The following is a 48233-nucleotide window of genomic DNA, read 5'->3' on the forward strand; positions in this document are numbered from 1 at the left end:
GCCGGGCCCCACCCACCCTCGCCCGGCCGCAGGTACCCCCGACGGCGGCCGGGCGAGGACCACCACTCACACCCAACCCTGGAGAGGTCATGTCCGACTCGCCCCCGTGGACCATCGGCGACAACCTGTGGCGCAAGGTCGCCGACGGCAACCACCACTACGGCACCGTCACCCGCGTGTGGCGGGCGACGGACGACCGGTGGATGGTCGAGTACGTGCGGGGCTGGAGCCGGGCGTCGCGGGAGACGCACATCGCGCCCGCCGACGAGATGTACGCCGGCAGCACGGCGCCCTCACGGCCGGTGTGACCTACCCGAGCCGGACCCGCCACCGGTCCGCCGGCAGCAGCAACTCGTCGACCACTGCGGGCCGTCCGTCCCGCGAGAACCTGACCACCGGCACGACTAGGAGCATCGCCCCGATGGCAACACCCAGCATGCCCGCCTCGCCGGCCACGGCCGCACGTCCGGACAGGTCGCCGACCGCGTGGGCGTCGGGCACGGGACGGAGGCGGCCGGTGTACCGGACGAGCAGGTGGCTGGTCCGGCCGTCGGGATCGAGCAACTCGACGCGCTCGCGCTGGAGTCGAGCGGTGTCGGTCAGGTCGAGTAACGTCCGGACGATGGCCGGTGGCACGACGCGGGAGAGCTGGCGTTCACCGATGCCGTGGGGCCACGGTGCCGCGGGATCGGTCAGTGTCCTCACGGCTGGAGGATGCGCCACGGTAAGCCGCCGGCGCTGGGATCCCTCGATGAGTCCATCCGCACGAAGGACCCGCATGGCGTCGCGAGCCGCGCCGTCCCCGATGCCGAACTGGGCACGCAGTTCGCTACGCGTAGGGACATGCTCTCCGGGCCGGAGGATGCCGCGTTCAATCAGGTTCCGCAGGTGAGCCGCGACGCGCTGGTAGTCGTCGTCTGCGGCGGGCACGTCGCGAATCCTTGCCGGGCAGTGGATTCTTGGACGTCCAAGGGGTACAAACCAAGTTGATCTTCCGTCTGGGCAGTTGCCCGGTCGGAGCGAGACAGCGCGGCCGGTGGTGTGTGCGGCCAGGACCGCACCGTGAGAACCACCGGCCGCGCTGGGACAGAAGAAACCGTTCACCCGATTAGATGATCTCTCGCCGAGACTCTGGCGAGTTGCGCCCAACATCAGTTGTATGGATGAACCGAGGCCGGGTTCGACACCCCCAAGTGGCGTCCCGGCCTCGGGCTGTTCGGGGAGACGAGTGGGAGACGACACCCGGGAGAGACCGTGAGATGTCGCGAGATTCTGCGAGAACTCGCGCGAACTTGCGAGAACCCACGAGGTGTTAGGCCAGGTCAGCCGTCTGACCTGGCCGTTTCCGTTGTGCCGCTGGGATCTACACGATCTTCGAGGGCACGAGCGAGATCCAGCGCCTGGTCATCGCGCGAACGTTGTCGGGCGTACCGATCCGCTGACGAACCAAAAGCCCAGGCTCTCCCCCACGGGAAAGCAGCAACACCCGGCCGCAACCGGCGGCCGGGAATCGCATTCGCGCTCTCTGCGGCCTGCTGCCGCAAGGTACGGCCCGGCGACGCTCCCGAACGGTGCTCCGGGAGGCGCAGCCGCCGGTGCCCGGCACCGCCACCGCGGTGCTCGCGTCGGTGAGGCTTCTCGCCGCCCGCCGCGTCCGGCGTCGAGAGCGACCACACCCGGCTCGGCCGGAGCCCCGGGAGCGCGGGGCCCGGATGGGCCCCTGGTGGGTGGCGGAGGGCGGTGGCGTGCGCCGGTGGGCGCTCCCGGCGTGTCTCGGCACGCGGAGCGCCCGGGGTCGGCGGCGTCGAACCGTGCGTCAGCGCATCGGCGCCGGCTCCGGTTCCGGGTCGGGTTCGTCCGGCACGGGTGGCACGGGTGGGCCGCCCGGGTCGGGCGGGAGCGGTTCGGGGCCGGGCTCCGGCAGCGGGCGCGGACCGGGCATCGGCGGAATCGGGGGCAGCGGATCCGGCCACGGATCGGTCACGGCAACCTCCTGGCGAGGGCTGGGTCCGGGCGGGCCCGGACACGTCGCGGCGGCGACGATGCCTCCCGGATACCCCGTCGGCGCCCACCCACCTCCGCCGGCCGGCCGATCCGGCGAAATCCACCCACGTCCCTGCGGGCAAACAGTGCAAACCCGGGCCAAGGCCGCATCGAAACCCAGGAAGAACACCGATCGACACCCTGTTGCACCTAACCTGAAGCCCCTTATGTTCGAACAGGAGAACCTCATGGGCGGCCAGGTCCCGATCAGCGAAACCCCCCTCCCGGGCATCGGTACGCAGTACACGCTCTCCACCGCCGCCGGTCGGGCCATCTCCGTGGTCGCCGGCCGTGACGGCGTGCGACGGATCGCGTTCTACAACGTGGACGACCCCGACGCCTGTGGCCCGGGCGTACGGCTGACCCGGGCCGAGGCCGTGGCGCTCGCGGAACTGCTCGCCGAGGACTGACCCACCCGACCGCGGACTCCCTCACCCGCGTTCGAGCCGCAGACCGCCCCTGCCCCTGCGAACGACGCGAGCACAGCCCCACATGCACCCGGCAACACTGCTCATCGAACTCGGCGCCATCATTCTGGGCCTGTCCATCCTCGGCCGGGTCGCGACCCGGATGGGGATGTCACCCATCCCCTTCTATCTCCTCGGCGGCCTCGCCTTCGGACACGGCGGCGTACTCGACCTCTCGCAGAGCGACGACTTCATCGAGATCGGCGCCGAGATCGGCGTGGTCCTGCTCCTGCTGTTGCTCGGCCTGGAGTACACGGCCGGCGAACTGGTCACCAACCTGCGCGCCGCCGCGCCCGCCGGCGCGATGGACGCGCTGCTCAACGCGGTCCCCGGCTTCCTGGCCGGGCTGCTGCTCGGCTGGGGGACCACCGCCGCGCTCGCACTGGCCGGCGTCACCTGGATCTCCTCGTCCGGGGTGATCGCGAAGGTACTCGGCGACCTGGGCCACCTGGGCAACCGGGAGACCCCGGTCGTCTTGTCCGTCCTGGTCATCGAAGACCTCGCGATGGCGCTCTACCTGCCCATCCTCACGGCGCTGCTGGCCGGCGTCGGGCTGCTCGGCGGCTCGCTCACCGTGGCCATCGCGCTGGGCACGATCAGCATCGTGCTCTTCCTCGCGCTCCGACACGGCGGCCGGATCTCCAAGGCGCTCTCCAGCGAGGAGCCGGAGTTCCTGCTGCTCGGCGTACTCGGCCTGACCCTGCTGGTCGCCGGCGTCGCGGACAAGCTCCAGGTCTCCGCGGCCGTCGGCGCCTTCCTGGTCGGCATCGCGATCTCGGGTGACGTGGCCGAACACGCACAGACCCTGCTGGCGCCGCTGCGCGACCTGTTCGCGGCGGTCTTCTTCGTCTTCTTCGGCCTGTCCACCGACCCGAGCGCGCTGCCCGGCGTGCTGTTGCCGGCGGCGGCGCTGGCCCTGGTCACCGCGCTGACCAAGATCGCCACCGGCTACTGGGCCGCCGCCCGCGCGGGCATCGCCAAACCCGGCCGCTACCGGGCGGGCGGCGCGCTCGTGGCGCGCGGCGAGTTCTCCATCGTGATCGCCGGCCTGGCCGCGACCTCGGGCGTCGAACCCCGGATGGGACCGTTCGCCGCCGCCTACGTCCTCATCCTGGTGGTCGCCGGCCCCTTCACCGCGCGCTACGCCGAACCCGTGTTGCGCCGCCTGTTCGGCCCCAAGGCGGTACCGGCGCCGATCGAGGAGGAGGACGACGACCTGAGGCCGCGGTAGCGGCGCACGGCCGGACCCCGCCTGGTCCCGGTGGCGGTCGGACCCCCGCGTCGGCGCATTCCCCCGGGATGCGCCGACTTCGCGTTTCGAGAAGAACCCCTTATCGCGGGCTTGTGGTTCGCACCCGGTTACCTCCGTATCGTCGTTGACGGTAACCCCAGGCATCGGTCCGACTCCGGCCCGCCGCGCCCCACCACCGTCCCCGCCCCCGGCCCGCGGCCTGTGTGCGTCGCGGTCGTCGACGCGCGGTCCCGACCGCTACGAGAGGACGCTCGCAGATGAGTCCCACCAGGTGGCTGCACTACTTCGAGACGCAGATCCCGCTCGCCGAGGAGCCGCTGCTCGTCGCGGCCCGACTGGCCGGCTCCGGGCTGCACGCGTCCTACGTGGTCTACGAGAACGACGGCATGTGGGCGTACGCGGGCGGGGTACGGGCCGAACTCACGCTGGACCGGCACGGTGCCAGGCTGAGCCGCGAGCACGAGCCGGACACCGTGCTGCCCTGGGACGACCGGCCGCTGGACCTGGTGTCCCGACTTCTGGACACCGTGGCGGTGCCCGAGTGGCGTGCGTACGGCTGGGCGGCGTTCGAACTCTCCTACGCCAAGGACGGCGACCTCACCCACGTCGGCGACGAGCGGCTGCTGCACCTGGTGGTGCCGCGCGCCGAGGTCCGACTGGAGGACGGCCACGCGCTGTTGCGCGCGGTCGACCAGGAGACGCTGAGCGCCCTGATGACCACGATCGGCACGCCGGTCGCGGGGTCCGCCGAGCCGGCCCGACCGCTGGACGTGCACGGCCGGGGCGAGTTCGAGTACCGCGAGGCGGTCAAGCTCGCGGTGAACGAGATCAACCACGGCGACCTGCACAAGGTGATCCTCTCCCGGGTGGTCGACGTGGACGAGGACATCGACCTGATCGCCACCTACGTGACCGGTCGGCGGAGCAACGACCCGGCCCGCTCGTTCCTGCTCGACCTCGGCGGCATCGAGGCGATCGGCTTCAGCCCGGAGATCGTGGTCAAGGTGTCCGCGGCGGGCACCGTGGTCAGCCAACCGCTGGCCGGCACCCGCGCGTTGACCCCCGATCTGCTCGTCAACGAGAACCTGCGCGCCGACCTGCTGGCCTCCGCGAAGGAGGTCTACGAGCACGCGATCTCGGTCAAGACCGGGACCGACGAACTCGAAGACGTGTGTGTGCGGGGCAGCGTGTCGGTGCCCGAGTTCATGACCGTACGCGAGCGCGGCAGCGTGCAGCACCTGGCGTCGCAGGTCTGCGGACAACTGGCGCCGGGCGCGGGCATCTGGGACGCCTTCGCAGCCGTCTTCCCGGCGGTGACCGCGTCCGGCGTGCCCAAGGACGCCGCGTACGCCTCGATCCGCCGACACGAGCCCGGCACGCGGGGCCTGTACAGCGGCGCGGTGCTCACGGTGGACCACATCGGCGAACTGGACGCGGCCCTGGTGCTGCGCAGCGCCTACCGCAAGGACGGGCACACCTGGCTGCGTGCGGGCGCCGGCATCGTCGGCCACTCGACGCCGGAACGGGAGTTCGAGGAGACCTGCGAGAAGTTGGAGAGCGTGGCGCGCTACCTGGTGCCCGCGCGGGAGGAGGACGCGTGATGAGGTTCCACGAGGACGTATTCGTCGCGGGTGTGGGCACGTATCGACCCGATGTGGTGAGCACCGCGTTCGCGGTCGGCGCGTCCTGGTACGACCCGGCGGACCGCGAGGCGTCCGGCATGGAGTCGGTGATGGTTGCCGGGGACCTGCCCGGGCCGGACATGGCGGTGCGGGCGGCCGAGGTCGCGGTGCGCCGGTCGGGCCACGACCGGGACGACTTCGGCGCGCTGCTGCACACCGCCACCCACCACCAGGGCCCGGACGGCTGGTCGGCGCCGCACTACGTGCTGCGCAACACGTTGGATCGGCCGATCACCGCGGTCCAGGTGGGGCCGGGTTGCCTCGGTTCGCTGGCCGCGTTGGAGAGCGCCGCGTACCGGCTGCTCGGCAACCCGGAGCACGACGCGGTGCTGCTGACCTGCGGAGACAACTTCGGTACCCCGCTGGTGGATCGCTGGCGGGCGTCGAAGTTGTTCCTGCTCGCGGACGGCGGCGCGGCGGCGGTGGTGTCCCGGCGGGCCGGCTTCGCCCGGGTGCTGGCCTTCGGGGCGGTGTCGAATCCGTCGATGGAGGAACTGCACCGAGGCGGCGAGAAGCGCTTCCCGCCCGGCATCACCATCGGCCGCTCACTCAACTTCGAGGAGCGCAGCGCCTATTGGCGCGAGCAGTGGGCCCAGGGCGTGGCCCCGCCGATGGGGCACTTCGGTGACGTGGTGGCCGAGACCGTCGAACATACGTTGGGCGAGGCCGGTCTCGCGTTGGACAAGGTGGCCCGGATCTGCCACTCCGGCTACACCCGAGGCGCGTTGGAGAGCATCTACCTCGACCCGCTGGGCATCGACGACACACGCGGCACCTGGGAACTCACCCGCACGCTCGGGCACGCCGGTGCGGCGGACCCGTTCATCGGCCTCGAACACGTGTGGACCCGCGGCGAGGTGGTCCCGGGCGATCACGTCCTGCTGTTGTGCGCCGGGCCGGGCATGGAGACGGACTGCGTGGTGCTGGAGATCGTCGCCCCGTACGAGCCCGCGAAGGAGGGCTGACCGATGCCGGACGGATGTGTGCCGTGGCCGGCGGAGGTCGCCGCGCGTTATCGACGCGAAGGGCTGTGGCCGGGCGTCGACCTCGGCGGCCTGCCCCGGGTCTGGGCCGACACGCACGGCGACCGCACCGCCCTGGTCAGCGGCGAACGCCGTTACTCCTACCGCGATTTGGCCGATCGCATCGACCGGACGGCGGCCGGCTTCCGCCGGCTGGGCCTGCGACCCGGCGAGCGGGTCGTGCTGCAGTTGCCCAACGTCGCCGAATTCGTGATCGTCGCGTTCGCGCTGTTCCGGGTCGGCGTCAAGCCGGTGTTCTCGCTCGCGTCGCACCGTGCCAACGAGATCCGGCACCTGTGCGCGTCGTCCGGGGCGTCGGGATACGTGGTGCCCGATCGTCATCGGGGCTTCGACCACGCCGGTCTCGCACTCCGCATGCTCGACGAGATCCCGACTCTGCGCACGGTGTTCGTGCACGGTGACCCGCCGGCCGCGGCCGGCGCAGCGGTGGTCCCACTGGCGAGCGTGGACGCGGATCCGCTCCCGCTGCCCGCGAACGACCCGGCGGACGTGGCGTTCTTCCTGCTCTCCGGCGGAACCACCGCGTTGCCCAAGCTGATTCCGCGCACACACGACGACTACGCGTATCAGATCCGGACCGCGGCCGAGGTATGCGAGGTCGGCCCAAACGACGTGTACCTGGCCGCGCTGCCGGTGGAGTTCAACTTCACCTGGGGCTGCCCCGGTGTGCTCGGCACGCTCGGGGCCGGCGGCACGGTCGTGTTGGCCGAGGACCCCTCCGCGGACGACTGTTTTCGTGCCGTCGAGGACGAGCGGGTCACCTTCACCTCGGTCGTGCCCACCGTGGCCCGACTGTGGCTGGAGGCGTTGGAGTGGGGAGCGGCGGACCTGTCGAGCCTGCGGCTGATCCAGATCGGCGGTGCCAAGCTGCCGGTCGAACTGGCCGCCCGGATCGAGCCGGGCTTCGGCTGCAGATTGCAGCAGGTGTTCGGGATGGCCGAGGGCCTGCTTGCGATGTCTCGCGCCGACGACTGCGCGGAGGCGGTCCTGACCACGCAGGGCCGCCCGATCTCGGCGGCCGACGAGGTGCGCGTGGTGGACGAGCAGGACGCCGACGTGCCGCTCGGCACGGTCGGCGAACTGCTCACCCGCGGCCCGTACACACTGCGTGGCTACTACCGCGCCGACGAGCACAACAGGCGTGTCTTCACCTCGGACGGCTTCTACCGCACCGGCGACCTGGCCCGACTGACCCCGGCCGGGCACCTGGTGATCGAAGGACGGCTCAAGGACGTGGTGATCCGCGGCGGCGACAAGATCGCCGCCGGCGAGGTGGAGGGCCACCTGCTGAGCTGCGCCTCGGTCGACGCCGCCGCGGTGGTCCCGGTCGCGGACGAGTTCCTCGGCGAGCGCATCCACGCGTTCGTGATCTGCCGCGGCGAACCACCCACCCTGGCCGACCTCAAACGGGCCCTGCACGAGCGCGGGTTGGCCGAGTACAAGCTGCCCGACCGGATGGAACACGTCGACGCCTTCCCGCTGACCGCGCTCGGCAAGGTGGACAAGAAGATCCTCACGGCCGCGGCGAACGACCCGACACTGAGCCGGAATTGGGGACCGGCCGCAAGCGTCTGCGAACACCGGGAAGGGTGAACCGCACATGGACGGCACCACCAGTACCGCCGGCAATGCCGGCACCGACCACAACGCCGGCGCCGGCGGGACGGCCGGGACCGCCGGGACCGCCGGACCCGCTCCCGCTCCCGCGCCGCCGACCTCGGCCGACCTGCGCGCGAGCGTCTCGGCAATGATCGGCACCCCGCCCGGTGAGATCGCCGGCGACGCCAACCTCGTGCTGCTCGGCCTGGGTTCGCTGGAGATGATGCGGCTGGTCAACCGGTGGCGACGGCAGGGCCTGGCGATCGAATTCCGCGATCTGGCCGCCGAACCGACCATCGACGCGTGGACCGAGCGGTTGGCCTCGGCCGGGGCGAAAGGGTCGCCGGGGGCGAAGCGATGAGCGCGCTGTTGGTTCGCGGCGGCTGCCTGTATCCGGGAGACACCGGCGCACGAGTGATCCCGGACGGCTCGGTCCTGGTCGAGGCCGGGCGGATCGCCGCGGTCGGAACCACCGCCGACGTCGAGGCCGCGTTGACACCGGCGCTGCGGGCGGGCCTGCGCACGATCGACGCACGCGGGAAGATGATCCTGCCCGGCTTCGTGAACGCGCACTGGCACGAGATGTTCGCGCTGCGCTTCCCGTTCAAGGGGGCCCTGCGTCCGCCCGCCGACCGGGACGACAAACCCGCGTTCATGGCCCTGGGCGGCGACGTCCGACAGATCTCGACCGCCTTCGACGTCTTCCATGATCAGCTCGAACTGCTCACCCCGGACGAGGCGTCGGCCATCGCGCGCTACTCGATGTGGACCCAGTTGCGGTCGGGTACGACCACCCTCGGCGACGTCGGCTCGTTCAACCGGCCCCAGGCGCTGATCCGGGCGGCGCGGGACCTGGGCATGCGCTGTGTGGTCAGCACGTGGGCGAGCGACGCGGTGTGCGCGGCGGGCGAGACACGCTTTCGTCGCACCCGGGACGCGGACGACGAACTGCGCCGGATCGAGGACGTGCTGCGCGAGGTCGCGGCCGCCCCCGACGACCTGGTCCGGGCCTGGCCGACCGCGGTCTACGGCACCAACATGAGCGACGAACTCGGCGCCGGACTGGCCGAGTTGGTGAATCGATACGACGTCCCGTTCGGCACGCACGTGGGTGCGCTGCGCAACGAGTCGGCGGTGATGCTGGCCTACCACGGCAACACCCCGGTCCGCCGTTTCGCCGAACTCGGGCTGCTGTCGGACCGGTTCATGGCGGTGCACTGCGCGTTCGCGGACGAGGACGAGAGCAAGCTGCTGATCGAGGCGAACGCGCACATCAGCCACTCGCCGGCGAAGTACGGTCCGGCCGGGGAGTCCGCACTGACCGAGACCCGGGCGATGCCCCGATTCCGGCGCGCCGGTCTGGACGTCTCGCTGTCCACGGACGGGGCCTCGCTGCCGATCGGCGGGATGGCCGAGGCCATGCGGGCCTGTTGGCAGATGTACAACGAGATGTACGCCGATCCCACCGAGGTGTTGCCCACCGACGCGCTGGCGATGGCCACCCGGCTGCCCGCCCGCGGCCTGGACTGGGCCGCGGAGATCGGCAGCCTCGAAGTGGGCAAGCAGGCGGACCTCCAACTGATCCCGACCGACGACTGGCGCTATCTGCTCAACCCGCGACCCCTGGAGGGCTTCCTCGCACTCGGTGGATCCACCGACGTGGACACCGTCGTGGTCGCGGGTCGGGTCCTGGTCGAGGGCGGTCGGGCCGGCGGCATCGACGAGGCCGACCTGGAAGCGGATTACCTGGCGGCGCTCGGCTCGTTCTCGGTGCGCTGCCTGGGCATCGACCCGGACGTGGTGGCCGCGCTCACCGGACGACCCCGCACATCTCGACGACAGCGGAAGTGAGGTGGGCCCGATGCGGGACACCACGGCCCTGGTCACCGGGGCGGCAGGCGGCATCGGCGGCGCGGTGACGCGCGCGCTGGCCGCCGAGGGGATCGCGGTCGCGGCCCTCGACGCGAACGCCGAGGCGCTCGGCCCGCCGGTCGAGGAACTGACCGAGGCCGGACACCGCGTGCGCGGATACGCCGCCGACGTGCGATCGAGCGCGGACGTGGACGCGGTGGTGGCCCGCGTCGAGGACGAACTCGGGCCGATCGACTACCTGGTCAACGCGGCGGGAGTGCTGCGCACCGGCGCCGCGGTCGAACTCTGCGATCGGGACTGGGAGCAGACCTTCGCGGTCAACACGACCGGCGTCTTTCACGTCTGCCGCGCGGTGGCCCGCCGGATGATCCCGCGCGCGAGCGGCGCGATCGTCACGGTGGCCTCCAACGCGGCGGGCACCCCGCGCTGGGACATGGCGGCGTACGCGGCGTCCAAGGCCGCGGCGACCGTCTACACCAAGTCGCTCGGCCTGGAACTGTCCGGGCACGGCATCCGGTGCAACGTGGTCGCCCCGGGCTCCACCGACACTCCGATGCTGACCTCGTTGTGGGCGGACGGCGACGCGCGCGCCGCCTCCATCGAGGGCACCGCGGCCACCTTCCGGGTCGGCATTCCGCTCGGCCGACTCGCCCGCCCGCAAGACGTCGCGGACGCGGTGCTGTTCCTGCTCTCCGACCGCGCCGCGCACATCACGCTCCACGAGCTCACGGTCGACGGCGGCGCCGCGCTGGGCAACTGAGCGCGCGCTTTGTCGAGCGTCCCCCACCGCACGAGAACGGAGGCGTCATGGCGATCCCGGCGATCGCGTCCTACCCCATGCCGACCGAGGACGAGCTGCCGCGCAACGTCGCGTCCTGGACGATCGATCCCGCGCGCGCGGTGTTGCTGATCCACGATCTACAGCACTACTTCCTGCGGCCCTTCGACGCGGACCGGGCGCCGATGGCCGACCTGATGGACAACGTCGCGGCGCTGCGGGCCCGGTTCGCCGAATGCGGAGCGCCGGTCGCGTACACCGCGCAACCCGGCGGAATGAGCGACGAACAGCGCGGCCTGCTCAAGGACTTCTGGGGCCCGGGGATGACCGCCGAGCCCGGGCAGCGGATGATCCCGGACCGGATCGCGCCGAACGCGGCGGACACCGTGTTCACCAAATGGCGGCCCAGCGCGTTCTTTCGCACCGGCCTGCTCGACCTGCTGCGCGCGCACGGCCGGGATCAGTTGGTGATCTGCGGCGTCTACGCGCACGTGGGCATCCTGATGACCGCGCACGAGGCCTTCTCGCACGACATCGAGACCTTCGTGGTGGCCGACGCGGTGGCCGACTTCTCGCCGCGGTACCACCGGATGGCGCTGGACTATGTGGCGTCCCGGTGCTCGGTGACGGTGTCCACCCGGGTCGCGTTGGCGATGTCGACGGCGATGTCGGGCGGAGCGCGGCGATGACCGGCCCGCTGCCCGAACCATCCGTCCTGGATCGCGTCCTGGCCCCGGACCCGCCGCCGTTCGCGTTGTTGCATCGGCCGGGCGCGGCCGGTCCCGAGCGGATCGACGTACTGATCGGGCGGATCACCGAGCCGGACCGGATCGCGGACATCCCGCTGCCGCCGGCCGGCGGTCGCGGCCGGCACGAGACGCTGGCCGTGCTGCCGTATCGGCAGATCGGTGAGCGGGGCTACGAATTTCCCGACGACGGCGCACCGCTGCTGGCGATGACCATCGTGGACCAGGACGCGGTGTCCGTCGCGGAGATCCTCGATCGGCTGCCGGACGGGCCGATCGAGCTGGGCCGCGGCGGCTTCGACGCCGACGACGAGCAGTACGCGAATACGGTGCGCACGGTGCTGGCGCAGGAGATCGGGCGCGGTACCGGCGCCAACTTCGTGATCAAGCGCTCGTTCCGGGTCGAGATCGGCAATTGGTCGCCGCATACCGCGTTGGCCTTCTTCCGTCGGTTGCTCGGACGCGATCCGGGTTCGTACTGGACGTTCGTGATCCACACGGCCGGCCGGACGTTCGTGGGCGCCTCGCCGGAGCGGCACATCAGCCTGGACGCGGGCACCGTGGTGATGAATCCGATCAGTGGCACGTATCGGTATCCGGACGGTGGACCGGACCTGGGCGAGGTGCTGGACTTCCTCGCCGACGAGAAGGAGGCCGGCGAGCTGTACATGGTGCTCGACGAGGAACTCAAGATGATGGGCCGGGTGTGCGACCTCGGTGGTCGTGTGGTGGGACCGCGGTGGAAACGCATGGCGCGGCTGGCCCACACCGAGTACCTGATCGAGGGCCGCAGTTCGCTGGACGTACGGGACATGTTGCGCGAGACGATGTTCGCGCCGACGGTCACCGGCGGCCCGTTGGAGAGCGCGTGCCGGGTGATCGCGCGGCACGAACCGGCCGGGCGCGGTTACTACGCGGGCGTGGTCGCCTTGATCGGGCGGGACGCGCACGGTGGTCGGGCGATGGACTCGGCGATCTTGATCCGGACGGCCGACGTCGATCCGGCGGGACACGTGCGGATCCCGGTGGGCGCGACGCTGGTGCGTGATTCGGACCCGGCCTCGGAGGCTGCGGAGACCTGGGCCAAGGCGGCGGGCCTGCTGGAGGTGTTGCGCGGCCCGGTGGGCGGTGCGGTCGGCCGGTCGGCCGGGACCGGCGCCGATCTCGGCGAGCATCCGGAGGTGCGACGGGCGTTGGCGGCGCGGAACCGGCCGTTGGCCGGCTTCTGGTTCGCCGGGCCGGGGGAACGCACCCGGGCCGAACCGAGGTTGGCGGGTCGTACCGTGCTGGTGATCGACGCCGAGGACACCTTCACCTCGATGGGTCGACACCTGTTGGCCGCGCAGGGGTTGGTGGTGACCGTGCGGCGGTTCGACGAGGACTATCGCCTGGACGAGCACGATCTGGTCATCGTGGGCCCCGGCCCCGGGGATCCGCGGGATCACGCGCATCCCAAGATCGCCCGGATCCGGGAGGTGACGCGCACGCTGCTGGCGGCAAGAACGCCGTTCCTGTCGGTATGTCTGGCCCATCAGGTGTTGTGCACGACGCTCGGCCTGGACATCGTGCGCAATCCGCTGCCGAATCAGGGCACCCAACGGACCGTCGACTGCTTCGGGCGGGCCGAACGCGTCGGGTTCTACAACACGTTCGCGGCATCGAGCCCTACCGATTCGATCCGGTGCGCGGTGCGGGACGGTGCGGTCGAGGTGTTCCGCGACGCGGGCAGTGGCGAGGTGCACGCGCTGCGCGGGCCCGGGTTCGCTTCGGTGCAGTTCCATCCGGCTTCGGTGTTGACCGATCACGGAGCCGAGATTCTGGGTGGGTTGTTGGGGGATCTGGCGGAGAAGAAGGTGCGCCCATGAGCGGCGACGAGGGTGAGGAGACCCTGTACTTCGCCTCGGCGGAGGCATTCGGGAGCTGGATGGAGGCGAACCACGCCGACTCGGACGGGGTGTGGGTGGCGTTGGCGAAGAAGGGCACGGCGGAGCCGTCGGTGACCCGAGGGCAGGCGTTGGACGTGGCGTTGTGTTACGGCTGGATCGACGGCAAGGCGTTCTCCGGTGGTACGCCGCCGGGGTGGTGGGCGCAGCGGTACACCCCGCGTCGGGCGCGCGGCAGGTGGTCGAGGATCAATTGCCGGCGGGCGCAGACGCTGATCGAGCGCGGGCGGATGCGGCCCTCGGGGTTGGCTCGGATCGAGGCCGCCAAGGCGGACGGGCGTTGGGACGCGGCGATGGAGCCGCCACGCAGTGCGGAGGTACCGGCGGACCTGCGGGTGGCGCTGGACGCGTGTCCGCCTGCGGCTGTGGCGTTCTCGGCGTTGAGCGCGAGTCGGCGGTATCAGGTGTTGCTTTCGGTGGCCGATGCCAAGCGGGCCCGGACGCGGGCTCGAAGGATCGCTCGGCACGTCGAGCGGTTGGCGCTCACCGAGCTTCGGTAGGCGGGATCGGTCTCCGGCCGCCCCGGCCCGTCGGTCCGGTTCGCAGGGTGAGAACGAACTCTTATCGCGGGTGCGTTGTTCCGGTTCTGTTACCTGCGTAGCGTTTTTGCCGGTAACCACATCCTTCGCTCGAAAGGGAGAACCGTGACCACCAGGGTGTATCCCGCCTACATCGGCGGCCGGGACATCGGCGGCGAAGGCGGGGAGTACGTGCACACCGTCACCGCGCGCGCCATCATCGAGGACACCTTTCCCAGTCTGCGGTTGAAGCGTGATCTCGACCTGGGCAGGGTCGACCGGGAGAGCGCCGGCGATCGGCTCGCGGGAGCGTGTGCGGTCGCCGACGAAGGCATGATCGCGGCGGCGCTCGAGGCGGCCGCCGGTGCCGCGCCCGAGTGGGCGCGCACGCCGCTCGCCACCCGGATGGAGATCGGGCGGGCGATCGCGCGGCGGCTGGGCGAACACCGGGATCCGCTGGTGGAGATCCTGGTCGCCGAGGGGCAGCCCCGTTCGGGAGCCGAGGCGATGATCGACGGGATCCCGCTCACCGGGTGGAGCCCCGAGACGCTCGAATGGTGCGCCGAACAACTGGAGTTCCGTCGTCACGACGGAGAGCGCGAGATGATCCTGCGACGCGTGGCCGACGGTGTGGTGTGTGTCAACCCGCCGCAGAACGCGGCGACGGTGAACGCGCTGTCCGCGATCACCGCACTGTTGGCGGGCAACACGGTCGTGGTCCGCGCACCGCGCGGTGTCGCGCTCAGTTGCATGTACGCCATGCGCGAGGTGGTGGCGCCGGTGCTGGAGGCCGCCGGAGCGCCCGCCGGCACGCTGAACGCCTACTGCGGACCGCCGGCCGTCGACACCTGGCTGGCCAGCGAACACGTGAACGACATCGTCTACTACGGCGGCAGCAAGCAGGGCCTGGCCTTCGAGCGGGACTGCATCGCCGCGGGCAAGAAGCCGATTCTCGAACTCGCGGGCAACGACTGCTGCGTGGTGTGGTCCGACGCCGATCTGGACGCCGCGGTGGAGACCGTGACCCAGTTCTTCCTGAACTCCGGTCAGATCTGCAACGTGCCCAACCAGGTGATCGCCCACCCCGCGATCGCGGACGAGCTGATCGAACGGCTGATCGTGGCGACCGGCAAGATCCACCCCGGCCATCCCGACGAGCCCGGCGTGGTGCTCACCCCCGTGCTCGGCGCCGACTGGTTCTTCGGTTGCCTGACCGAAGCCCTCATGGGCGGCGCGACCCTGGTGCACGGCGGCCGTCGCCTGGAGGTGGACGGCACCCCGTCGGACACCGGCTTCTTCATCGAACCGACGATCGTGCGGGTGTCCGGACTCGGCGACGCCCGCTCGTTGTCGGTGGTCCGGGACGAGACGTTCTTCCCGCTGCTGCCGATCATCGTGCCCGAGCCGGGCGACTCGGACGAGCGATTGTTCGACGAGATTCTGACCTTCGTCAACAGCAACGCCTACGGCCTGCGGAACTCGTTCTGGTCGACCGGCCCGGAGCACATCGAGCGGTTCCTGTCGGCGGTCGGCAACGGCGGCAACCTGAAGATCAACGACTCGCACGGCAACTTCCTCCCGTTCCTGCCCAACTCGGGCGGCACCGGCCTGACCGGCGGAGCCTTCGGCGAGGCGAGCCATCCCATGTTGCGCACCACGCATCTACAGGGCGTCAGCATCGTGCGCCCGACGCCCCGACTCGGAGGAGCCCGATGACTTCCCGCACCCTCAAGGCCGCACTGCCGTGCTCGGCGGCGAGCGCGATCGAACGACTGCGCGACGAGCGGGCGTTCCCCGACCGGGCCGCCGAGATCGTCTCGGTCCGGGACGTCGGCGACGACCTGCGCGAGTGGACGCTCGCCTTCCGCGGCGGCACCGCCCGGTGGACGCAACGCACCCGGGACGCGAGTGGTGGGCAGCAGCCGTACCGGATCGAGTTCGAACAGGTCGACGGCGACTTCCAACAGTTCGGCGGCGCGTGGACGTGCACCGACACCGACGACGGTTGCGAGGCCGTGTTCGAGGTCGGTTACCGCACCAGCGTGCCGCACCTCGCCGGCGCGATCGACTCGGCCGTGGGCCGGGTTCTGGTCCGCGTCGCGCACGAGATTCTGGTCGGCGTCGGCGGTGGCGCACGCATCACCTCCGGTGGGCACCACCTGCGCGACCTGCCGGTCGCCTCGACCCCGGAGGGGAGCCCGAGCCATGCGCTTCGATGACATCTGGCTCACCGGCACCGGCGGCACACTCGGCGAGCGCACTCCGGTCGCGGACGCGGTCGCGACCGGCCACTACGAGAGCGAGGCCGCCGAGAGCACCGGCATGGTCAGCGTCGCCCAGGCCCGGCTCGCGCCGCCGGAGATGGCCGTGATCGCGGGGCGCCAGGCGATCAAGGACGCCCAGGAGTACGGCACCGTGGTCGACCCGGGCAGCCTGTACCTGCACAGCCACGGGCACTTCCAGGGCATCGACATGTGGCCCGCGGCGTGCTGGATCGCCAAGGAACTGCTGGGTCCGCGCGTCGACGGGATACCCACGACCGTCTCCGCGTGGTCCAACGGCTCGCTGGCCAGCATCGACATCGCCGCGGCGATGCTCGCGTCGCGCCCCGCACTGCCGTCCGCGCTGATCACGCTGGGGGACCGGTTCGCGCCGCCGACCGATCGCTGGCACACCTCCCCGGGCATCGTGTTCGGCGACGGAGCCGCGGCGGCCGTGCTCGCCCGAGGCGGTGGTCGGCTGCGGCTGGTCTCGCTCGTCTCGGAGACCGACACGGTCCTGGAGGGGCTCTCGCGCGGCGACGAGCCGTTTCGCACCGCGCCTGCCGAACTCGGCGACATCCGGCACCGCACCCGGCAATTCCTGGCCCGGGGCGAGATTTCCATCCGGGACGTACAGACCCGTTCGGCGGATCGCACCCGCAGCGTGGTGGCCCGTGCCCTGGCCGACGCGGAACTGGAGCAGGAGCAGATCGACTGGTTCGTCACTCCGTTCGTCGGCAGCACGCTCTACCGGGAGAGCTTCGTACGGCCGCTCGGCATCACCCCCCGCCACGATCTGCACGAACTCGGCCTGACCATCGGTCATCTCGGTGCGGCCGACCAGATCTACGCGCTCGACCACCTGCTCAAGGCGGACCTGTTGGCGCCCGGGGCGCGGGTGCTCGTGATCGGCACCGGCATGGGCTTCACCTTCTCCGCCGCCGTGTTCGCGACGGATCGGTCCCGACCCCACGAGCGAAAGGAAGGAACTCCGTCATGAGCCTCGGCGGCAACCCCGACTCCCGCGTGACCGCGGTCGACAGACTGATGTCGCCGACCGCCCTGCGGAAGGAGATAGCGATCCCGCCCGAGACCCGCAAGGCCGTGCTGGCGGCGCGCCGGGACGTCAAGCGGATCCTGAACGGGAAGGACGATCGCCTGGTCCTGGTCACCGGTCCGTGCTCGATTCACGACACCGAGGCCGCGCTGGTCTACGCCGAGCGCCTGGCCGAGCTGTCCCGGCAGGTGGCCGACCGACTGTTGATCGTCATGCGTGTATACGTGGAGAAGCCGCGTACCCGGATGGGCTGGAAGGGACTGGTCAGCGATCCCGGCCTGGACGGGTCGTACGACCTGAACACCGGGCTGCGGATGGCGCGCGGACTGATGGTGCGGATCCTGGAGACCGGACTGCCGATCGGTTGCGAGTTCCTCGACCCGATGATCGCCCGGTACTTCGCCGACGCGGTCTCGTGGGCCTCGATCGGTGCGCGCACCGTGCAAAGTCAGGTGCACCGCCAACTCACCAGCGGCTTGGACATGCCGGTCGGGATCAAGAACACCACCGCCGGTCGTACGGACGACGCGATCGACGCGATCGTCACCGCCTCGAACAGCCACGTGTTCCCGAGCATCACCGACGACGGGCAGGCGGCGGTGGTGACCACCAGCGGCAACCCGGACTGCCACGTGGTGTTGCGCGGCGGCACCGAGGGCCCCAACTACAGCGCGCCCGACGTGGCCGAGACGCTCGATCGGTTGCAGGCCGCGGGACTGCCCGGGCGGGTGGTCATCGACGCGAGTCACGGCAACAGCGGCAAGGACCACGAGGAACAGACCAACGTGGTCGAGGACGTCGCCGAACGCATCGCCGACGGTGAGTCCGGCGTCGCCGGGATGATGATCGAGAGCTTCCTGGCCTGCGGCCGACAGGACCTGATCCTGGGTCGGACCGACGGCCTCGCCTACGGCCAGAGCGTCACCGACGCGTGTGCGGGCTGGGAGCAGACCATGCACATGGTCGAGCGGCTGGCGGAGGCGGTGACGGCCCGGCGGGCGGCCGATCCGTCGGTGATGGTGGCCTGAGCGCTCGAACCGACACCCGGCTCCCGACACCTCCCCCGGCACCCGGCACTGGGGACACCGAGACGCCCAGGCACCCAGACACCCAGACACCCGAGAATTCGAGAGGAACGATTCCGGTGGCCACGACCACGAGTTCGGCACTTCCGCTCGCCCGGCACATCGATGGTGATCGCACCGGTGCGGTGCATCGGATCGCCATCGCCGCCCCCGAGCGGGCGAAGCCGGATCCGCAGCGGTACGCGTCGGCGGCGCTCGCGGCGCTGATCCACCGCTACACCGGCGAGACCGATCTGCTGATCGCTCGCCGGATCGGTCCGGGCCCGACCGAGATCATCGAACCGCGGGTGTCCGGCGACGAGACGGCGGCGGAACTGCTCGCCGCCGTCGCCGCCGCGCCGCCCGCCCAACCGGCGGCCGGTCGCCCCTGCCACGGCCTGGTGGCCGACGCGGCCGCGCAAGACGTTGCCGACCGCGCCGCGCTGACCCTGACCGTCGACCGGGGAACCTACGAATTGCTGCTCTTCCAGGACGAGTTCGACGACGAGGCAGCCGCCCAGTACGGCCGGCACCTGGCCCGTCTGCTCACCGCGCTGAGCAACGACGACGGCGTGCTCGTCCGTGATCTGCCGCTGCTGGGCGACGAGGAGAGGCAGCGCATCCTGGTCCAGTGGAACCGGACCGACCAGTCCGTACCCGAGCCGTTCTTCCACGAGATCGTCGCGGACTTCGCGCGCCGAACCCCCGAGGCGACCGCGATCGCGCTGCCCGACACCGCGCTGACCTATCGGGAACTGGACGACCGGGCCAATCGACTCGCCCACCGCCTGGCCGCGATCGGTGTTCGCCGGCAGGACCGGGTCGGAGTCTGCTTTCCGCGCGGCGCGGAGAGCCTGATCGCCCAACTCGCCTGCTTCAAGCTCGCGGCTGCGGCGATCCTGCTCGACCCGGACTTTCCCGCCGATCGGGTGCGCTTCATGGTCGAGGACGCCTCGGCCGCCGCGGTGGTGACGCTGTCCGCCCACGAGGACACGGTCCGCGGACACTGCCCGGTGCTCGCGCTCGACGTCGCCGACTGGCACACCGAGCCGAGCACCGAGGTGAGCGCGCCGGTGGACGTCGACGACCTGATCCACATCTGCTACACCTCCGGCTCCACCGGTGCGCCGAAAGCGGTTCTGGTCCGGTTCGGGGCGGCGCGCAATCAGATCCACAGCATGTGCGAGATGACCGGGATGAACACCGACACCCAGGGCACCTGGCTGGCGGCGCCCGGCTACGGCATGGTCGAGGTCGAGTGTTTCCCGGTGCTCGCCGCGGGTGGCACGGTGCACATCCCCGATGTGTCCGTGGTGGCATCCCCGCAGTTGCTCCAGGACTGGTACCTGGACAAGCGGATCACCACCACGCTGTTGATGAAGCCGATGGCCGAGCGGTTGTGGAGCCTGGACTGGCCCGCCGACACCCCGTTGGCGAACATCAGGGTCTGCGGCGAGCGGATCCAGTCCTGGCCGCCCGCCGGGCTGCCGTTCCGCCTGATCAACCTGTACGGCTCCGCCGAGGCGACCACCGTCGCCGGCTGCGATATCACCGAGCTGGGCCGCGAGTTGGGGCCGGAGGGACGAGGTCGCAGGCTGCCGCCGATCGGCCGGCCGATCCCGAACGTCAAGATCTACGTGCTGGACGAGAACCTCGCGCCGGTGCCGCCGGGTGTGGTGGGCGAACTGTGCATCGCGGGCCACAGCCTGTCGGCCGGCTACCTGAACCGGCCCGAGGCGACCGCGCTGAAGTGGGTGCCCAACCCGATCGATGTGGACCCGAACCCGATGCTCTACCGCACCGGCGACATGGCGCGGTACTGGCAGGACGGCGGCATCGAGATCATCGGCAGGGTGGACAACCAACTCAAGGTTCAGGGCAACACCGTGCAACTGGGCGAGATCGAGGTGGTCGCCGCGAGGCAGCCGGGCGTCGCCCAGGTCGCGGTCCTGGCACATCGGGATGCGGACGGGGACGTGCGACTGACCGCGTACATCGAGCCGAAGGGTGAACCGGCGCCGGCGGTTCGCGACATCCGTCGGGCGCTGCGGGAGAAGTTGCCCGCGTTCATGGTGCCGTCCGCGTATGTCGTGGGCGGGCTGCCGACCTCGGTCAACGGCAAGATCGACCGGGCCGCGCTGCCCGAACCGCCGCGCTCGCGGCCGGACCTGGACAGCCCGTACCGGGAGCCGCACACCGACACCGAGCACTCGCTCGTGCAGTTGTGGACGAAGGTGCTCGAACTGGATGGGATCGGCGTGCGGGACAACTTCTTCGAACTCGGCGGCGACTCGCTGCGGGGGGCCCGCCTGACCGAGCAGGTACGCGAACTCTTCGACGTGGACGTCGAGTTGGGTGATCTACTGCACGAGCCCACGATCGACCGCATGGTCGAGGTGATCGAGGCAGCCCACGCGCGTTGAACCCTCGGGCGAGCGGCCGTCGTCCCCGGGGGCGCCCGACGGGGACGACAAGCCGCGTCGCCGGGCTCAGCCCTTGCCGGTCTCGGCCAGGACGTCCAGGTAGTTCGGGTTGTGCATGATGCCGAGTACGTTCCCGAACGGGTCGAGCACCGAGGCACCGACGAAGCCCTCGCCGAAGTCGCGCGCCGGCTCGTGCTCCCTCGCACCCATGGCCGACAACCGGGCCAGGGCGGCGGGAAGATCCTCGACATGCCAACTGACGACGGCACCGCCTGCCTCGGCCGTGCCGTGTGCGCCCAACTCCGAGACGTAGCGGGCGTCCACCAGTCCCAGTTCCTGCCGGAAGTCGCCGACCCGGAACTCCACATACCCGGGTCGCTCGAAGTAGGGCTCCACGCCCAGTAGTTCGGTGTACCAACGACGGGCCGCGGGCAAGTCCGCCGCCTGATACCTGACATGGGCCAAACCTTGCAACATCCGTGCTCCCTCGGTGTTCGGCGGTACCGGTCCGACATGGTGACAACGCCGCGGATCGTGCGGGGTCACGCCCGGGCGGGACCGAATGCGGCGGGTCGGGGTGCGCCGTCGGTGCGCAGTACCACCCTCCTGCCGTGCAGTTCGTGCCGTTCCATCCGACGATGCACGTCGGCGGCGGCGGACAGCGGCAGGATCTCCATCGTGCGCGGACGCAGCCGGCCGGCGCCGAGCAGGCGGTTGATCGTGTCCGCGGCGGCGGCGAGTTCGTCGATGCCGGCGTGCGAGATCACGAAGCTGCGGATCGAGCCGTCCTTCATGTAGAGCTCGCTCGCGGGCAACACCGGCGCGGTGCCCGATCCCGCGCCGGCGAGCAGAACGATCCGGCCGCGTCGAGCGAGCAGGCCGACCGCCGCCACCAGGTCGTTGTGGCCGGAGGTGTCCAGATACAGGTCGACGCCGTTCGGGGCGGCCTCGGCGAGGTGTCGGGTCACCTGGGGATCGCGATAGTCGCAGACGATCTCGGCGCCCAGTTCGCGGCAGTATCGGGCGTCCCGAGCCGAGGCGGTGGCCAGGATCCGGGCACCCGCCTCGGCGGCCAGAGTGACCAGTGCGCTGCCGACGTTTCCGGCGGCGCCCGCGATCAGCACGGTGTCGCCGGCGCGCAGACCACCGTGCGTGAACAGGGCGAGGTGGGCGGTGGCCGCGGGATGCAGCACCGCCGCGGCCGCGAACGCATCCACCCCCGGCGGGAGTCGGTAGAGCCGGTCGGCGGCGATCACCGCCCGTTCGGCCGCCGCACCCTGCCGGCCGCCGTGGCCGAGGCTGTTGCTCCATACCCGGTCACCGACGGCGAAGCCGGGCGCACCGGGGCCGACCCGGGCGACCCGGCCGACCAGATCGCGACCGATCACGAACGGGAAGGCCACGGGGGTGACGAACCGCCCGGAACGTACGAAGGTGTCGACCGGATTGACCGTGCCGGCCCACACGTCGACGAGCACGTCGCAGGGGCCGGGGCGGGGGTCGGGCAGCTCGCCGAAGCGGATCTCCGATGGCGGGCCGAGCCGTTCGAGGTAGGCAGCGCGCATGTAACGGAGTCTGGCATCGGCCGACGTGAATTCCCGTGCGTGACCCGCCGGTTCGAAACGCGCGTGGCTTCGCGATACGAGAAGCACGTCTTATCGCCGGGGCGTGGTCGCCGCACTGTTACCACCATAACGTGATGAGTGGTAGCAATGCTCTCGCCATGTCGGCGACACCGAAAGGGGCACCAGGAGATGACCAACGCACCCAGCTTGGCGACCTTCGAGGTCGGCGAGCGTGCGCCACTGTTCCTGGTGGCGGCGCATACGCACATCGCGGCCGATCCGGCCGAGGTCTACGCACTCGTCAGCGACCTGCCGCGCAGCGCGCAGTGGAGTCCCGAGTGTGTCGGCGGCACCTGGATCAGCGGCGAACCGGGCACGGTGGGGGCGGTGTTCCGCGGCGAAAACCTGCGGGCCCCGGACGTGGTCGGCTGGGCGCCGGTGGTCCGAGGCACGTGGTTCACCGAATCCGAAGTGATCGCCGCCGACCCCGGGCACGGCTTCGGCTGGGCGATGCGGGACTCGGCGGGGGTCCGGCAGGACAGCGTGTGGCGCTACGACATCGAGCCCGCCACCGGTGGTTGTGTGTTGACCCACCGGTTCCGGATGGGCCACGCGACCGAGGGGATCCGCGGCATCACCGCGGCGATGGACGAGGCGCGGACGCGGCGCTTCCTGGCCGAGTGGGGCGCCAAACTCGCCGCGGATCTGCCGGTCACCCTCGAACGCGTCAAGCGGATCGCCGAGCGCTCCACCACCGGCCGGCACTGAACCGTCGCCGCCGGCGCCCGCCCTGCCCGGCCCGCGGCCGATCGGGTCCACCGCCCGCCGTCTCGCACCCTCCCGGCGTGGTCGTCGGCCCGTCCGAACCCACCGACGAAGGTATGACCTCATGTTCTTGCAGCGCATCGGCAATCGCGGCATCCGACTGGGCACGCTCTTCGAACGCGCGGCGGCCCGACACCCGACCAACGTCCTGATCCTCGACCACGACCTGGACATCGCTCCCGATCTGGGCCGGCGCGCGACCATCCCGGAGATCGCCGACCTGGTGGACGACTTCGCGGCCCGGCTGGACGCGGCCGGGATCCGACCCGGCGACCGGGTCGTGGTGCACAAGCGCGACGGCTTCGACATCACGCTTTTGGCCTGCGCGATCGCTCGAATCGGCGGGGTGCCGGTGCTGCTGTCGCCGATGCTCGACGGCGCGACCGTCGCCGAGTTGGTGCGGCGCACCGACCGGCCGTTCCTGGTCACCGACCGGGCCAAGCTCGACGGGCTGCCGGGCGCGCTCTTCGCCGAGACGGCGCGGGTGCTGCTGACCAAGGGCACACATCCGGACGCCACCACCCTGGACGCGTTCGCCGGGGCGACCCGGGTGCCCGCGGTGACGCGGCCCGCCGAGGAGCCGACGCTGATCACCCACACCTCGGGCACCACCGGCGTCCCCAAGCTCGCCGTACACACCGGTCGCAGCCTCCAGGCCCGATACCGCCCGCAGGCCGCGATCGTCGCGCCGATCCTGCGGCGCCGGGAAACCATCGCGCTGCACGTGTCGTTCGTGCACTCCCGGCTGATCACCGCGCTGGCCATCTCGCTGCTGCGCGGTTTCCCGATCGCCGTGCTGGCCGACTCCGATCCCCGACGCGCCGCCGATCTGTTCGCACGGCTGCGACCGGGAATCCTGGAGGCGCATCCCAACACCTTCATGGAATGGGAGGAGTTGGCCGACGATCCGCGCGAACCCCTGGCCGGCGTCAAGCTGTTCAGTTCCACCTTCGACGCGATCCACCCGCGCACCGTGCACCGACTGCTGGCCGCCACCCGGCGCCGCGCGCCGCTGTTCGGCCAGTTGTACGGTCAGAGCGAGGTCGGACCGGCCGTGGTCCGCGCCTTCACCCGGGGCCGGGCCCCGGACGCCGACGGTCGTTGTGTGGGCCGCCCCTTCCCCGGGATGACCGCCGCCCGGGTGGTCGGCCGGGCGGGCCGGCCGCCGTCCGCCGAGCACCCCGGCTTCATCGAGGTCAAGAGCGACGGACGAGTCCTCACCTACCTCGGCGAACAGGATCGCTACGACGCGCAGGTGTCCGCCGACGGCTGGTGGCGGATGGGCGACGTCGGCTACCGGACCAGGTGGGGCTGTATCCATCTGCTGGACCGCGAGGTCGACCTGATCGAGGGCTTCGGCTCCACGCTGGCCGCCGAGGACGCGCTGTTCGACAAGCTGGACGAACTCGCCGAGGTGGTCATCGTGCCCGGCGCCGACGGCAGCGCGGTGCCGGTGGTGTGCACCAGGGACGACCGCCCCATCGACCCGGACGCCTGGCGTGCGGCCACCGCCGAACTCCCCGACCTGGCCGATCCGGTCCAGCGCCGGATCGAGGACCTGCCGCAGACCGCGACCACCAAGATCAAACGTCTCGAGTTGGCGCGCCGGCTCGAAGACGAGGATCGGGGTGCGTGATGGCCGAGGTCATCGTCGCGGGCGGCGGGATCGGCGGCCTGGCCACGGCTCTCGCGGTGGCCGCCCGCGGACACCACGCGGTCGTGCTCGAACGCGCGGGCGAGTTCGCCGAGATCGGCGCCGGTATCCAACTGGCCCCCAACGGACTGCACGCCCTGGACGTCCTGGGCGTGGGCGCGGCGGTGCGTGCGACCGCGGTGCGGATGGCCGAACTGCGCTTCATGGACGGCGTCACCGGTGCGCATGTGGCGAGCCTGCCGCTGACCGAGCGATACCGGCGCCGCTTCGCCGGCCCCTACGTGGTCGCGCATCGCGCGGAACTGCATCGGGCACTGCTCGACGCGTGCCTGGCCGCCGACACCGTGTCGCTGTATGCCGGCGCACAGGTCGTCGACTACGCCCGGGACGCCACGAGCGCGACGGCCCTGCTCGCGGACGGCACCGGGATCACCGGCGACGTACTGATCGGCGCGGACGGGATCCACTCCGCGATCCGGGCCCGGCTGGTCGGCGACGGCGAGCCGCGGATCTCCGGGATCAGCGTCTACCGGGCGGTGATCCCGATGGAGCGGGTGCCCGACGCGCTGCGCTTCGACCGGTCGGTGGTGTGGTGGGCCGGACCCGGTTGCCACTTCGTGCACTACCCGATCGCCGGCGGTCGCTTCCTGAACCTGGCGGCCAGCCGCGCGGACGGCGGCACCGAGGCCGTCGTCGGCGAGCGCGTGCACCGGGATCGGGTGTTGCGCGAACTGGCCGACCTGGGCGGCACCGCACAGCGCCTGCTCGAACTCGGCGCGGACTGGAAGACCTGGATGCTGGTCGACCGCGACCCCGTGTCCCGGTGGATGGACGGCCGGGTCGCACTGCTGGGCGACGCGGCCCACCCGATGCTGCACTACGCGGCGCAGGGCGCGTGCCAGGCCCTGGAGGACGCCGTCGTGCTCGGCGCGCGATTGGCGGACGCGCGCCCCGACGAACTGCCGAAGCGCCTGGCCGGGTACCGCGACGCGCGGCACGAGCGGACCACCCGGGTCACGCTCGCCGCGCGGGAGAGCATCCGTCTGTGGCATCCCGCGGGTGCCGAGGCCGAGTCCAGGAACGCGCTGCTCGGCGCGATGTCGGCCGATCGACTGTACGACCACGTGGCCTGGATGCACGGGTTCCGGGTCGGCGGGCCGGGCGCGGCGGAGTCGGCGGCATGAGCGCCGCCGGCCCGATCCGGGTCTGCGTCGTGGGCGCTGGGCCACGCGGGCTCTCCGTCGTGGAGCGCCTGTGCGCCAACGAACGTGCCGCGCCCGTACATCCGAAGGTCACGATCCACGTGGTCGACCCCGCCTCGCCGGGAGCCGGCGCGGTCTGGCGTTCGGAGCAGTCGCAGCACCTGCTGACGAACACCGTCGCGGCGCAGATCACCGTGTACACCGACGCGAATTCGCGGATCGAGGGGCCGATCGTACCCGGGCCGAGTCTGTACGAATGGGCACGGTCGACGGCCGCGGGCGAGACGGGCGAGCACGACGGGGAAATCCTCGCCGAGGCTCGCGCGCTGGGCCCCGACGACTACCCCACGCGCGCGTTCCACGGCCGCTACCTGCACTACGCGTTCGAGCAGGTGGTGGCCGGCGCGCCGGCACATGTCGCGGTGCGGGTGCACCGCTCGCGCGCGGTGGCGCTGGCGGACACGCATGGCATCCCGGGTGGCCCGCAGGGAGTGCGACTGGAGGACGGCACCCGGCTGCACGGGTTGGACGCGGTGGTACTGGCCCTGGGGCATCTGCCGGCCCGACTGTCCGCGCGCGAGGCCCGAACCGCGAGCCTGGCCCGGATCCACCACCTGACCTATATCACCCCGGCCAACCCGGCGGACCTGGACCTGGAGCGGGTCCGGCCCGGCGAGAACGTGTTGTTGCGTGGCCTGGGGCTCAACTTCTTCGACTACATGGCCCTTTTCACCAGTGGCAGGGGCGGCCGCTTCGGTCGTGCCGAGGACGGGCGAACAAAATACCGTCCGTCCGGCAACGAGCCTGTGTTGTATGCGAGTTCGAGGCGCGGCGTGCCCTACCAGGCACGGGGCGAGAACCGGAAGGGTGCGTACGGGCGGCATGCCCCGCGGCTGCTGACGCCCGAGTACGTCGAGGGTTTGCGGCGGCGCGCCCGGGCGGGGCGGCCGGTCGACTTCACCGCGGACCTGTGGCCGTTGATCGCGCGCGAGGTGGAAGGCGTCTACTACGCGGCGCTGTTGCGCCGGCGAGGTCGCCGGGAGGCCGAATGCGCGGCGTTCACCCGGGCGTTCCTTGCGGTTTCGGACGACGACGAGAGTGCCGACCTGGCGGTCGCGTACGGCATCGAGCGGGCCGCGCACTGGGACTGGTCGGCGATCTCCCGGCCCTGCGGTGAGCGGGAGTTCGCGAGCCGGGCGGAGTTCACCGGGTGGCTGGTGCAGTACCTGGAGCGGGACGTCGCGGCGGCCCGTGAGGGAAACGTGGACGGACCGCTCAAAGCCGCACTGGACGTCCTGCGGGACCTGCGCAACGAGATCCGGCTCGCGGTGGATCACGGTGGCCTGACCGGCGAGTCGCACCGGGACGACCTGGAAGGGTGGTACACCCCGCTCAACGGCTTCCTGTCGATCGGCCCGCCGGCGAAGCGGATCGAGCAGATGATCGCGCTGATCGAGGCCGGCGTGCTGACCCTGACCGGCCCGGGCACCCGGATCTGCCTGGACGTCGCCGAACCGGCGTTCGTGGCCGCCTCCACCGTGGTCCCGGGCCCGCCGGTACGCGCCGCGGTGTTGATCGAAGCCCGGTTGCCCGAACCGGACCTGCGCCGGACCGAGGACCCGCTGCTGCGCCACCTGCTGAGCACCGACCAGGCCGCGCCGTACCGGATCCGCGGCGTCGGCGGCGAGGACTACGAGACCGGTGGCCTGGCGGTGACCGAGCGGCCGTACCGGCTGATCGACGGGCGGGGTCGGCCGCATCCGCGCCGATACGCCTACGGCGTGCCGACCGAATCGGTGCACTGGGTCACCGCCGCCGGGATCCGTCCCGGCGTGGACTCGGTCACGCTCGCCGACTCGGACGCGATCGCCCGCGCGGTCCTCGCGCTGCCCGCCGCCTCCGCGGTGCCGGCGAACGTGCGTCCGGTGTTGTCGACCGACCCGGACATCACCCCGAACGGAGTGATCGTGTGACCACGGTCCCGGACCCACTCGACCGACACGGGTGCGATCGCTCGGACATCGAGCAGGACGCGGGACTGTTGTCCCCGGTCCGGGCGGGGACACCGGTGGAGGCGGCCGTATGCGATCGGGCCTGGCTCCAGGCCATGCTCGACGCGGAGGCCGCGCTCGCCCGGGCCCAGGCGCGGCTGGGCACCCTGCCGCGGGCCGCCGCCGAGATCATCACCGCGACGGCCCGGGCCGAACGCTTCGATCTGCGCGAGGTGGCCGTGGCCGCCCGGGAGAGTGCCAATCCGGTGGTCCCGCTGGTCGCCGCGCTCACCCGGGCGGTGACCGAACGGGACCCGGCAGCCGCAGAGTTCGTGCACCGAGGTTCCACCAGCCAGGACATCCTGGACACCGGCGCGATGCTGATCGCCGCGCGGGCCCTGAACATCGTACGGACCGACCTGACCCGGATCGCCGACGCGCTCGGCGCGCTCGCCGAGCGGCATCGGGACACCGTGCTGGCCGGACGCACCCTGACCCTGCACGCGGTGCCCACCACCTTCGGCCTCAAGGCGGCGGGCTGGCGACAGTCGGTCCTGGATGCCCGACGACGGATCGAGGTGCTGCTCGCGGACGGCCTGCCGGTGTCGCTCGGCGGCGCGGCCGGCACGCTGGCGGGCTATCTGGAGTACGCGGCGCTCGCCACCGCGGAGCGCGAGGACGCGGGCCGCGACGAGTCGGCCGAACGGCTCGACCCGGGCGCCTACGTCGAGGCGCTGGTCGACGCGTTCGCCGCGGAAGTCGGCCTGGCCCGAACGCCGTTGCCGTGGCACGCGGTGCGCACCCCGATGATCGACCTGGCCGCCGCGCTGGCGGGTACCACCGGCGTGCTGGGCAAGATCGCGGTGGATGTGCAGGTGATGGCGCGGACCGAGGTGGGTGAGGTGGCCGAGCCCGACGTGGCCGGCCGCGGCGGATCGTCGGCGATGCCGCACAAACACAATCCGGTGTTGTCCACGCTGGTGCGCAGCGCGGCGCTCCAGGTGCCGGCGATCGCGGCGGCGCTGTCCGGGTGTTCGGTCGCCGAGGACGAGCGCTCGGCGGGTGCGTGGCACGCCGAGTGGCTGTTGTTGCGCGAGGGCCTGCGGCTCGCGGGCGGCGCAGCGCACACGGCCGTCGAGCTCGCCGAGGGCCTGGTCGTCCGCCCCGAACGCATGCGCGCCAATGTGGCGGCGACCGGCGCCCACATGGTCACCGAGCGGCTCGCGGCGACCCTGACCCCCGCGCTCGGGCGGGACCGGGCCAAGGCGCTGTCGGCCGCGGCGTCCGCGAGCGCGGTGCGGACCGGGCGGACATTGGCCGAGGTGCTGGCCGGCGAGCCGGAGGTCACGGCGCGCATCTCCGCCGAGCGCCTGGCGGAACTCCTGGATCCGGCCGGATACACCGGGGGCGCGGGGGTGCTGGTCGATCGTGTCCTGGGTGTGGCCGGCCGGGAGCACGGACGAGTGGGAACCACCAGTGAAACGGAGACGCCGGTAGCATGGGCGGCATGCAGTCACAACGCGAAATCCGACAACCGGGAGACCGGGCCGTCGCACCGGGCGGACTCGCGCGGGTGCAGGCGTTCGTGAACAGCGTCAACGTCGAGTTCGGTCCGGACGAGTTCGCCTCGGCCCAGGGCCTGAACCGCTGGCTGGCGCGCAACGGCTTCGCACCCACGGCGACCGCGCCGGACGACCTCGACCTCGCGCGCACGATCACGCTGCGCGAGGCGTTGCGGAGTCTTTTGCGCGAGAACAACGGCGCGCCGGCCGACGAGCGGGCCCGGCGGGTGCTCGACCGGATCGCGCGGGAATGCCCGCTGGTCGTCGGCTTCGACGGCGGCGCACCGGATACCCTGCTCCGGCCGGCGCGCACGGAACTGCCCGGCGTATGGGCCGCCGTGCTGGCGGCCACCGTCGAGGCGCGGCTCGACGGCACCTGGCAGCGGTTGAAGTCGTGCAGCGAACACCGCTGCGAATGGGCCTTCTACGATCGTTCGCGCAATCGGGGCAGCCGCTGGTGCTCGATGGCGGTATGCGGCACCCGGGCCAAGATGGCCACCTACCGGGGAACACGAGCGACCTCGAACGCCGGTGCGTCCGGGGGGTGACCCCAAGCGTGTTCGGCGTTCGAGCGCCCGGCCTCGGCCGTGCGTCCTCGCTCGCGGCCGCGTCCGTCGTCGCCCGCCGTCCCCGGCCGTTTCCCGGCGGCTTCCCCTCCTCTCACGGCGCGGCGGTGCGGCCCAGGAGTTTGCGGGCCACCACGAGCTTGGTCGCGGCGGCGGTGCCGTCGGCGAGTTGCAGGCCGATCACGTCGCGGAGCCGGCGGGCGATCGGGCCGTCCTCGGTCCAGCCGAGTTGGCCGAAGGTCAGTAGCGCCTGATGCACGGCGTCCATCGCGGCCTTGGGGGCCCACCACTTGGCCATGTTCGCCGGGATTCGCGGATCCTCGCCGGCGTCCGCCACGGCCAGCGCCTCGTAGGCGAGCAGGCGCGCGGCGTGCAACATCGTCGCGTGCTCGACCAGGGCGAAGGCCACCGACTGGAACCGGCCGATCGGCTGCCCGAACGCTTCGCGCCGCCCGGCGTGCCCGATCGCCTCGTCGAGTGCGGCCTGCCCGACCGCGATCGCCATCAGCGAGATCAACGCCCGGGAGACCCCGAAGCCGCGCATCACCTCGACGAAGCCGCGGCCGGGCGTGCCGACCACGTCTCGTGCACCCACCGGCAACCCGTCCAGGAGCAGCCGGCCGCGGCCGCCGGCCCGGCAGCCCAGGTCGTCGAGCTGTTCTCGGCTCACGTGCGCGTCGTCGAGCCGTACGTAGAACGCGGTGACGCCGTGCGCGCCCGCCCCGCCGGTGCGCGCGAACACCAGCGCGTGGGTGGCGTACATCGCGGCCATGATCGAGGTCTTCTCGCCGGAGAGCACCCAGCCGCCGGCGGTGGGCTCCGCGCGCATCCCGATGTTCGCCGCGTCCGTGCCGTGCCCGGGTTCGGTCAGCGCCAGGGCCACGATGGTCTCGCCGGCGGCGATCGACGGTAACCATTCGGCGAGTTGTGCGGGCGTTCCGTTCGCCGCCAGGACACCGCCCACCAGCGCCGCGTTGAGCACCGGGAAGCACACCGACAGGTCGGCCGCGGCCAGTTCGGCCAGCGCGATGCCCGCGCTCGTCGCGTCCAGTTCCCTCCCGCCGTACTCCCGCAGGATGCGCAGGCCGAACAGGCCCTCGGCGCCCATCTCGGCGAGCAGACCGGGCCGATAGCTGCCGCGCGCATCGCTCTGCCGGGCGTGCGGCGCGATCCGAGAGTCGGCGAACTTACGTACGTGGTCTGCGAGTTCGCTTTGATCGGCGGTGAAGGTGAAGTCCATGGTTCCTCCTCAGGCTTGTCGGCACCGGTCGCGCAGGGCGAACTTCTGCACCTTCCCGGACGGCGTCCGGGGCAGCGTGGTCGCGATCTCCACCCGCTCGGGCCAGTAGCGCTTGGCCATGTCCAGGCCGGCGAGGTGGGCCTGAAGGTCGGCGAGCGTCGGCGCCGGTCCCGCCGGGACCACCACCGCACACGCGCGTTCGCCCAGCCGGGCGTCCGGATAGCCGACGATCGCCACGTCCTTGATCGCGGGGTGGCGCAGCAGCGCGGCCTCCACCTCGACCACCGGGATGTTCTCCGCGCCGCGCATGATCAAGTCCTTGACCCGCCCGGTGATCCGGATACCGCCGTGCCCGTCCGAACGGGCCAGGTCGCCGGTGTCGAACCAGCCGTCCTCGGTGACCGACGCCGCGTAGACCTCGGGGCGGCGGAAGTAGCCCAGACACTGCGCGGCACCGCGCACCTGGAGCAGGCCGGACTCCCGCTCGGCCACGGGTCCGCCGTGGTCGCGGTCGACGATGCGCACCCACATCCCCGGCACCGCGGTGCCGTCGCTCTCGGCGGCGCGCAGGGCCGGTTGTTCGGGACGGGTGATGGTCACACAGCCGTTCTCGGTCATGCCCCACAGCGCGTACAACCGGCAGCCCAGGGTCTCGCGCGCGTCCTCGACCAGCATCGGCGCGATCGGGGCGCTACCGGTGGCGAACGTGGTCAGCGCGGACAGGTCCCGGGGACAGGTGCGCTGTGCCTCGATCAGGTCGGAGAGGAAGGTGGGCGCGCCCATGAAGAAGGTGACCCCATGCTCCTCCAGCACGCGCAACATCGGCGCCGGATCCCACGCGTCCACCTGGACGGCGGTCGCGCCGAGCAGCAGGGGCATCACGAAGTTCCAGGTGTAGCCCGCCTGGTGGGAGGTCGGCGAGCCCATCGCGGTGACCTCGTCGGGGGTGAGTCCGAGCACGTCGGCCTGCGCCTTGTTCATCGCGTAGAGCGTGTTGTGGCTGTGCACCACGCCTTTGGGCTCGCCGGTGGTGCCCGAGGTGAACATCACCTGCGCGGCGTCGTCGGGTCCGGCCTCCAGCGTGTCCAGGGCGGCCAGTTCGGCCGTCGTGGGTTCGCGCTCGACCAGTTCGCGCTCGAAGCTCAGTGCTCCGTCGGCGCTTTCGTCGCCGCCTGCGCCGAGCAGCACGCGCCCGCGCAGGGTGGGCACGGTCCGGGCCACCTCCGCGCTCATCCGGGCGTAGGAGAAGCCGCGGAACTCGGCCGCCGCGATGTAGAGCGGGCTCTCGGTGAGGCCGGTCATGAACTCCACTTCGCGCCTGCGCATGACCGGGACGACCGGGCCGGCCACCGCGCCCATCCGCGCGCAGGCCAGGCACAGTGCCACCAACTGCCACGAGTTGGGCAGTTGCAGGGTGACCACATCGCCGGGGCCAACGCCCAGACGCACCAGGTTGGCGGCGAACCGGTCGACTCGGTGGGCGAGTTCGGCGTAGGTGAGGGTCACCACGGTGTCGTCCTGGTAGCAGACGAGGGCGTCCTTGTCGGGATGGCGTGCCACCGCGCGACGCAGGTCGGCCAGGACGGTTTCCTCGCGCCACCAGCCGTTCGCTCGGTACGAGCCGGTCATCACAGGTCCTTTCGGGTCGGGTCGACGGCCGAACGGGCGTACGCGGCGATGGCGCGGGCGGTGATGCCGCCCCGCTCGACCAGATACCGCTGGCCGCCCGCGACCGAGACGAACGCGTCCGGCATGGCCACGCGACGCACGCGCACCGGGACGAGTTCGGTCAGCGCCTCGGCGACGGCGGAGCCGAAGCCGGCGGTGCGCCAGTGCTCCTCGACCGTGATCACGGTGCCGCCGGGGCGGACCGCCGCGGCGAGGGCGGCGGTGTCCAGCGGTTTGACGGTGTGTACGTGCAGGACGCCGGTCGAGATGCCCTCGGCGCTCAACTCGTCGGCCGCGGCCAGGGCGGCGAGGACCGGGTATGGTCCGCACGCGGCGACGGTGATGTCGGTGCCGGGGCGAAGCCGCTGTGCCCGGCCCAGTTCCAGGGGCGGTCCGGCGGGCAGGTCGGGGGTGGCGTTGCGGCCCATTCGGAAGTAGACCGGTCCGGGCAGCGTGAGTGCCTGGCGAAAGAGCGTGTCGGTGCCGGCCGCGTCGGCGGGCACCACGACGGTCATGTTCGGCAGGGTGCGCATCACGGCCAAGTCCTCCAGGCCGTGATGGGTGGGGCCCAGGTGGCCCGCCGAGACGCCGGAGTGGGTCGCGGCGATGCGTACCGGCAGGTCGTTCAGCGCGATGTCGAGCTTGACGGCCTCCAGCGCCCGGGACGCGGCGAACGCCGCCATCGTGTTCACCAAGGGCATCCGGCCCTCGCGGGCCAGCCCTGCGGCGGCGCCCATCAGGGTGTGTTCGGCGATGCCCAGATTCAGGTAGCGGTCCTGCCCGGTGCCGAAGTCCACGCCGGTGAACAGGCCGGTATCGGTGTCCAGGCAGATCAGCCGCTCGTCGCCGGGCAGCAGTTCGGCCACGATGTCGCGGTAGACCTCACGCGAGGAGCGGGGCTCGGCCGCCGCGGTCGGGTTCGGGGTCGGTTCGGCGGTGGTGGCGGTGCTCATCGGCTCTCCCCGGGGGTCTGCGTGCGCAACGCCGCGTGCGCGCGCCGCTGTTGCCGCTCGCCCAGTCGGGCGTAGTGGCTGCGGGCCTGGCCCTCGACGAACGGAATGCCCTTGCCCTTGACCGTGTGCGCCAGGACGAGGGTGGGTCGGCCCGGCACCGGTGGCGCGGTCAGCACCCGGGTGAGCGCGTCGATGTCGTGGCCGTCCACCTCGTGGACGTGCCAGCCGAAGGCGCGCCAGCGGTCCGCCAGCGGTTCCAGACCGCCGACCGACTCGGTCCCGCCGGTGATCTGCAGGCCGTTGCGGTCGATGATCGCGGTCAGCCGGTCCAGCCCGTGGTTGCCCGCCACGGCGGCGGCCTCCCACACCGAACCCTCCTCCAACTCGCCGTCGCCCAGCACCACGAAACAGCGGCGCTCGCCCTCCTCCAACCGGTGCGCGAACGCGAAGCCGACGCCCAGGGCCAGGCCGTGCCCCAGCGAACCCGACGGCATCTCCACGCCGGGGATCTCCGGGTGCGGGTGGGCCATGAACGGGCTGCCCGGCCGCGCGTACTCGGCGAGCCGCTCGGGGGCGAAGAAGCCGGCCTCGCACAACGTCGCGTACAGGCCGATGCCGCCGTGGCCCTTGCTCAGCAGCAGGATGTCGCGGTCCGGTGCCTCCGGGACACGGGGGTCGATCCGCAGTACCCGCAGGTACAACGTGGCGAGCACCTCGACCAGCGACATCGAGCCGCCCAGGTGGCCGCCCTCGGGGCCGGCGCACATGTCCACGATGTGTGCGCGGATCCGGCCGGCGACCTCGATCGCATCCGCCGTGGGGTCCGGTTCGCCGGCCGGACCCGGTCGATCGTGCCGGCCCGGCGGGACGGGACCGGGCAGGGTCGCGGGACTGCTGCTCATCGCTGGCTCCTCTCGCCTGGGTCGGTGTGGGTGGTGCGCGATGTCGCCGATTCCGACGTTCAGTTCGGGTGCAGCCCGGTGAACTCCAGGCCGAGCCGTTCGGGCATGTCGAACCGGACGTTCAGGCACTGGACCGCGTTGCCGGCACCGCCCTTGACCAGGTTGTCCAGTGCCGCGATCACGGTGAGATGGCTGGAACCGCGATCGAGCGCGAAACCGACGTCGCAAAAGTTCGAGCCGGCCAGGATCTTGGCCTCGGGAAAGCGGTGCATGCCGCGCCGGTGGGCGACCACACGCACGAAGGGTTCCGCGGCGTAGCGGGAGCGGTAGGCGGCGCGGACCCGGCGCTCGTCCGCGCCCGGCACCAGGTGGGCCCGGCCGACGAGTTGCACACCGCGAATCGCCTCGATCCCGGTCGCGGTCATCCGTACCGAGAGCCCGGCGGCCTGGGCGATCTCCGCCTCGTGTCGGTGCCGGGTGGGAGCGAAGACCCGCAGTGCGCCGCTTCGTTCGGCGTGCAGGTTCTCCGGGCCGGCCTTGGCGCCGGAGCCGCTGGAGCCGGTGCGGGCGTCGATGGTGACCTCGCCGCGGATCAGCCCGGCCTCGGCGAGCGGGACCAGCGAAAGGATCCCGGCGGTGGCCATGCAGCCCGGTACGCTGATCCGCCGCGCCGTGCGCAGTCGCCTGCGGTGGAACTCGGGCAGTCCCGGGACGAACGTCTCCAACAGGTCCGGCGCGGTGTGCGAGACGCCGTAGTAGTCGGCGTACACGTCCTTGTCGTGCAGGCGGAAGTCCCCGGACAGGTCGATCACGGTGTCCGCGAGCTCCAGGAACTCCGGCATCCGACGCATCGTCTCGCGGTGCAGGGTGGCCAGGAACAGGGCGTCGTAGTAGTCGAGTTGCTCCTCGGAGCAGAAGTCGAGTTCGGTCCGCCCGCGCAGGTTCGGGTGCACCCCGTCGATCCGCCTGCCGCGCAGCGTGCGCGAGGTGGCGGCGGCGAGTTCGACCCCGGGGTGCACGGTGAGCAGCCGCAGCAGCTCGCCGCCGATGTATCCGGCCGCCCCGACGACCCCGACCCGGATCACGTCCGCGTCCCGGCCGCGAGCAGGTCCGCGATGGCGCCGGCCACGTCGAGGTCGCGGCCGTGGGCGCCCTGTAGTCCGGTGAACTCCACCCGGTCGTTGACTTCGAGCACGGTGAGTCCTCCCTCCAGGTCCTCGATCAGATCGACTCCGGCCAGTTCCGTGCCGACGGCGGCCGCGGCGGCGACCGCGAGTTCGGCGTGCTCGGCGCTCGGCGCCAGGGGTTCGCTCACCGCGCCGCGCGCCACGTTGGTGCGCCATTCGGTGCTTCGGCGGTACGTACCGCCGAGCGCTCGGCCGGCCACGACCAGGATCCGGATGTCGCGATCGGCCTTGGCGACCTGCTCCTGCACGTAGACCACGTGCGACTGCGGGGAGGGCATCGCGGCGATGTGTTCGAGCACGGCGCCGGCCATCGTCGAGTCGGTGACCCGGGTGACCAGTCGCCCCCAGGAGCCGACGAGCGGTTTGAGCACGGCCGGATATCCGATCTCCTCGAGCGCGGCCAGGGCCGCGTCGGGCGTGATCGCCAGCGCGGTCCTGGGCGTGGGCAGCCCGTGTCGGAGCAGGGCCGCCGAGGTGTGCCACTTGTCGCCGGCGAGGTGGGTGGCGGCGGCGCTGTTGACCACCGTCACCCCCACCGATTCGAGCGCGCTCGCCGCGTACAGGGCCCGGAAGTGCCCGACCTCGCGGTTGAGGACCAGCCGGGGACCGGTGTACGACGTGCCGCTCGCGACGAACAGCGTGCGGGGATCGAGGTGTTCGAACGCGATCCCGCGTCGGTCGAGGGCGGTCATGATGCTCTTCTCCTCGAACCGCACCCGGGACGCGAGCACGGCGAGACGCGGGGACGCGGCCGGCGTCGTTGTCGCCGACCGGTTCACCGCTGATCGGATCGAAGTCATCGACCGAATCCCTCCCTCCGATTCCGACTATTCGCCCCAGTCCTCTTCGACCTCGGGCGCGAGCTCGACCTTCGGCGGCTCCACGGACGCGATCTCCAACTCGCTCCGGCAGTCCACGCACTCGATGATCTCGCTCACCCTGGCGTCCTCGTCGAGCGTCACCGTCGTCGCACATTCGGGACACTCGGGGGCGTGCACGGCCTGCTGCATGGGTTCGACCTCCGACTGTGGCGGTGAAATCCGGGCGATCTCGACCCGGGCGGCTGGTTGCCACTGATAAACCGTAACGCGATTTCCCCGGTAAATTCCAATGAGGAAATCTGATCGAACCGAAAGCGAACCCTTATGGTCGACCCGTCATAACCGGGAAGGATTTTCGCATAAGCAGCCCTGCTTGCCGGCTCCGGTACAACCGGTCGTTTCGCGATTAGTATTTCCCGGATGGAATCGCCTCGGCGATTCGCCGCCGCAAGAATGACACCGAAGGGCCCGATCATGATTGTTCGACCGCGAGACCGTGTCGCCATGGTCGTGGCGTCGAGCGCCGGTGTGGGCCTGGCCGCGGCCAAGGGCCTCGCCGTGCGGGGCGCGCACGTGTCGATCTGCGACCGGGACCCGCACCGGCTGGCCCGCGCACATGTCGAGGTCAACGCGCTGGGGCCGGGCGACGTGCTGAGCATGCCGGTGGACCCCTACGATCCTTGCGCGGTCGCCGAATGGGTACGCCGCACCGCCGACAACTTCGGCGGTCTGGACATCGTGGTGACCAACTCCGGCCCGATCACGCCCGGTCCGGTGGACGGGTTCCGGCTGGCCGACTATCGCGCGGCGATCGACGCGAACCTGCTGCCGCACGTGAGCGCGACGCTGGCCGCGCTGCCCATCGTCAAGCGCGGCGGCTGGGGCCGATTGTTGCTGATCGCGCCGGCGAGGACGCGTCGCCCGCACGGGCGCGAGGGATTGTCCGGCCTCGCCCGGATGGGCCTGATCGGCTATCTGCGCGGATTGGTGGACACTCTGGACGGCACCGGCGTGACGGCCAACGTGCTGGTGCCGGGCGCGGGGCCCGGTGCCGGCCCCCGGTTGTGGGGCGATCCCGGGGCAGCTTCCGAGATCGCTCGGGTGGCCGACCGCATCCGCGGCGAAGGCGGCCGGGAGCGCGCCGAGTTCGGCGCGTTGGCCGCGTATCTGGCGAGCGAGCGGGCCGCGCCCGTCACCGGTCTGGTCTTCGACGCGCACGGCGGCGACGTCGGCGCGGCGGCCGCCTGCCGCGGTTAGCCGGCCATCGGTGAAACCCGGCGGGGCCGCGCCCGCCCCGGGCTTTCGTCCCGGTCGCGGCACGGGGCCGGCTACCGGTGCGCGAGCATCCGGCCGGCGTCGCCGCGGTCCGCGCGGCCCGGCTCCGGGGCGGGCGGGGCGTCCACGAACGGATAGCCGAGCAGAGCCCGACGAAAGGCCTTCTCCGCGATGGCCGGCAGGTTCGAGGGGGCCAGCGCGGAGGGAAAGGCCATCGTCACCGGCAACGGTCCGGGCGGGGCGGGCAGCCCGGGACGCACCGCCTTGGGCAGGTCCCACAGTTCGTCCCCGTTGGCCACCAGGCACGCGACCCCCAGACCGGCCTTCGCCGCCGCGCGCAGGCCGACCAACTCGGGGCCCTCGTAGGAGATCCGCCACGGCACGTCGCAGGCGTCCAGCGCGTCCACGATCCGGGCGCGCATGGTGCACGGCTCGGTGAACAGGGTCAGCGGCAGCGCGGCGTTCTCACCGTGCGCCGGCTGGCCGAACCAGTCCATCCGCAGGTGGCCGAGTCCGCGACTGGTGGCGACCGTTACGTCCGAGCGGGTCTGCAGGAGCAGCGCCAGGTCGAGTTGCTCGGTGGCCACCTGGGTCTCCAACACCTCGCTCAGGCCGGTGCGCACACTCACCTGCGCCTGCGGCAACCTGCGGGTGACCAGCCGAAGGAACTCCGGTAAAGCCTCGGCGAGTTGATTGACGATCCCGATGGAGAGCCGTTCGTGCCCGGTGGCCGGTACGAAACGCTCCACCGCCTCGTCGTTGAGCGCGACGATCCGCCGGGCATAGCCGAGGAGTTCCTCGCCCTGCGGGCTGAGCCGCAGGTTGCGCCCGGTCGAGGTGAAGATCGGACCCTTGATCAGACCGTTGAGCTGCCGGATCTGCTGGCTGACGGCGGGCTGGGTGATGTGCAGAGCCTCCGCGGCCCGGCGGAAACCGCCGAGGTCGACCACGGTCAACAGAGCCCTCAGTCGATTGACTTGCAGGTCGTGATGCATTCTCCACTCACATCCATGAAGGGTCTTGCCACACACCTGACGCTCGGGTGGCAACGGGGCCAAGGTGATGCTGTGCGGCAACAAGATCTATAAACCTGACACATTGCACCCCACCGGCTTCCGTGCCTTCGGCGTCGTATGGCCGGCCGAAACCAGCCTACGGGGCGCCGGCAGGCCGTTCCACGGTACGTTTCACGTCTTCGGCATGAAGTTTTCACGGCCGAATGCGAATATGCCATCGCGTGGCATGATCCGGCGCCGAGCGGGCAGACGACGTGCGTCGTGCGCGATGCGCATACGGGCAAACGGGCATTCGGTGGGGACCGACACCACAAAACCGGGCGTTTGCCGACGCGGCGCCGACGGCCATTTCGTCGAGTATGCACCGGCCCGCGTTTCCGGAGGAATCACGCGCACTTATCCGGGTCATAAAAACACGCGTTCGACGGCGACCCCCTGCGGTGGAGATCGCGCCTAATGTCGATTACTCGGGCACCTTCCCGAGTTCGAATCCAGCCGAGGAGTCGCCATGCAGGGAGCCGCCGCCGCGCCCGCCGTCGAGCAGGGAGTCCGGGTCACGCTCGCCGACCCCGGGCTGCGCACCCGCAGTCCCGGCGAGGAATTCGCCTGGGCGATGGGCGGCGTGCCCGCCGCCGAGGATCGGGTGGTCCCGTTCCGGGCCCATCTGCCCGCGGTCTTCCCGCTGTTCGCGACCCGACCGCGCTACGCGGTGCGGCACCTGCTCAAGAGCGCGTCGGTGCCCGACCGTCGGGTGCCGTACGTGCACGAGCCGCCCGCCCGCACGCGCGCCGCGGCCGGCACCTCCTATCGCAGCACCCCCGAAGGGGCCTTCGTGCCGCGCCTGGAGCAGGCCGAACTCACCAACCTGACGGTGTCCGTACCGCTCCCCCGCGGGCTGCTCGACGAGCCCGCGCTGCTCGCGTCCTTCGTGGACTACCGCGTGCTGGTCCGGCTGTCCGTGGTGGAGAACGAGACGTTGCTGCACGGCAGCGAGGACAAGGCGATTCCCGGCCTGCTCACGCTGCCCGAGAGCCGGCAGGGCCGGCTCGGCGCGAACCTGGCCGAGGACCTGACCGGCGCCGCCGCCGAGGTCGAGGAGACCGGTGGTTCGTGCGACGGCATCGTCGTACACCCGTTCACCTACTGGGAGTTGGTCAAGACCGGCACGCTGGACCTGCTGGCCCGAGCGGGCGTGACCATCTCCCGGACCCGGATGATCCCGCGCGACCGGGTACTGCTCGGCGACTTCCGCGCCGCCGCGACCCTGCTCGTCCCGGACGTGGCCGCGCTCGCGCTGCGTCGCGGCGTCGGACCCGACGGCGGCGACGTGGTACAGGCAACCACCCGCGTGGGCCTGGCCGTTCACCTACCCCAGCACTTCCTGCTGCTCACCCGCGACTGAGAAAGGAGTGTGCTCGCGATGGCCGACCGATCCCCACGCGTGTTGTACATCACCGGCTGGATGCGCAGCGGCAGCACGCTCCTGGGCAACATTCTGGGCGAACTGCCCGAAGTCCGGCACGTGGGCGAACTGCACTACCTGTGGCGCAACGGCGTGCTGGGCCGGGGCAGCAACTCGACCTGCGGCTGCGGCGCGAGCCTGCGCACGTGCCCGCTGTGGTCGGGTGTGCTGGAGGAGAGCGACGGCACCGGGCCGGAGGCGACCGCGCGACGCACGGCCATGCGACAACACGCGCTGCTGCGCACCCGGCACGTCCGCACCCGGCTCGCCGAGGCCCGCGGACAGGTGCCCGCGGCCCCGGGAGTGGACGAACTCCTGGACCGCACCGCGCGCATCCATCGCCGGCTCGTCGACGAGGGCGCCGGCCGGCTGATCGTGGACGGCTCGAAGTATCCGGCGGAGGCGGCCGCGTTGCTCGGCCACCGCGACCTGGACGTGCGCGTCCTGCACATCGTGCGCGACCCCCGGGCCACCGCGCTGTCCTATCGGCGGGCCAAGCAGTACATCGACCCGATGAGCCCGGTCCGCAGCAGTGGCTACTGGAACGCCTTCAACCTGGCGTCCGAACTGGTCGGTGCCACCGCCGTGGGCCGCTACCTGCGGGTGCGCCACGAGGACCTGTGCGCGCGGCCCGCGGACGTACTCACCGACGTGCTGCGCTTCGCCGGACTCGACGACGAGCCGCCGGTCGACGCACGGGGCCGGGTGCACCTGGGCGGCAACCACACCGTCACCGGCAACCCGGATCGACTGCGGCAGGGCCTCACCGAGATCCGTCCCGACGAGCGGTGGCGCACCGAACTGGCTCCGCGCGACCGGGCCACCGTCACCGCACTGACCGCGCCGCTGCTGCGCCGCTACGGCTATCCCCTGCTGCCCGGGCACGGCGATCGGGCGCACCCGACGAAGGCACCGGCGGAGCCGGTCCCGGCGACCGCCGCCGAGCAACGATAGGAGCCGACCGTGGATCTGGGACTCGATGGCCGCGCCGCGCTCGTCGCCGCGGCCGGCAGCGGGATCGGTCTCGCCGTCGCGCGTGCGCTGGCCGCGGAGGGCGCCGACGTGTCGATCTGCGGACGGGACCCGGACAAACTGGCCCGCGCCCGGGAGGAGATCGACGCGTGCGGCAAGGGCCGGGTGCTGGCCGACTCGATCGATCTGCGCGACGAGGAGGCCGCCGCGGGCTGGGTCCGGCGCACCGCCGAGGAGTTCGGTGCCCTGCACATCGTGGTGAGCAACTCCGGCGGTGTGCCGTTCGGCCCGGTGGAGAGCTTCACCGTCGCGCAGTACCGACAGGCGGTCGACGGCAACCTGCTCCCGCACGTGTCGCTCGCGCTCGCCGCGGCGCCGTACCTGACCGCGGCGGGCTGGGGCCGGATCGTGATGATCACCTCGGAGTCGGTGCGCCAACCCCACCCCGGCAGCGGGCTCTCCTCGGTGGCCCGGCTCGGGGTGCTCGGCTTCGCCAAGGGCCTGGTGCACACGTTCGGCGCGGCCGGGGTGACCGTGAACGTGCTGGCCCCCGGTTTCCACCGGACACCCATCCTGGACGTGCAGTACGGCGACCGGGTCGAGGAACGGCTCGCCGAGGTCGCCCGGGACATTCCGCTGGGCCGGATCGGCCGGGCCGAGGACCTCGGCGCGTTGGTCTGCTTCCTGGCCGCCGAGCAGGCCGGGTACGTCACCGGCTCGGTCGTGGTGGTGGACGGCGGCAACTCGCGGGGAATCGGCTGATGTCGGCGCCCGCGTCCGGGCCCGGGGCGGATACCGCCGGCACCCGCGCCCGGTCGGCGCAACCCTGGGCGCGCACCTTCGCCGGCGTCCTGCTCGCCCTGTTCACCTCCTTCGTCGCGATCGGCGCGGCGATCACGCTCATCCCTCGACTGGTCACCCGGGAACTGCACGGCTCACCCTTCGAGGTCGGCGTCGCGTTCACGGTCTCGGGCGTGGTGGCCCTGCTGGTGCGGCCGTACGCCGGGCGGCTGGCCCAACAACGCGGCTGCCGCCCGGTGATGACGCTCGGCGCGGCGCTGATCGTGCTGGTGGGCGGGCTGTACGCGCTGCCGCCGACCCTGTTCGGGTTGCTTGCGGCCCGGTTCGTGCTCGGTGTCGGCGAGGCCCTGCTGTTCACCGCCGGATCGGTGTGGACGGTGGCCCTGACCCCGGTCGACCGGCGCGGCCAGGTGGTCGGGTTCTACGGACTGGCGATGTGGGCGGGCCTGGCGGTGGGACCGGCGGTGGGCGAAGTGTCGTACCGGACCGGCTCGTACGGCGCGGTGTGGACGGTCGCCGCCGTGTTGCCCGCCGTCGCCGTCGCGGTGCTGATCCGACTGCCCGACGACACCCGCCGAGGTGTCGCGGCGTCCGCCCGGTTGTTGCCGCGCGCCGCGATCCTGCCCGGCCTCTCGCTCGGCTTCGGCGCGTTCGGATACGCGGCGGTGGCGAGCTTCGGGGCGCTGGCGTTGACGGACCGCGGGATCGGCAACGGTTCGCTGCTGATCAGCGTGTTCAGCGCGGCGTATGTGGGCGTGCGGGTGGTCGCGGGGCGGGTGCCCGATCGGGTCGGCGCGCTGCCGGTGATCGTGGTGTCCGCGTGCGTGGAGGCGCTCGGCCTGGTGCTGATCGCGTTCGCCGCGACGTTGTGGGTCGCGGCGGCCGGCGCGCTGATCGCCGGCGGCGGCTTCACCCTGCTGTATCCGGCGCTGGCGATGATCGCGATCGACACCCCGCCGGAATCCGAACGCGGCGCGGTACTGGGCGCCATCTCCTCGTTCTTCGACCTCGCGGTCGGCCTCGCCGGGCTGGTCGGCGGGCTGCTCGCCGAGGTCGGCTACACCGCGACCTTCCTGTTGGCCGCGGTCGCCGCGCTGGGCTCGCTGTACACCGGCACCGCCGCGGCCCGGCGCCGGGACCGGGCCCGGGCCTCGTGACGTGATCGACCCCCGCGCGTGGCCACACGCGTGCCGACCCACCGAAGGAGTCCTCGCATGTCCGCCGCACCGAGCGGGAGCACCCGCGCGCGCGACGCCGCCCTGTACGTGCTCAAGCTGGGCAGCGCGACGCTCGCGCACGAATCGCTCTACGACGAGATCCTCGCGCTGCGCCGTCGTGGGGCCCGGCTGCTGGTGATCGCCGGCGGCGCGGCCGGCATCACCGAGCACTACGCCCGGATCGGACGCGACGTGCGGATGTTGACGCTGCGCTCGGGCGATACCGTGCGCTACTGTCCGCCCGCCGAGCTGCCGCACCTGCTGGCCGCCTACGAACAGCTCACGCTGCCGCGCGTGGACGAGGCGCTGACCCGACGCGGCCTGTCGGTGTTCGCCGCCCCGGCCCGCACCGCCGGCCTCGTGCGCGCCACCGCCGTGGGCCCCCTGCGGGTGGTCGAGGACGGCCGCACCCGGGTGGTCCGCGATCAGCGCGTGGGACGCGTGAGCGGGGTCGACACGGCGCGCCTGACGGATTTGTTGGCCACCTTCGACGTGGTGTGCCTGTCCCCGCCGGTCGCCGATGCCGACGGGGGCGTGGCGCTGAACGTGGACGCCGACGTGTTGGCCGCCGAGGCGGCGAGGGCCCTGGACGCCGACCACCTGCGCCTGGTCACCGGCACGGCCGGACTGCTGGCCGACCCCGAGGCGGGGACCGGCACGCTGCGCGACCTGTTGCCCGGACAGGGACAGCGCTACGCGCGTGGCCGGATGCGGCACAAGGTCCGGGCCGCGGAGATCGCCCTCGGCGGCACCTGCGACGTGGCGATCACCGGTCCGCACACCCTCGACACCACCCGCGCGACCCGGTTCTGGCGTGCCCCCGCGCCCGACCCCGACCTCGAACTCCTGTCCCGGGCAGTGGAGTTGTCCTCGGTCTCGCACGACGAACGTGAACTCGCCGAGTATCTCGCCGGCTGGTGCGCGGCTCACGATCTCGATGCCCGGATCGACACGGCCGGCAACCTGGTGGCCACGCGCGGCACCGGCCCGCGCCGACTGCTGCTGCTCGGCCACCTGGACACCGTGCCGCACCGCTGGCCGGTGCGCTGGGACGGCGACGTGCTCACCGGGCGCGGCTGCGTGGACGCCAAGGCGAGCCTGGTGACCTACCTGCGTACGTTGGCCGACCTGGAAGTGCCGAACGACGCGCAGGTGCGCGTGATCGGCGCCGTGCAGGAGGAGATCACCGGCGCCGGCGCCTTCCACGCCCGCGACCACTACCCCGCCGACGCGGTCGTGATCGGCGAACCCAGCGGCGCGGGCGCGCTCACCATCGGCTACTACGGCCTGGTCAAGCTGCGGCTGAGCATGTCCGAACACACCGAACACACCGCCGGAAAGGGTGTACGCACGGCCGGTGATCGCATGGTCGAGGGACTGCGGGCGGTCCGCGCCGAGGTGGAACGACTGAACCCCGACGCGCTCACCGCGGTGCTGGGCGTCCACGCGCTCAACCGCGGCGACGTACAACGCGGCGAGGCGACGGTGGACGTGCGCGTGCCGCCGGGCCTGGCCGTGGACGACCTGCTCGCGGCGCTGCGCGCACTGCCGTTGGCGCCGATCGCGCTGGAGGTGGTCCGGGCCACCCCGGGGGTGTCCACCACGCGCTCCAGCCCGCTGGTGAAGCTCTTCCAACGCGCGTTCCGCGCCGCCGGGACCACGCCGCGATTCCTGCTCAAGAAGGGCAGCAGCGACATGAACACACTGGCCACCACCTGGCACGACATCCCCATGGTCGCCTACGGCCCGGGAGACTCCAAGCTGGACCACACCCCGCACGAACGGCTGGACGCGGCGGAGTTCCGCGCGGCGGGCACGATCCTGACCGCCGCCGTCCGAGCGTGGTGTGCGTCGTGACCACACCCGCGTACTGCACCTGCCGGCCGGGTGCGACCGTCTGGCTCACCGGGCCGCCCGGCGCGGACCGGGACCGGCTCGCCCGAGCCGCGGCCCGCTCGTTGCGGCGCGCCCACCGTCGGGTGGAGATCCTGAGCGATGCCGCCCTGGACCGCGTCGTCGGCACCGACCCGACGCCCTCCGGCGCCGATCGCCGTGGGCAGGCGTTGCGGATCGGCCGAGTCGCACACGTCCTGGCCCGCAACGGCACCACCGTGCTGGTGACGGTGCCCGCCCCCGACGCGGCGACCCGGGCCCGGGTGCGGGCCTGGCACCTGGAGAGCGGGACCCGCTACCTGGAGGTGCGGGTGGGCGCCGACGCGGACTCGACCGGACCGTCGACCGCGGCGGACCCGGCGCACGGATCCGAGGCCGCGGCGACGCTGCGCGCACTGCTCATCGAGGAGGGATCGGCATGACCGTCGCGGCGAACCGCGCCGACGGCACCGACAACGGGTATCCGTTCGCGCACCTGGAGGCGATGGAGTCCGAGGCGGTGCACATCCTGCGCGAGGTGGCCGGGGAGTTCGAGCGGCCGGTGATCCTGTTCTCCGGCGGCAAGGACTCCATCGTGATGCTGCACCTCGCGCTCAAGGCCTTCGCGCCGGGAGTGCCCCCGTTCGCGCTGCTGCACGTGGACACCGGCCACAACTTCCCCGAGGTGCTGGAGTACCGCGACCGCACGGCGGCCCGCCACGGACTGCGCCTGCACGTGGTGTCCGTCCAGGAGTTCATCGACGCCGGCGAACTGCGCGAGCGTGCGGACGGCACCCGCAATCCGCTCCAGACCGTGCCGTTGCTCGACGCGATCGAACGGCACGGCTTCGACGCGGTGTTCGGCGGCGGCCGGCGGGACGAGGAGAAGGCCCGGGCCAAGGAGCGGGTGTTCTCGCTGCGCGACGAGTTCGGCGGCTGGGATCCGCGTCGGCAACGGCCGGAGTTGTGGCAGCTCTACAACGGGCGGCACGCGCCGGGCGAGCACGTGCGGGTCTTCCCGCTCTCCAATTGGACCGAGCTGGACATCTGGCAGTACATCGCCCGGGAACGCATCGAACTCCCGGCCGTCTACTACGCGCACGAGCGCGAGGTCTTCCGCCGAGCCGGCATGTGGCTGACGCGGGGCGACTGGGGCGGCCCGGGCGAGGACGAGCCGACCGAGCGCCGGCGCGTGCGCTACCGCACGGTCGGCGACATGTCCTGTACCGGCGCGGTGGACTCCGACGCCGACACCGTCGAGAAGGTCGTCGACGAGATCACCGCGTCCCGCCTGACCGAGCGGGGCGCCACCCGGGCCGACGACAGGATGTCCGAGGCCGCGATGGAGGACCGCAAGCGAGAGGGCTACTTCTGATGAACGTCGACACACTGCGCTTCGCCACCGCCGGCTCCGTGGACGACGGCAAGTCCACCCTGGTGGGCCGACTCCTGCACGACTCCAAGTCGATCCTGGCCGATCAACTGGAAGCGGTCGAGCGGGCCTCCTGCGACCGGGGGCGGCACACACCCGATCTGGCCCTGCTCACCGACGGCCTGCGGGCCGAGCGTGAGCAGGGCATCACGATCGACGTGGCCTATCGCTACTTCGCCACGCCCCGCCGCCGGTTCATCCTCGCCGACACTCCCGGGCACGTGCAGTACACCCGCAACATGGTCACCGGGGCGTCCACCGCCGAGCTGGCCGCGGTGCTCGTCGACGCGCGCCACGGCGTGGTCGAACAGACCCGGCGACACGCCGCCGTGGCCGCGTTGTTGCGAGTCCGGCACGTGGTGCTCGCGGTCAACAAGATGGACCTGGTGGACTGGTCCGAGACCGTCTTCGCGGGCATCGCCGACGAGTTCGGCGCCTACTGCGCCGCGCTCGGGGTGGCCCGGGTCACCGCGATCCCGGTCTCCGCGCTGACCGGGGACAACGTGGTGGAGCCGAGCGAGGCGATGCACTGGTACAGCGGGCCGACCCTGCTCGAACACCTGGAGACGGTACCGGTGACCCGGGACCCGGACGGCGACCCGACACGCTTCCCGGTCCAGTACGTGATCCGTCCGCAGACCGCCGAGCTCCCGGACTACCGGGGCTACGCGGGCCAGATCGCCTCCGGCGTGCTGCGGGTGGGCGACCGGGTCAGCACGCTGCCGTCCGGCGGCGTCAGCACCGTCGAGGGCATCGACGCTCTCGGCGAACCGGTGGCCACCGCGTGGGCGCCGCAATCGGTGACCGTCCGGCTGGCCGACGACCTGGACGTCTCCCGCGGCGATCTGCTCGCCCCCGAGGACACCGCGCCCGCCCCCACCCGCGACGTTCGGGGCACCGTCTGCCACCTGCACGAACGGCCGCTGACGCCGGGCCAACGGGTGCTGCTGCGGCACACCACCAGGACGGTGCGGGCGATCGTCGAGGAGATCCCCTCGCGGCTGAACCTCGACGACCTCGCACACCGGCCCTCCCCCGGTGAACTCGTCGCCAACGACATCGGCACGGTCGTGCTGCGCACCGTCGAGCCGGTCGTCCTCGATCCGTACGCGCGTTCCCGGCGCACGGGCTCGTTCCTGCTGATCGACCCGATCGACGGGACGACGCTGTCCGCGGGGATGGCCGAGACCCCGGCCTGACCGAGCAGGACACCCCCGCGCCCACGTACCGCCGTCCTCCAGCCGCAACCGCAGATACAGCCCGATCACCCCGATCGGACCGGCCACCAGGAACGGGATGCGC

44 protein-coding genes are annotated in these 48233 nt (G+C 71.8%); 32 read left to right on the forward strand and 12 right to left on the reverse strand.

Going from position 1 to position 48233, the window contains the following annotated elements; translation table 11 throughout:
• The first annotated feature begins 89 nt into the window (after positions 1-89).
• A complete protein-coding gene (locus tag ABZ374_RS39885; RefSeq protein WP_360321516.1) occupies positions 90-308 on the forward strand; it encodes a hypothetical protein in 219 nt (72 codons plus the stop codon).
• Position 309: 1 nt separating this feature from the next.
• Here the strand turns inward: ABZ374_RS39885 and ABZ374_RS39890 are convergent, their stop codons facing one another.
• Together ABZ374_RS39890 and ABZ374_RS39895 are read right to left on the reverse strand one after the other, a co-directional pair.
• The gene (locus tag ABZ374_RS39890; protein ID WP_360321519.1) at positions 310-930 is read right to left on the reverse strand and encodes a GntR family transcriptional regulator; all 621 of its coding nucleotides are present in this window, start codon (positions 928-930) and stop codon (positions 310-312) included.
• Between the two features lie 886 nt (positions 931-1816).
• Entirely contained in the window at positions 1817-1984 is a 168-nt protein-coding gene (locus ABZ374_RS39895; protein ID WP_360321522.1) for a hypothetical protein, read from the reverse strand.
• A 226-nt stretch (positions 1985-2210) separates the two neighbouring features.
• Here ABZ374_RS39895 and ABZ374_RS39900 point away from each other — a divergent pair, with 226 nt between their 5' ends.
• The 16 genes from ABZ374_RS39900 to ABZ374_RS39975 all read left to right on the forward strand — a co-directional run bounded on the left by ABZ374_RS39900 (position 2211) and on the right by ABZ374_RS39975 (position 20748).
• Positions 2211-2453, forward strand: coding sequence for a hypothetical protein (locus ABZ374_RS39900; protein ID WP_360321525.1), 243 nt, complete (start codon positions 2211-2213; stop codon positions 2451-2453).
• A gap of 82 nt (positions 2454-2535) precedes the next feature.
• Positions 2536-3741, forward strand: a complete 1206-nt coding sequence (locus ABZ374_RS39905; protein ID WP_360321528.1) for a cation:proton antiporter — start codon at positions 2536-2538, stop codon at positions 3739-3741.
• A gap of 278 nt (positions 3742-4019) precedes the next feature.
• A complete protein-coding gene (locus ABZ374_RS39910; RefSeq protein ID WP_360321531.1) occupies positions 4020-5363 on the forward strand; it encodes a salicylate synthase in 1344 nt (447 codons plus the stop codon).
• Positions 5363-6409: a ketoacyl-ACP synthase III family protein gene (locus ABZ374_RS39915; RefSeq protein WP_360321534.1), complete on the forward strand. Its 1047-nt coding sequence runs from the start codon at positions 5363-5365 to the stop codon at positions 6407-6409. Before ABZ374_RS39910 ends, ABZ374_RS39915 begins: the two co-directional genes overlap by 1 nt.
• Positions 6410-6412: 3 nt before the next feature.
• A complete protein-coding gene (locus ABZ374_RS39920) occupies positions 6413-8080 on the forward strand; it encodes an AMP-binding protein (protein ID WP_360321537.1) in 1668 nt (555 codons plus the stop codon).
• Positions 8081-8087: 7 nt separating this feature from the next.
• A complete protein-coding gene (locus ABZ374_RS39925) occupies positions 8088-8447 on the forward strand; it encodes a phosphopantetheine-binding protein (RefSeq protein WP_360321540.1) in 360 nt (119 codons plus the stop codon).
• Positions 8444-9937 carry an amidohydrolase family protein gene (locus tag ABZ374_RS39930; protein WP_360321543.1) on the forward strand — a complete coding sequence of 498 codons (1494 nt, stop codon included), beginning with the start codon at positions 8444-8446 and terminating at the stop codon, positions 9935-9937. Before ABZ374_RS39925 ends, ABZ374_RS39930 begins: the two co-directional genes overlap by 4 nt.
• Before the next feature lie 10 nt (positions 9938-9947).
• Positions 9948-10718 carry a 2,3-dihydro-2,3-dihydroxybenzoate dehydrogenase gene (locus ABZ374_RS39935; RefSeq protein ID WP_360321546.1) on the forward strand — a complete coding sequence of 257 codons (771 nt, stop codon included), beginning with the start codon at positions 9948-9950 and terminating at the stop codon, positions 10716-10718.
• A gap of 47 nt (positions 10719-10765) precedes the next feature.
• Entirely contained in the window at positions 10766-11425 is a 660-nt protein-coding gene (locus tag ABZ374_RS39940; RefSeq protein WP_360321549.1) for an isochorismatase family protein, read from the forward strand.
• Positions 11422-13347 carry a chorismate-binding protein gene (locus ABZ374_RS39945; protein ID WP_360321552.1) on the forward strand — a complete coding sequence of 642 codons (1926 nt, stop codon included), beginning with the start codon at positions 11422-11424 and terminating at the stop codon, positions 13345-13347. Before ABZ374_RS39940 ends, ABZ374_RS39945 begins: the two co-directional genes overlap by 4 nt.
• On the forward strand, positions 13344-13925 hold the full coding sequence (locus ABZ374_RS39950) for a YdeI/OmpD-associated family protein (RefSeq protein WP_360321555.1): 582 nt from the start codon (positions 13344-13346) through the stop codon (positions 13923-13925). The genes ABZ374_RS39945 and ABZ374_RS39950 overlap by 4 nt, the downstream gene beginning before the upstream one ends.
• A 144-nt stretch (positions 13926-14069) precedes the next feature.
• Complete coding sequence (locus ABZ374_RS39955) at positions 14070-15659, forward strand: aldehyde dehydrogenase family protein (RefSeq protein WP_360321558.1); 1590 nt, start codon at positions 14070-14072, stop codon at positions 15657-15659.
• Positions 15656-16162, forward strand: a complete 507-nt coding sequence (locus ABZ374_RS39960) for an SRPBCC family protein (RefSeq protein WP_360321561.1) — start codon at positions 15656-15658, stop codon at positions 16160-16162. Before ABZ374_RS39955 ends, ABZ374_RS39960 begins: the two co-directional genes overlap by 4 nt.
• Positions 16149-17204 carry a ketoacyl-ACP synthase III family protein gene (locus tag ABZ374_RS39965; RefSeq protein WP_360321564.1) on the forward strand — a complete coding sequence of 352 codons (1056 nt, stop codon included), beginning with the start codon at positions 16149-16151 and terminating at the stop codon, positions 17202-17204. The genes ABZ374_RS39960 and ABZ374_RS39965 overlap by 14 nt, the downstream gene beginning before the upstream one ends.
• On the forward strand, positions 17201-18289 hold the full coding sequence (locus tag ABZ374_RS39970) for a 3-deoxy-7-phosphoheptulonate synthase (protein ID WP_360321567.1): 1089 nt from the start codon (positions 17201-17203) through the stop codon (positions 18287-18289). Before ABZ374_RS39965 ends, ABZ374_RS39970 begins: the two co-directional genes overlap by 4 nt.
• 116 nt (positions 18290-18405) lie before the next feature.
• Positions 18406-20748, forward strand: coding sequence for a non-ribosomal peptide synthetase (locus ABZ374_RS39975; RefSeq protein WP_360321570.1), 2343 nt, complete (start codon positions 18406-18408; stop codon positions 20746-20748).
• A gap of 66 nt (positions 20749-20814) precedes the next feature.
• Here ABZ374_RS39975 and ABZ374_RS39980 read toward each other — a convergent pair whose 3' ends face one another.
• Both ABZ374_RS39980 and ABZ374_RS39985 read right to left on the reverse strand, forming a co-directional pair.
• On the reverse strand, positions 20815-21225 hold the full coding sequence (locus ABZ374_RS39980; RefSeq protein ID WP_360321573.1) for a VOC family protein: 411 nt from the start codon (positions 21223-21225) through the stop codon (positions 20815-20817).
• A gap of 65 nt (positions 21226-21290) precedes the next feature.
• Complete coding sequence (locus ABZ374_RS39985) at positions 21291-22313, reverse strand: NADPH:quinone reductase (RefSeq protein WP_360321576.1); 1023 nt, start codon at positions 22311-22313, stop codon at positions 21291-21293.
• A gap of 189 nt (positions 22314-22502) precedes the next feature.
• Between ABZ374_RS39985 and ABZ374_RS39990 the strand changes: the two genes are divergently transcribed.
• The 6 genes from ABZ374_RS39990 (at position 22503) to ABZ374_RS40015 (ending at position 30095) form a co-directional block, all read left to right on the forward strand.
• The gene (locus tag ABZ374_RS39990) at positions 22503-23081 is read left to right on the forward strand and encodes an SRPBCC family protein (RefSeq protein ID WP_360321579.1); all 579 of its coding nucleotides are present in this window, start codon (positions 22503-22505) and stop codon (positions 23079-23081) included.
• 121 nt (positions 23082-23202) lie between these two features.
• The gene (locus tag ABZ374_RS39995; protein ID WP_360321582.1) at positions 23203-24774 is read left to right on the forward strand and encodes a class I adenylate-forming enzyme family protein; all 1572 of its coding nucleotides are present in this window, start codon (positions 23203-23205) and stop codon (positions 24772-24774) included.
• Complete coding sequence (locus ABZ374_RS40000; protein ID WP_360321585.1) at positions 24774-25976, forward strand: FAD-dependent monooxygenase; 1203 nt, start codon at positions 24774-24776, stop codon at positions 25974-25976. The genes ABZ374_RS39995 and ABZ374_RS40000 overlap by 1 nt, the downstream gene beginning before the upstream one ends.
• Positions 25973-27967, forward strand: a complete 1995-nt coding sequence (locus tag ABZ374_RS40005; protein WP_360321588.1) for an FAD/NAD(P)-binding protein — start codon at positions 25973-25975, stop codon at positions 27965-27967. The genes ABZ374_RS40000 and ABZ374_RS40005 overlap by 4 nt, the downstream gene beginning before the upstream one ends.
• A complete protein-coding gene (locus tag ABZ374_RS40010) occupies positions 27964-29574 on the forward strand; it encodes an adenylosuccinate lyase family protein (RefSeq protein WP_360321591.1) in 1611 nt (536 codons plus the stop codon). Before ABZ374_RS40005 ends, ABZ374_RS40010 begins: the two co-directional genes overlap by 4 nt.
• Complete coding sequence (locus ABZ374_RS40015; RefSeq protein ID WP_360321594.1) at positions 29571-30095, forward strand: CGNR zinc finger domain-containing protein; 525 nt, start codon at positions 29571-29573, stop codon at positions 30093-30095. Before ABZ374_RS40010 ends, ABZ374_RS40015 begins: the two co-directional genes overlap by 4 nt.
• Before the next feature lie 112 nt (positions 30096-30207).
• Here the strand turns inward: ABZ374_RS40015 and ABZ374_RS40020 are convergent, their stop codons facing one another.
• The 7 genes from ABZ374_RS40020 to ABZ374_RS40050 are packed head-to-tail and all read right to left on the reverse strand — an operon-like array spanning position 30208 to position 37073.
• Positions 30208-31353 carry an acyl-CoA dehydrogenase family protein gene (locus ABZ374_RS40020; protein ID WP_360321597.1) on the reverse strand — a complete coding sequence of 382 codons (1146 nt, stop codon included), beginning with the start codon at positions 31351-31353 and terminating at the stop codon, positions 30208-30210.
• 9 nt (positions 31354-31362) lie between these two features.
• Positions 31363-32982, reverse strand: a complete 1620-nt coding sequence (locus tag ABZ374_RS40025; RefSeq protein WP_360321600.1) for an AMP-binding protein — start codon at positions 32980-32982, stop codon at positions 31363-31365.
• Positions 32982-33974: a transketolase C-terminal domain-containing protein gene (locus ABZ374_RS40030; RefSeq protein WP_360321603.1), complete on the reverse strand. Its 993-nt coding sequence runs from the start codon at positions 33972-33974 to the stop codon at positions 32982-32984. Before ABZ374_RS40030 ends, ABZ374_RS40025 begins: the two co-directional genes overlap by 1 nt.
• Positions 33971-34876, reverse strand: a complete 906-nt coding sequence (locus tag ABZ374_RS40035; protein WP_360321606.1) for a transketolase — start codon at positions 34874-34876, stop codon at positions 33971-33973. Before ABZ374_RS40035 ends, ABZ374_RS40030 begins: the two co-directional genes overlap by 4 nt.
• 59 nt (positions 34877-34935) lie before the next feature.
• Positions 34936-35961, reverse strand: a complete 1026-nt coding sequence (gene argC, locus ABZ374_RS40040) for an N-acetyl-gamma-glutamyl-phosphate reductase (RefSeq protein ID WP_360321609.1) — start codon at positions 35959-35961, stop codon at positions 34936-34938.
• A complete protein-coding gene (locus ABZ374_RS40045) occupies positions 35958-36863 on the reverse strand; it encodes a RimK family alpha-L-glutamate ligase (protein ID WP_360321612.1) in 906 nt (301 codons plus the stop codon). Before ABZ374_RS40045 ends, argC begins: the two co-directional genes overlap by 4 nt.
• Before the next feature lie 27 nt (positions 36864-36890).
• Positions 36891-37073 carry a lysine biosynthesis protein LysW gene (locus tag ABZ374_RS40050; RefSeq protein WP_360321615.1) on the reverse strand — a complete coding sequence of 61 codons (183 nt, stop codon included), beginning with the start codon at positions 37071-37073 and terminating at the stop codon, positions 36891-36893.
• 315 nt (positions 37074-37388) lie between these two features.
• Here ABZ374_RS40050 and ABZ374_RS40055 point away from each other — a divergent pair, with 315 nt between their 5' ends.
• Positions 37389-38141: an SDR family oxidoreductase gene (locus ABZ374_RS40055; protein WP_360321618.1), complete on the forward strand. Its 753-nt coding sequence runs from the start codon at positions 37389-37391 to the stop codon at positions 38139-38141.
• 71 nt (positions 38142-38212) lie between these two features.
• Here the strand turns inward: ABZ374_RS40055 and ABZ374_RS40060 are convergent, their stop codons facing one another.
• Entirely contained in the window at positions 38213-39154 is a 942-nt protein-coding gene (locus ABZ374_RS40060) for a LysR family transcriptional regulator (RefSeq protein ID WP_360321621.1), read from the reverse strand.
• 529 nt (positions 39155-39683) lie between these two features.
• Here ABZ374_RS40060 and ABZ374_RS40065 point away from each other — a divergent pair.
• The 8 genes from ABZ374_RS40065 to ABZ374_RS40100 are packed head-to-tail and all read left to right on the forward strand — an operon-like array spanning position 39684 to position 48130.
• Positions 39684-40577, forward strand: a complete 894-nt coding sequence (locus ABZ374_RS40065; protein ID WP_360321624.1) for a family 3 encapsulin nanocompartment shell protein — start codon at positions 39684-39686, stop codon at positions 40575-40577.
• An 18-nt stretch (positions 40578-40595) separates the two neighbouring features.
• Positions 40596-41591 (forward strand): sulfotransferase, encoded by a 996-nt coding sequence (locus tag ABZ374_RS40070; protein WP_360321627.1) that lies wholly within the window; start codon positions 40596-40598, stop codon positions 41589-41591.
• 9 nt (positions 41592-41600) lie between these two features.
• Positions 41601-42371 carry an SDR family oxidoreductase gene (locus ABZ374_RS40075; RefSeq protein ID WP_360321630.1) on the forward strand — a complete coding sequence of 257 codons (771 nt, stop codon included), beginning with the start codon at positions 41601-41603 and terminating at the stop codon, positions 42369-42371.
• A complete protein-coding gene (locus tag ABZ374_RS40080) occupies positions 42371-43567 on the forward strand; it encodes an MFS transporter (protein ID WP_360321633.1) in 1197 nt (398 codons plus the stop codon). The genes ABZ374_RS40075 and ABZ374_RS40080 overlap by 1 nt, the downstream gene beginning before the upstream one ends.
• 57 nt (positions 43568-43624) lie before the next feature.
• Positions 43625-45484 (forward strand): M20/M25/M40 family metallo-hydrolase, encoded by a 1860-nt coding sequence (locus ABZ374_RS40085; RefSeq protein WP_360321636.1) that lies wholly within the window; start codon positions 43625-43627, stop codon positions 45482-45484.
• On the forward strand, positions 45481-45942 hold the full coding sequence (locus tag ABZ374_RS40090) for an adenylyl-sulfate kinase (RefSeq protein ID WP_360321639.1): 462 nt from the start codon (positions 45481-45483) through the stop codon (positions 45940-45942). The genes ABZ374_RS40085 and ABZ374_RS40090 overlap by 4 nt, the downstream gene beginning before the upstream one ends.
• Positions 45939-46874 carry a sulfate adenylyltransferase subunit CysD gene (gene cysD, locus ABZ374_RS40095; RefSeq protein ID WP_360321642.1) on the forward strand — a complete coding sequence of 312 codons (936 nt, stop codon included), beginning with the start codon at positions 45939-45941 and terminating at the stop codon, positions 46872-46874. Before ABZ374_RS40090 ends, cysD begins: the two co-directional genes overlap by 4 nt.
• Positions 46874-48130 (forward strand): GTP-binding protein, encoded by a 1257-nt coding sequence (locus ABZ374_RS40100; RefSeq protein ID WP_360321645.1) that lies wholly within the window; start codon positions 46874-46876, stop codon positions 48128-48130. Before cysD ends, ABZ374_RS40100 begins: the two co-directional genes overlap by 1 nt.
• The last annotated feature ends 103 nt before the right edge of the window (positions 48131-48233 follow it).

The sequence above is a fragment of the Embleya sp. NPDC005971 genome (genome assembly GCF_040629175.1).
GTDB lineage: Bacteria > Actinomycetota > Actinomycetes > Streptomycetales > Streptomycetaceae > Embleya.

What these genes read in the sequence shown, in the direction of transcription:
- ABZ374_RS39885 (WP_360321516.1), top strand. Translation starts at nt 90, where the DNA reads ATGTCCGACTCGCCCCCGTGGACCATCGGCGACAACCTGTGGCGCAAG.
- ABZ374_RS39900 (WP_360321525.1), top strand. Translation starts at nt 2,211, where the DNA reads ATGTTCGAACAGGAGAACCTCATGGGCGGCCAGGTCCCGATCAGCGAA.
- ABZ374_RS39905 (WP_360321528.1), top strand. Translation starts at nt 2,536, where the DNA reads ATGCACCCGGCAACACTGCTCATCGAACTCGGCGCCATCATTCTGGGC.
- ABZ374_RS39910 (WP_360321531.1), top strand. Translation starts at nt 4,020, where the DNA reads ATGAGTCCCACCAGGTGGCTGCACTACTTCGAGACGCAGATCCCGCTC.
- ABZ374_RS39915 (WP_360321534.1), top strand. Translation starts at nt 5,363, where the DNA reads ATGAGGTTCCACGAGGACGTATTCGTCGCGGGTGTGGGCACGTATCGA.
- ABZ374_RS39920 (WP_360321537.1), top strand. Translation starts at nt 6,413, where the DNA reads ATGCCGGACGGATGTGTGCCGTGGCCGGCGGAGGTCGCCGCGCGTTAT.
- ABZ374_RS39925 (WP_360321540.1), top strand. Translation starts at nt 8,088, where the DNA reads ATGGACGGCACCACCAGTACCGCCGGCAATGCCGGCACCGACCACAAC.
- ABZ374_RS39930 (WP_360321543.1), top strand. Translation starts at nt 8,444, where the DNA reads ATGAGCGCGCTGTTGGTTCGCGGCGGCTGCCTGTATCCGGGAGACACC.
- ABZ374_RS39935 (WP_360321546.1), top strand. Translation starts at nt 9,948, where the DNA reads ATGCGGGACACCACGGCCCTGGTCACCGGGGCGGCAGGCGGCATCGGC.
- ABZ374_RS39940 (WP_360321549.1), top strand. Translation starts at nt 10,766, where the DNA reads ATGGCGATCCCGGCGATCGCGTCCTACCCCATGCCGACCGAGGACGAG.
- ABZ374_RS39945 (WP_360321552.1), top strand. Translation starts at nt 11,422, where the DNA reads ATGACCGGCCCGCTGCCCGAACCATCCGTCCTGGATCGCGTCCTGGCC.
- ABZ374_RS39950 (WP_360321555.1), top strand. Translation starts at nt 13,344, where the DNA reads ATGAGCGGCGACGAGGGTGAGGAGACCCTGTACTTCGCCTCGGCGGAG.
- ABZ374_RS39960 (WP_360321561.1), top strand. Translation starts at nt 15,656, where the DNA reads ATGACTTCCCGCACCCTCAAGGCCGCACTGCCGTGCTCGGCGGCGAGC.
- ABZ374_RS39965 (WP_360321564.1), top strand. Translation starts at nt 16,149, where the DNA reads ATGCGCTTCGATGACATCTGGCTCACCGGCACCGGCGGCACACTCGGC.
- ABZ374_RS39970 (WP_360321567.1), top strand. Translation starts at nt 17,201, where the DNA reads ATGAGCCTCGGCGGCAACCCCGACTCCCGCGTGACCGCGGTCGACAGA.
- ABZ374_RS39980 (WP_360321573.1), bottom strand. Translation starts at nt 21,225, where the DNA reads ATGTTGCAAGGTTTGGCCCATGTCAGGTATCAGGCGGCGGACTTGCCC.
- ABZ374_RS39985 (WP_360321576.1), bottom strand. Translation starts at nt 22,313, where the DNA reads ATGCGCGCTGCCTACCTCGAACGGCTCGGCCCGCCATCGGAGATCCGC.
- ABZ374_RS39990 (WP_360321579.1), top strand. Translation starts at nt 22,503, where the DNA reads ATGACCAACGCACCCAGCTTGGCGACCTTCGAGGTCGGCGAGCGTGCG.
- ABZ374_RS39995 (WP_360321582.1), top strand. Translation starts at nt 23,203, where the DNA reads ATGTTCTTGCAGCGCATCGGCAATCGCGGCATCCGACTGGGCACGCTC.
- ABZ374_RS40000 (WP_360321585.1), top strand. Translation starts at nt 24,774, where the DNA reads ATGGCCGAGGTCATCGTCGCGGGCGGCGGGATCGGCGGCCTGGCCACG.
- ABZ374_RS40005 (WP_360321588.1), top strand. Translation starts at nt 25,973, where the DNA reads ATGAGCGCCGCCGGCCCGATCCGGGTCTGCGTCGTGGGCGCTGGGCCA.
- ABZ374_RS40020 (WP_360321597.1), bottom strand. Translation starts at nt 31,353, where the DNA reads ATGGACTTCACCTTCACCGCCGATCAAAGCGAACTCGCAGACCACGTA.
- ABZ374_RS40025 (WP_360321600.1), bottom strand. Translation starts at nt 32,982, where the DNA reads ATGACCGGCTCGTACCGAGCGAACGGCTGGTGGCGCGAGGAAACCGTC.
- ABZ374_RS40030 (WP_360321603.1), bottom strand. Translation starts at nt 33,974, where the DNA reads ATGAGCACCGCCACCACCGCCGAACCGACCCCGAACCCGACCGCGGCG.
- ABZ374_RS40035 (WP_360321606.1), bottom strand. Translation starts at nt 34,876, where the DNA reads ATGAGCAGCAGTCCCGCGACCCTGCCCGGTCCCGTCCCGCCGGGCCGG.
- ABZ374_RS40045 (WP_360321612.1), bottom strand. Translation starts at nt 36,863, where the DNA reads ATGACTTCGATCCGATCAGCGGTGAACCGGTCGGCGACAACGACGCCG.
- ABZ374_RS40050 (WP_360321615.1), bottom strand. Translation starts at nt 37,073, where the DNA reads ATGCAGCAGGCCGTGCACGCCCCCGAGTGTCCCGAATGTGCGACGACG.
- ABZ374_RS40055 (WP_360321618.1), top strand. Translation starts at nt 37,389, where the DNA reads ATGGTCGTGGCGTCGAGCGCCGGTGTGGGCCTGGCCGCGGCCAAGGGC.
- ABZ374_RS40060 (WP_360321621.1), bottom strand. Translation starts at nt 39,154, where the DNA reads ATGCATCACGACCTGCAAGTCAATCGACTGAGGGCTCTGTTGACCGTG.
- ABZ374_RS40065 (WP_360321624.1), top strand. Translation starts at nt 39,684, where the DNA reads ATGCAGGGAGCCGCCGCCGCGCCCGCCGTCGAGCAGGGAGTCCGGGTC.
- ABZ374_RS40070 (WP_360321627.1), top strand. Translation starts at nt 40,596, where the DNA reads ATGGCCGACCGATCCCCACGCGTGTTGTACATCACCGGCTGGATGCGC.
- ABZ374_RS40080 (WP_360321633.1), top strand. Translation starts at nt 42,371, where the DNA reads ATGTCGGCGCCCGCGTCCGGGCCCGGGGCGGATACCGCCGGCACCCGC.
- ABZ374_RS40085 (WP_360321636.1), top strand. Translation starts at nt 43,625, where the DNA reads ATGTCCGCCGCACCGAGCGGGAGCACCCGCGCGCGCGACGCCGCCCTG.
- cysD (WP_360321642.1), top strand. Translation starts at nt 45,939, where the DNA reads ATGACCGTCGCGGCGAACCGCGCCGACGGCACCGACAACGGGTATCCG.
- ABZ374_RS40100 (WP_360321645.1), top strand. Translation starts at nt 46,874, where the DNA reads ATGAACGTCGACACACTGCGCTTCGCCACCGCCGGCTCCGTGGACGAC.